The sequence below is a fragment of the Pseudomonas sp. NFX5 genome, assembly GCF_049132125.1.
In the GTDB taxonomy this organism is placed as follows: Bacteria; Pseudomonadota; Gammaproteobacteria; order Pseudomonadales; family Pseudomonadaceae; genus Aquipseudomonas; species Aquipseudomonas marginalis.
The window spans coordinates 1-57,421 of sequence record NZ_JAFMZG010000008.1 but is presented as its reverse complement, the minus strand read 5'-3'; the positions used below and the strand labels follow the sequence as shown (position 1 = coordinate 57,421).

Genomic DNA, 57,421 nt, shown 5'->3' with positions numbered 1-57,421 from the left:
CACCACCGTGTCCCATGTGGTGAACAAGACGCGCCCGGTGAGCGAGCCGGTACGGATCAAGGTTGAAGCGGCGATCAAGCAACTCGACTACGTGCCCAGTGCCGTCGCGCGTTCGCTCAAGGCCAAGACCACGGCCACCATCGGATTGCTGGTGCCCAACAGCCTCAACCCGTATTTTGCCGAGCTGGCCCGGGGCATCGAGGATTATTGTGAGCGTAACGGCTACTGCGTGATTCTCTGCAACTCCGACGACAACGCGGAAAAACAACGCAGCTATTTGCGGGTGTTGCTGGAGAAGCGCGTTGATGGCTTGATCGTGACTTCGGTAGGCGGTGATGACAGCGGCCTCGCCGCAGGCTTGAGCGCCGTGCGCACGCCCATGGTGATTGTCGACCGGGCGCTGGATGGCATCGATGTCGACCTGGTACGCATCGACCACGAGGAAGGCGCCTACCTGGCGACCCGGCACTTGCTTGAGCTGGGGCATCGGGACATCGCCTGCATCGGCGGCCCGGCCCACACCCGCGTCGCGCAAATGCGCCTGGCGGGTTACCAGCGTGCGCTCCATGAGGCCGGTGTGGCGGTGGTGGCCAATCGCATCCAGGAAAGCGACTTCACCAGCACCGGCGGTTATGCTGCTGCCGTGCAATTGCTGGCGCAGAACCCGCCCAGCGCGATTTTTGCCAGCAACGACATGATCGGCTTCGGCGTGTTGCGCGCGGCGGCGGAGCGCAATATCCGCGTGCCCGGTGAACTGTCGGTGATCGGTTTCGATGACATTCAAATGGGCCGCTACGTGTACCCGGCGCTGACCACGGTCGGGCAGTCGATCCTGCAACTGGGCGAGACCGCGGCCGAGCTTTTACTGCGACGAATTGCAACCCCCCAACTGCCGATCGATCAACGCATCGTGACGCCGAGCATCGTGTTGCGTGAATCGACGGCGCCCGTCGCCGGTGTGTTCGCCCAATACCGCTGAACCGAATTGATGAGTACTGATGTATGCCAGCAAAAGTAGTGGTAATAGGCAGCTTGAACATGGACCTGGTCACCCGCGCGAATCGGCTGCCCCGTGCCGGTGAGACCCTGGTCGGCCAGACGTTTTCCACGGTGCCTGGCGGCAAGGGCGCCAACCAGGCCGTGGCCTCGGCGCGACTGGGGGCCGATGTGGCAATGATCGGCTGTGTCGGTAGTGATGCCTATGGCACTGAACTGCGTGGCGCCTTGCTGGTGGAAGGTATCGATTGCCAGGCGGTGAGCACCGTGGACGGTTCCAGTGGCGTGGCCTTGATTGTGGTGGACGACAGCAGCCAGAACGCGATCGTGATCGTTGCCGGCAGCAACGGCGAGCTGACCCCCGCCTCACTGCAGGCGTCCGATGCGGTGCTGCAGGCCGCCGATGTGATTATCTGCCAGCTGGAAGTGCCGATGGATACCGTGGGCTATACCCTCAAGCGCGGTCGTGAACTGGGCAAGACCGTGATCCTCAACCCGGCGCCGGCCAGCGGCCCGTTGCCTGCCGACTGGTACGCCTCGGTCGACTACCTGATTCCCAACGAAAGCGAAGCCAGCGCACTGAGCGGCGTGACAGTCGACTCCCTCGACAGTGCCAAGGTCGCGGCGACCCACCTGATCAAGGCGGGGGCGGGCAAAGTCATCATCACCCTGGGCGCCCAGGGGGCGTTGTTTGCCGATGGCCAGGGCTTTGAGCACCTGGTGGCGCCCAAGGTCAAGGCGGTGGATACCACCGCTGCCGGCGATACCTTTGTCGGTGGTTTTGCCGCAGCACTGGCCAGTGGCAAAAGCGAAGCCGAGGCCATCCGTTTCGGCCAGGTCGCGGCAGCCTTGTCAGTCACCCGTGCCGGTGCGCAACCCTCCATTCCTACGCTGCATGACGTTCAAGGTTTTGTGCTTTTATGAAAAAGACCCCTCTGCTCAATATCGCCTTGTCGCGTTTGATCGCATCCCTGGGCCATGGTGACATCCTGGTGATCGGCGACGCCGGCCTGCCAGTGCCGCCCGGGGTCGAGTTGATCGACCTGGCGCTGACCCAGGGCATTCCCGACTTCATCAGCACCTTGCGTATCGTGCTCAGTGAAATGCAGGTGGAAAGCCACGTGCTGGCGGAAGAAATCCTGCTCAAGCAGCCACCCGCGCTGACGGAGCTGGATGCTTTGGCTGAACAGGCCGCCCTCGGCGAGCGACGTCTGCTCAGCCATGAACAATTCAAGCAACTGAGCCGTAGCGCGCGCGCTGTCGTGCGTACCGGCGAGTGCCAGCCTTACTGCAATATCGCGCTGGTCTCCGGCGTAACCTTCTAGAGTTTCCCAACGACAAGGAGTGTTTTATGCAACGTGGTCTGCCAACCCTGAAAAATCTGTTTCGGAGTGTCCTGCTTTTGTCCGCACTCACTGCTGCCAGCGCCCAAGCGGCGGAAAAAATCGACTTGATCATCGACACCGACCCAGGTGCCGACGATGTGGTGGCCTTGCTCTTCGCCATGGCTTCCCCGGACGAATTGAGCATTCGTGCGCTGACCACCGTCGCCGGCAACGTACGCCTGGACAAGACCTCGCGTAACGCGCGCCTGGCCCGCGAGTGGGCCGGGCGTGAAGAAATCCCGGTGTACGCCGGAGCACCCAAGCCGCTGTTGCGCACACCGATCTATGCCGAGAACATCCATGGCAAAGAAGGTATTTCCGGCGTCACCGTCCATGAGCCTAAAAAGGGCCTGGCTGAAGGCAACGCCGTTGATTACCTGATCAAGACCCTGCGTGCGGCCAAGCCTCACAGCATCACCATTGCCATGCTCGGTCCGCAGACCAACCTGGCGTTGGCCTTGACCCAGGACCCGGAAATCACCCAAGGCATCAAGGAAGTGGTGGTGATGGGTGGCGCGCACTTCAACGGCGGCAATATCACCCCGGTTGCCGAGTTCAACCTGTTCGCCGATCCGATTGCAGCCGAGATTGTGCTCAAGAGTGGCGTCAAGCTGACCTACCTGCCGCTGGATGTGACCCACAAGGTGCTGACCAGCGAGGCGCGCCTGAAGAAGATCGCCGACATCAATAACAACGCGAGCAAGGTCGTCGGCGATATTCTCAATGAATACGTCAAGGGCGATATGGAACACTACGGCATCCCGGGCGGCCCGGTACATGACGCCACTGTCATCGCCTACCTGCTCAAGCCGTCCTTGTTCACAGGGCGTCAGGCCAATATGGTGGTGGACAGCCGCGAAGGCCCGACCTTCGGCCAGACCATCGTTGATTGGTACGACGGCCTGAAGCAGACAAAAAATGTGTTCTGGGTTGAGAACGGCGACGCCCAGGGCTTCTTCGATCTGCTCACCGAGCGCCTGGCACGCCTGAAGTAACCCGGTCGACGTTCGCCAACCGGTTCTTATTCACGCTCGGGGTCTGGTGCCCCCATGTGATCGGCCGGGTATTTTTCGAATACCTGGCCGATGAATGCCTGTGCCGCCTGGGTGCCGAGTTCCTTGACCAGCAGGTCGATACCGATGATTGCCAGTTCTTCCGGGCTTCCTGGGCTGTAGGAGCTTTGTCCTTGGGGCCATTTGGCTTTGATGTCGGCTTGGAGCGTTACGGTGGTCATGGAAGTCTCACGGGTTGAAATGCTGGGCAATGCGCTGGAACGCGGCTCTAACCGGCGCAGTTAATCATTTTGCGCGGCGCTTGGCACTGCTACTTAGGCATGAAGCAGGTGCTGTGCGACACTGTCTCCCTGTTTAATTGCCGGGGGACCCCGCGTGCAGATCGATTTGAATAACCCCGAGAACCTGACACTGGCCGCCGTGCGTCAACTGATCGCCAGTGCCAGTGATGACGAGCATACCCAGTTGCGTGTGACCAGGGCCGGAATTGCCTACATATCTTCCGGGGTGGTGGGAGGCACTGACATCGATGGCCTGCTGTTCCGCCTGGAGACCTGGGCCAAGGGTTCCGGTTACGTCGGCAACGTCGCGGCCAGCGACGAGGTCTGGGTTACACAGATTTTCAATGCGCTGAAGCAGAACTGGCCGAAGCCGCCGTTCGATTACATCGACATCTACTGATTACGCTCATATTTGGTCACGATTGATCGGGCGAATGCCTGCTGATAGTCGGGCAGACTTACCTATCGGCGGTTTACGTTTTGAAACCTATCAGCCAGACCGCTGTCGCACGATCTCTGTTCATTTTTCAATAGGAGGCTTCATGCCTTGGAAGCTCGCATCATTAGGTACTTTGTTGGCAGCACTCGCGTTGGCGGGTTGCAGCACCCCGGGTGCCTCTGAGCCAGCCAAAGACGCCGCCGTGACCGATGCCGGTCATAGCCGCTGTGAGTCGAAGGCCGCCGAATTCAGCATTGGCCAGAAAGCCTCGCCGCAGTTGCTGGAGCAGGCCCGTACCCGTGCTGGCGCACAGAACGCGCGGATCCTCAAGCCCAACGATATGATCACGCTGGAATACCGCTCCGACCGCCTGAACCTGAACACCGATGACAACCTGGTGATCACGCGCGTTAATTGCGGCTGATCGTTTCCAGGCTTTTGCAACGCCCATAAAAAACCCCGTCACATGGACGGGGTTTTTTTAGCTCAGCGGAGAATTACTCGCCGCGAACCTGTGCAGCTTGCATACCCTTTTGGCCTTTCTCAGCCACGAAGGAAACGGTTTGGCCTTCTTTCAGGCTTTTGAAACCGTCGCTTTCGATAGCTTTGAAGTGTACGAACAGGTCGTCACCGCCACCTTGAGGAGTGATGAAGCCGAAGCCTTTTTCATCGTTGAACCATTTAACGGTGCCGGTTTGGCGATTAGACATGGTGTATCTCCAAGAAACATATATTTTCAGTAGTGCTGTGCTGCTCAGGCCAACTGGGCACACCGGGCTATCATAGTCGAAATGTTCGGCTTGGGAGCCCCCCCAAGGCATTGTTTGCTAATCAATAGCGTTGCGTTTGCTACTTGTGTCGGCTGAAAGCCCCGATCTACGGGGCTTCGGCGTGAAATATCAGCTGGTAAAAAAAGCCGTAAAAGCTGCGTAATTTGTGCGAAATGGCAGTTTTCGGGCTGTTTTCCTGGCAAAACGGTCGTCTGATCCCAGGCCGGTCTTACTTTTTCTTCACGACTTTGCAGGACGAAATAGCCGCGACTGCTTTGTTTTTAAGCTCCGGGCTGGCGTTCTGGTTAGTCATGAGCTCCTTGATTTCCGCAGTGCTCAATTCGGCGTTGATCTTGTCGGCGCCACATTCGCAGTGGGCCTTGGCAGTCTTGACGTCTACGTTCTGGCTGGCGGCCGCGCTGCAGTCGCTGACGAAACTGTCACGGGCACCGGCTGGCCAATTGGATGGAGCGGCAGCCTGCGCGCCGAGGGAAAGGAGGCTCAGGGTAGCGGCGAAAGCGAGGGTCGAGGTAAAACGCATCATGGGATGCTCCTTTGATTCGAGGACGAACGGCGATTCTCAGTGGGTTTGAGGTGTGGCGTACAGCTCAAGTTCACTTTTGCAGGTATAAAGGGTGGAATTTGTCTTTGCAGCGGATACTGCCGGCGCGGTGACCGTTCATCTGTGCTAGCATCCTTGGCTTGGCTAATTCCGGGTGCGCCATTTGCCGCCTTGCCATGTTTCTTTTCTGCTCACTCCAGTCACTGTGGTTCGATTATCGGTTGGCCGAAAGGCTCCTGCCGCTGTAAGGCAGGCGTTCATCATTGAACGGCCTGGTGTTGGATCTTGTACTGGCTCATCCCAACCCACGTGACCTTTGGTAGGGGTCACCACTAGGAGAGGAGGCGCCATGCCAACTATTACTCTTCCCGACGGCAGTCAACGTTCATTCGATCATTCGGTTTCCGTAGCCGAGGTCGCCGCATCCATTGGTGCTGGCCTGGCCAAGGCCACCGTGGCCGGCAAGGTCGATGGCAAGCTGGTTGACGCCAGCGACCTGATCACCTCCGATGCCAGCCTGCAAATCATCACGCCCAAGGATCAAGAGGGGTTGGAGATCATTCGCCACTCCTGCGCGCACTTGATTGGCCATGCGGTCAAGCAGCTGTATCCGACTGCGAAGATGGTGATCGGCCCGGTCATCGACGAAGGCTTTTATTACGACATCGCCTACGAGCGTCCTTTCACCCCGGACGATCTGGCCGCTATCGAACAGCGCATGCACGCCCTGATCGAAAAAGATTACGACGTCATCAAGAAAGTCACCCCGCGCGCCGAAGTGATCGACGTGTTCACTGCGCGTGGCGAAGACTACAAGCTGCGCCTGGTGGAAGACATGCCGGGCGAGCAGGCCATGGGCCTGTACTACCACGAAGAATACGTCGACATGTGCCGTGGTCCCCACGTGCCGAACACGCGCTTCCTCAAGTCGTTCAAGCTGACCAAGCTGTCCGGTGCCTACTGGCGCGGCGACGCGAAGAACGAGCAACTGCAACGCATCTACGGCACTGCCTGGGCTGACAAGAAGCAGCTGGCCGCTTATATCCAGCGCATTGAGGAGGCCGAAAAACGCGACCACCGCAAGATCGGCAAGCGCTTGAACCTGTTCCACCTCCAGGAAGAAGCGCCGGGCATGGTGTTCTGGCACCCGAACGGCTGGACCCTGTACCAGGTGCTTGAGCAGTACATGCGCAAGGTTCAGCGCGACAACGGTTACCTGGAGATCAAGACCCCGCAGGTCGTTGATCGCAGCCTGTGGGAGAAATCCGGGCACTGGGCCAACTACGCCGACAATATGTTCACCACCCAGTCGGAAAACCGCGACTACGCCATCAAGCCGATGAACTGCCCATGCCACGTGCAGGTGTTCAATCAAGGCCTGAAGAGCTATCGCGAGTTGCCGATGCGCCTGGCCGAGTTCGGTGCCTGCCACCGTAACGAGCCATCGGGTGCGCTGCACGGCATCATGCGTGTGCGCGGCTTCACCCAGGACGACGCCCACATCTTCTGTACAGAAGAGCAGATGCAGGCCGAATCCGCCGCGTTCATCAAGCTGACCATGGACGTTTATCGTGATTTCGGCTTTACCGAAGTCGAGATGAAGCTGTCCACTCGTCCGGAAAAGCGCGTCGGTTCCGACGAGCTGTGGGATCGCGCCGAAGCGGCCCTGGCCGCAGCGCTAGACAGTGCGGGCCTTGCGTACGATCTGCAGCCGGGTGAGGGGGCCTTCTACGGGCCGAAGATCGAGTTCTCGTTGAAAGATTGCCTTGGCCGTGTCTGGCAATGTGGTACCTTGCAGCTCGATTTTAACCTGCCGATCCGTTTGGGAGCCGAATACGTCTCCGAAGATAACAGTCGTAAACACCCGGTTATGCTGCACCGGGCGATCCTCGGCTCGTTCGAACGGTTCGTCGGTATCCTGATCGAGCACTACGAGGGTGCGTTCCCTGCGTGGCTGGCTCCGACTCAGGCAGTGATCATGAATATCACTGATAAACAGGCGGATTTTGCTGCTGAAGTTGAAAAAACTCTCAACGAAAGCGGATTTCGTGCCAAGTCCGACTTGAGAAATGAAAAGATCGGCTTTAAAATCCGCGAGCATACTTTGCTCAAGGTTCCCTATCTTTTGGTTATCGGAGATCGGGAAGTCGAGATGCAGACTGTCGCTGTGCGTACTCGTGAAGGTGCTGACCTGGGCTCGATGCCCGTCGCCCAGTTCGCTGAGTTCCTCGCGCAAGCGGTTTCCCGGCGTGGTCGCCCAGATTCGGAGTAATTATTATTAAGCGTGAAATGAGACAAGATAAACGAGCTGCACCGAAAGCCCCGATCAACGAGAATATCTCGGCACGCGAGGTTCGGTTAATTGGCGCTGACGGCGAGCAGATTGGCATCGTCTCGATTGATGAAGCGCTTCGTATTGCAGAAGAGTCCAAGTTGGACCTGGTGGAAATCTCCGCCGATGCAATCCCACCCGTTTGCCGGGTGATGGACTACGGCAAGTCGATCTTCGAAAAGAAGAAGCAGGTTGCCGCGGCGAAGAAGAACCAGAAGCAGATTCAAGTAAAAGAAATCAAGTTTCGTCCAGGGACGGAGGAAGGGGATTACCAGGTAAAACTGCGCAACCTGGTACGTTTCCTGAGTGATGGGGACAGGGCCAAGGTATCCTTGCGATTCCGCGGCCGTGAGATGGCCCACCAGGAGCTGGGGATGGAACTCCTCAAGCGGGTTGAAGCTGACCTGCTCGAGTACGGTTCGGTCGAACAGCATCCTAAGATGGAAGGACGCCAGCTGATCATGGTCATCGCCCCGAAAAAGAAGAAGTAATCAACAGGGCACGGCAGGCCTTCTGATTATGTTTATCAACTGAATGCGGAGTATCCGAACATGCCAAAGATGAAGACTAAAAGTGGTGCTGCTAAGCGGTTTCTGAAAACTGCTAACGGTATCAAGCACAAGCACGCTTTCAAGAGCCACATCCTGACCAAAATGTCGACCAAGCGTAAGCGTCAACTGCGCGGTAGCAGCTTGCTGCATCCGTCTGACGTGGCAAAAGTCGAGCGCATGCTGCGCCTTCGTTAATTTTTGGATCAAGAATAGAGGAAGTAACTCATGGCTCGTGTAAAGCGTGGCGTCATTGCCCGTAAACGTCACAAAAAAATTCTGAAACTCGCTAAAGGCTACTACGGCGCACGCTCACGCGTATTCCGTGTTGCCAAGCAAGCGGTAATCAAGGCAGGCCAATACGCCTACCGCGACCGTCGTCAGAAAAAACGTCAGTTCCGCGCTCTGTGGATCGCTCGTATCAATGCTGGTGCACGTGTTAACGGTCTGTCCTACAGCCGTTTCATCGCTGGCCTGAAAAAAGCGTCCATCGAAATCGACCGTAAGGTTCTGGCTGAACTGGCCGTGAACGAAAAAGCGGTGTTTGCTGCGATTGTCGAGAAAGCTAAAGCCACCTTGGCTTAAGTACCCCCGACAGTCACCCTGGGCTGCGCCTGTAGCCCAAGGTGGTAAACGTCATAAATAGGGGAAGAGCCTTCAAGCTCTTCCCCTATTTTGTATCTGGAGTCTGTACATGGAAAACCTGGACGCGCTCGTCGCTCAAGCTCTTGAGGCTGTGCAAAGCGCTGAAGATATCAATGCCCTGGAGCAAATCCGGGTTCACTACCTTGGCAAAAAGGGTGAATTGACTCAGGTGATGAAGACCCTGGGAAATTTGCCGGCTGAAGAGCGCCCGCAAGTCGGCGCGCTGATCAACGTTGCCAAGGAGCGTGTCACAGAGGTGCTCAATGCGCGCAAGGCGACCATGGAGGAGGCCGATCTCGCGGCCAAACTCGCCGCCGAGTCCATTGATGTAACCCTGCCTGGTCGCGGCCAGGCCTCGGGCGGTCTGCATCCGATCACCCGGACTCTGGAACGCATCGAGCAGTTCTTCACCCACATCGGCTACGGCATTGCCGAAGGCCCTGAGGTCGAAGACGACTATCACAACTTCGAGGCGCTCAACATCCCAGGCCATCACCCGGCCCGGTCGATGCACGACACCTTCTATTTCAATGCAAACATGCTGTTGCGCACCCATACCTCGCCGGTACAGGTCCGCACCATGGAAGCGAACAAGCCGCCGATCCGCATTGTCTGCCCAGGCCGTGTGTACCGTAGCGACTCAGATATCACCCACTCGCCGATGTTCCACCAGGTCGAAGGCCTGCTGGTTGATCGCGACATCAACTTCGCCGACCTCAAGGGCACCATCGAAGAGTTCCTGCGAGTGTTCTTCGAGAAAGAGCTGGCGGTGCGTTTCCGTCCATCATTCTTCCCGTTCACCGAGCCATCCGCAGAAGTCGACATGGAATGCGTGATGTGCAGTGGTAAAGGCTGCCGCGTCTGCAAGCAGACTGGCTGGCTGGAAGTGATGGGCTGCGGCATGGTTCACCCCAACGTGCTGCGCATGTCCGGGATCGATCCGGAAGAGTTCTCGGGCTTTGCCTTCGGCATGGGCGTTGAGCGTCTGGCCATGCTGCGTTACGGCGTGAACGACTTGCGTCTGTTCTTCGACAACGACTTGCGGTTCCTCGCGCAATTTCGCTAGTCGTAACGAATCTTTAGGAGAGCAGGATGAAATTCAGTGAACAATGGCTGCGCGGCTGGGTAAGCCCGCAGGTAGATCGCGATGCGCTGGTTGCGCGTCTGTCGATGGCCGGTCTTGAGGTCGATAGCGTTACGCCGGCCGCCGGTGTTTTCAGTGGTGTGGTGGTGGGCGAGGTGCTGAGCACCGAGCAACACCCCGATGCTGACAAATTGCGTGTGTGCCAGGTCAGCAATGGCGCACAAACGTTCCAGGTCGTGTGCGGAGCGCCTAACGTGCGCCCGGGCCTGAAGATCCCGTTCGCCATGATCGGTGCCGAACTGCCGGGCGACTTCAAGATCAAGAAAGCCAAGCTGCGTGGCGTCGAGTCCAACGGCATGCTGTGCTCCCAGGCGGAGCTGCAAGTAGGCGAGGGCAACGACGGCCTGATGGAACTGCCGGGCGATGCGCCAGTGGGCCAGGACATTCGCGTCTACCTGGAGCTGGAAGACGCCAGCATCGAGGTCGACCTGACTCCGAACCGTGGCGACTGCCTGTCCCTGGCTGGCCTGGCACGTGAAGTGGGCGCGCTGTACAACGCGCCAGTCACTCGTCCAGTGGTGGCCGCAGTGGCTGCGGTGCACGATGAAGTGCGACCGATCGAAGTACTGGCACCAAACGCCTGCCCGCGTTACCTGGGGCGTGTGATCCGCAACGTCGACCTGTCCAGGCCAACCCCGCTGTGGATGGTTGAGCGCCTGCGTCGCGCCGACGTGCGAAGCATCGACGCGGCCGTCGATATCACCAACTACGTGATGCTTGAACTGGGCCAGCCGCTGCACGCTTTCGATCTCGCTGAAATCAATGGCGGCATTCGCGTGCGCATGGCCGAAGAAGGCGAGAAGCTGGTTCTGCTCGACGGCCAGGAAGTCAGCCTGCGCGCCGACACCCTGGTGATCGCTGACCATTCCCGCGCCCTGGCGATTGCCGGTGTGATGGGGGGCGAGCACAGCGGTGTGTCCGCGACCACGCGCGACGTATTCCTTGAAAGTGCGTTCTTCGACCAGATTGCTATCGCTGGCAAGGCCCGCTCCTACGGCCTGCACACCGATGCGTCACATCGCTATGAGCGCGGTGTGGACTGGAAGCTAGCCCGTGAAGCCATGGAGCGCGCCACTGGCCTGCTGCTGGAAATCACCGGTGGCGAAGCCGGCCCGATCACTGAGATTGTCAGCGAACAGCATCTGCCGTCCGTTGCGCCGATCACCCTGCGCGCCAAAAGCGTTGAGCAAATGCTTGGCCTGGTCATCGCTCCGGCTGAAATCGAACAACTGCTGTCGGCCCTCGGGTTGAACATTTCTGCGGGTGGGGAAGGGCAGTGGCATGTTGAAGTGCCAAGCCATCGCTTCGATATCAGCCTGGAAGTCGATCTGATCGAAGAGTTGGCTCGCCTGTACGGTTACAACCGCCTGCCGGTTCGTTACCCGCAAGCGCGCCTGGCGCCGCAACCCAAGGCAGAAGCGCGTGCGCACCTGCCTGAGCTGCGTCGTCTGCTGGTCGCCCGTGGCTATCAGGAAGCGGTGACCTACAGCTTCATCGATCCGAAGCAGTTCGAACTGTTCAACCCGGGCGTCGAGCCGCTGCTGCTGGCCAACCCGATCTCCAACGACATGGCCGCCATGCGTTCATCCCTGTGGCCAGGCCTGGTGAAAGCCCTTTCCCATAACCTGAACCGTCAGCAAGACCGCGTGCGCATGTTTGAAAGCGGCCTGCGGTTTGTCGGTCAACTCGATGGCCTGAAGCAAGAGCCGATGCTGGCCGGTGTTGTTTGCGGCAGCCGCTTGCCGGAAGGCTGGGCGCAAGGCCGGGATGCCGTGGACTTCTTCGACGTTAAAGCTGACGTGGAAGCGGTACTGGGTTTTGCCGGTGCACTGGACGACTTCACATTTGTGCCAGGCAACCACCCGGCGCTGCACCCAGGTCAGACTGCGCGTATCGAGCGCGAGGGTCGTCTGGTGGGCTTCGTCGGCGCCATCCACCCGGAACTGTCGAAAACCCTTGGTCTCGACCGCCCGGTCTTCGTCTTCGAACTGGTCCTGGCCGAGGTGGCCTCGGGCAAGATGCCTAAATTCAGCGAGTTGTCGCGCTTCCCTGAAGTGCGTCGTGACCTGGCCCTGATCGCCGATCGTGAAGTCGCCGCTACTGCTGTTCTGGATGTAATCCGTGAAAATGCAGGGGAATGGCTGACAGACCTCAGGCTATTTGACGTCTATCAGGGTAAAGGCATTGATCCGCATAGAAAAAGCCTTGCAGTTGGCTTGACCTGGCAGCATCCATCGCGCACTCTTAATGACGATGAGGTGAATGCCACGACACAAAATATCCTCACCTCGCTCGAACAAAGGTTGAACGCCACGTTAAGGAAGTGACGTATGGGGGCTTTGACGAAAGCTGAGATGGCGGAACGTCTGTACGAAGAGTTGGGTCTGAACAAGCGCGAGGCCAAGGAATTGGTCGAGCTGTTTTTTGAAGAGATCAGACACGCTCTGGAAGACAACGAACAGGTCAAATTGTCCGGTTTCGGCAATTTTGATCTGCGGGACAAACGCCAGCGGCCTGGCCGCAATCCAAAAACGGGAGAAGAAATCCCGATCACGGCTCGCCGTGTGGTCACCTTTCGTCCAGGGCAGAAGTTGAAGGCCCGAGTTGAGGCTTATGCTGGAACCAAGTCATAACGACGAGCTACCCGTCATCCCAGGCAAACGCTACTTCACCATTGGTGAAGTCAGCGAGCTTTGTGCGGTAAAACCGCACGTGCTGCGCTATTGGGAGCAGGAGTTTCCTCAACTCAACCCCGTCAAACGCACCGGGAACCGTCGGTATTATCAGCGCCAGGATGTGCTGATGATCCGACAGATCCGTGCGTTGCTTTACGATCAGGGGTTCACCATCAGCGGCGCGCGCCAGCGTATGTCCGGTGATGAAGCCAAAGACGACACCACCCAGTACAAGCAACTGATCCGCCAGATGATCTCCGAACTGGAAGATGTGCTGGTGGTTTTGAAAAAATGATTCAGGCTTTTAAAATACTTCCACATTTCAAAAGCTTGCGGTATATTCCTGATCGCTTCGTTGCGAAGCGAACCCAGTAACACGCCTAGTCGGGGCGTAGCGCAGTCCGGTAGCGCACTAGCATGGGGTGCTAGGGGTCGAGTGTTCGAATCACTCCGTCCCGACCATATAATTCAAAGGGTTGCGAGATTTTATCTCGCGACCCTTTTTTGTTTTTGGTCGTTTTTACCCCTACAAAACCACCGGCTCTTGATGGACATTTCGATGTGATACCACTATCGGAGTTTGCCCACTGGACTTCGATCCTTTTTCGATATTGAGCTGTGTCGGTCGAGTATGTGACGTTCGATGATGGGCTGAGAAATCAGTGACGACCAAAGGCACATTACGGCTGTCGCTATAAGAGATATCATCCCGCCATCAGCTCAAGAGGGGCTCCCTGGCCGGTCAGTTTCGGCACTCCCTTGAGCATAACGACAAGGATTGTTGCGCATGGACGATATCGTTCAGCCCCTCACACCCCAAGAAGAAGCCCCGCCTAAGGAAGTAAAGGTCCTTGCCACCTTGGTAGCAAAGCTAAATCTTGCAGACTTCCAGAACGCTATCCCTGTGATTCGCGAGCTTCGTATCTCGAACGAAACGAGTAATCGTTTCGTCAATGCCACTCTTACGCTTAGGTCGGCCCCCGAGGTATTTAAGTCCAAGATCTGGCGGATCGACGAGATCGCTGCAGATAGCTTCAGGGTCATACCTGGGCTTGATCTTGTCTTGGACGGCCCGTTGTTGAGTCGCCTGACAGAGTCAGAAATGTCGACCTTTACGTTTGTTCTCGAAGCCGATGACAAGGAGGCGGAGAGCGGTCGCAAGGAAGTTGCTCGGCTTGAACAGGTCGTAGACCTTTTGCCCAGAAACCAGTGGGGCGGATTGCGGCATATACCAGATATGACTGCGGCTTTTGTTCAGCCGAATGATGCAGCGGTTGAGCGGTTGCTCAAACAGGCGGCCGAGTTGCTTCGTCTTAGCGATAAGCCGTCGGCACTTGATGGATATGAGGGTGGCCCCAAAAGAGCATGGCAGTTGGCGTCGGCAGTGTGGGGCTCGGTGGCGCGCATGAAGCTCGACTATGCGTTGCCGCCAGCTAGCTTTGAACAATCAGGACAGAAGATTCGTAGCCCCAGTCAGATTGCTGACTCCGGGTTGGCTACTTGTCTCGATCTGACTCTGCTTTTCTGCGCAGCATTGGAGCAGATCGGTCTTAACCCTGTGATCGTATTCACCCATGGTCATGCCTTTGCTGGTTTGTGGCTTAAGCCAGAAGAGTTTACGACTGCCGTGGTGGATGATGTCACTGCAGTACGTAAGCGGGTAAAGCTTCAGGAGCTCGTGCTGTTTGAGACCACTCTCATTACCCACGCCTCGATACCGCCATTCTCATATGCGGTAGAGATGGGCACGAAACAGGTAGCCGAAGACGCTGAAAGTGTTTTCGAGATGCTGCTAGATATCCGTCGTGCCCGTTTGCAGCGTATAAAACCGCTCGCCAGCTCAGAGGCTCAGATTACACGCGTCGCCGTTGCTGAGTCTGATGAAGCCCCATCGATTCTTGTGGAGGACGGGATCGGCATATCCGATGACAATATTAAGGCACAGGTTGAGGATCTGTCTAAGCTCGACCCAGCAGATCGCCTCGGCCGATGGCAGCGAAAGCTTCTGGATCTGTCGCTTCGAAATAACTTGCTCAATTTCAAAATGGGTAAGCGAGCGCTGAAGCTTGAATCCCCTGATCCTGGTGCTCTCGAGGACATTCTTGCAAGTGGACAGTCTCTAAAGCTGCTTACCAGGCCTGACCTAATGGATGGCGCAGATCCGCGTGAGCGCGCACTCTATGAGCAGCGTGAGCGAGAAGATGTTCGCCGCCGTCATGCTGAAGATGCTCTCAAACGTAGGGAAGTATTCGTTGCGCTGACGTCCGCCGAAATGGATGTCCGGTTAACCGAGTTATATCGAAGCGCTCGTACTGCTTTGCAGGAAGGTGGCTCCAACACGCTTTTCCTGGCCATCGGTTTTCTAAGCTGGACGCGTGAGGATAGGGCCGGGCAGAAGTACAAAGCGCCACTGGTCTTGGTTCCTGTCACTTTGGAGCGTAAGAGTGCGCGTTCTGGATTCACCATGGTGCTGCACGATGATGAGCCTCGTTTTAACCCGACTCTGATCGAGATGCTGCGTCAAGACTTTGAACTGGGCTTGGGTTCACTGGAGCAGGAGCTGCCTCGGGACGACTCCGGTCTGGATATCGCAGCCATTTGGAACAAAGTTGGTCATGCTATCAAGGATATCCCTGGCTGGGAGCTGAACGAGGACGTTGTGCTCTCGATGTTTTCGTTTGCCAAGTATCTTATGTGGAAGGATCTTGCCGAGAATGCAGAGCACCTTCGACAGAGCCCTGTAGTCCAGCACCTTCTGGATACTCCACGTGATTCGTTCATCTCCGATACCCCGTTTCCGGAGGCGGAGTCACTGGACCGTGATTACGGTCCGACTGATGTGTTCTGCCCATTGCCATCTGATTCATCTCAGCTTGCTGCTGTGATGGCAGCAGCGAAGGGAAAAAATTTCGTTCTCATAGGTCCACCGGGCACGGGTAAAAGCCAAACGATTTCCAACATGATCGCCCAGTCCATCGCTCAAGGGCGCCGGGTGCTGTTCGTATCTGAGAAAATTGCTGCCCTGGATGTCGTGTACCGGCGTTTGCGTGAAATCGGTCTGGGTGAGTTTTGCCTTGAACTTCACTCCAGTAAGGCTCGAAAAACGGATGTCCTTGCTCAGTTGCAGTCGGCTTGGGAAGCGAAAGGGGAGGTAGATGCTTCCGCTTGGGAGGTGGAAGCGCAGCGGCTGGCTTCCCTGCGTGACAGCCTTAATATTTATGTCGAGCGTCTGCATCGTCGGCATCGCAATGGCTATACGATCTACGATGCTATCGGGACAGTGACATCGGGTGTTGATGAGGCAGTAGCTGCGCTTTCTTGGCCATCCCCGGATACTCATGATCAGAAGGCCATGCTTGCGCTTCGAGAGCTGGGCGACCGCCTTGAAGTGAACGCGCAGGCTGTGGGTTACAGTCAGCTGGCAGGCAACGCTTTGTCCGGGGTAGGCCAAGCAGAGTGGTCGCCTCATTGGCAGCAACAATTCGTACAGGCGGCTCGTGACGTGCTTCCTGCTGTGCTTGAAGTCCAGCGAGCTGCCGATCGCTTCGTTGAGCTGTCAGGGCTTCCTGTTACGGAGTACACCCCAACAGCGCTTGAGGGGCTGTCGATTCTTTCTCGAGTACTTCCCGCTGCCGCTGGGCATGATTGGCGGTTCGCACTGCGCCCCGATGCTCGCTCGATTTCTAAACGCCTGAGTGACGGCTGTACTTGGGTCGACGAACACCGGAACATTAACTCCAGACTCTCATCCTTCTGGTCCTCTCGTATTACTGCTGAAGCTAAACAAGGCATTGATCTGCTGCAGCAACGCCGCGCTACATTCGTTGATCTAGGCCCGGCCTGGCCAGAAAATGTCACTGACGTTCTCGGGCAAGCTGTCACATTGCTGCGTCAGATAGACGACCTCAAGCACCAGCTGACGGCGTCCTACGGGGATGCGATTGAAGTACTTGATACCGAACTCCTACTGCGCGAATGGAAAGAAGCGGAGGAGTCTTTCTGGCCGAAGTCCTGGTTCGGAAAACGCCGCATCGCTGGGCTATTGGCGCCGACGCAGACATCAACAGGTGAAATCGACAATGGCAAGGATCTCGCTACTTGGGTAGAGATTCGGTCGGTGCGTCGAGCAATCGATGAGCTGGAGCCAGGTCATGAGTGTGTTGCTGTTTGGCAAGGTGCCAAATCCGAAGCAACGCATCTCGCGACAGCGATCAAGCTGCAAGAGGCTATGCGGCTTCAGAAAAGTAATTCTGCTTGGATCGATGACGGCTTGCAGTTGGTTGAGCAGGGCCAGCTAGGTGATGAGCTGAAGGAGGAGCTCCGCCGGCTACGTGCGCTGACTCGTCTCGATGCTGGTTTAGATGAGCTGGTTGATCTCAGTTTAGCAACTAGCTCTCTCTGGAGCGGTTTGACCACTGATATTGACGTGCTGACTGCAGCGCTACGTTTCCAGGCTGAACGACGTGACATTGAAGAGCGTGGTCGGCTTGTCGACGATCATCCTCATGTAGAGGAAGGGCGTTGTGGCTCGTCGTTCAAAGCTGATTTTGAGCTGCTCAAGAAAAGAGCAGCAGTTGAACAAGAGTTGGTGGAGCTGGCTGATCTGCGAGAAGTCGTTCCTGTCTGGAGTGACTTAAAAACGAAGGTTGAGGTCGCACTTGCGGCGGTAGCCTTCCAAGGGGAGATGGCTACCGCGTTAGCGAAGCTAGCACTCAATCCTGAGCAGGTCGCGGCCTACAAAGCACCGCTTCAAACTTTGCTGGGTGATGGTAACGCATTGCTTGAGCCGGAGGCTGCTATAGCCATTGCCGGCGCTACCCTTCGTGAAAAGCTCGAGCTGCTCCAGGAGCGAGCAACGCACCTGACTGCCGTCGGTCATTTCACCGAAATGGGCGTCATCGAAACTGCTCACCTGGCGCTAAGTGATATCAAGACAAACTGCGAAACTGTCGTCTCGTCTGAATCGCGCCTTAAGGCATGGTGCGCTTGGCGGAAGGTTCGCGATGAAGCCTACGCTGTCGGCCTGGCGCCGATTGTTCAAGCGATGGAAGCAGGAGCTATCAACTCTGGAAAAGTCCGGCGTGTATTGGAAGTAAATTATGCCCGCTGGTGGCTGAATACGACGGTCGACAACGAAGAGGTGATCCGGACGTTCGTCAGCGTGGAGCATGAGCAACGCATTCGCGATTTCCGCGCTTTGGACGACAAGTTCACCGAGTTGACCAAAGACTGGCTCCGAGCTCGGCTGTGTTCCGACCTACCAAGCCAAGACAGTGTAAGTCGCTCTTCAGAGTGGGGAGTCCTGCGACATGAGATGGGCAAGAAGACCAAGCACATTCCATTGCGGGAGCTGATGAGTCGTGCGCCAGAAGCGCTAACCAAGCTGACTCCATGCTTGCTCATGAGTCCTCTATCCATTGCTCAGTATCTGCCTCCTGCCTCAACGCCATTCGATCTCGTTATCTTCGATGAGGCATCTCAAATACCTGTCTGGGATGCCATCGGCGCCATGGCCCGAGGGAAGCAAGTGGTGATGGTGGGCGACCCCAAACAGCTCCCTCCAACTTCGTTCTTTAACCGCGCTGAGTCGACCGCTGAAGATGAGGATGTAGAGGCTGATCTCGAGAGTATTCTGGACGAGTGCATCAGTGCCAATCTGCCAATGCGTAATCTTAACTGGCACTACCGTAGCCGCCACGAAAGTCTGATCGCTTTCTCGAATCAGCGATACTACCAGTCGAAGCTGGTGACCTTCCCATCACCGTTTACGGCCGACAAAGCAGTACGGTTATGCCCAGTCCCGGGTGTATATGACAAGGGCGGGTCGCGAACAAACTTAATTGAAGCAAGATATTTAGTTGCTGATTTGGTTGCTCGCCTACAGTCTCCGGCCTTCCGCGAAAGCGGGCGGACCGTGGGGGTCGTAACCTTTAACGGCGAGCAACAGAAGCTCATCATGGACATGCTGGATGAGGCTTGCCGGAAAGACCCATCACTCGATTCGTATTTCGCTGAGTCCGATCTGGAGCCTGTGTTCGTCAAGAACCTTGAGAGCGTTCAAGGCGATGAGCGAGACATCATCTATTTCTCGACCACCTACGGAAAAGACGCTGCCGGTGTGCTGTCCATGAACTTCGGTCCGATGAACCGCCCTGGTGGTGAGCGTCGACTGAACGTGGCAATAACCCGTGCTCGCCAGGAGCTAGTGGTGTTTTCGACCTTGCGCCCAGAGCATATTGATCTAGCTCGTACGCAAGCGATCGGGGTTCGAGATCTTAAGCACTTCTTGGAGTTTGCAGAGCGTGGCCCACGGGCTCTCGCAGAGGCTGACTTTGGTAGCGTGGGTAGTTTCGACAGCCTATTCGAAGAGGCGGTTGCAGCGGCCTTGGCTAAAAAGGGATGGCAGATATTTACCCAGATTGGCGTTTCCTCCTTTCGAATAGACCTTGGGGTTGTTCACCCTGATGCACCTGGACGGTACCTTGCCGGGATTGAATGCGACGGTGCTACCTATCACCGCAGTGCGACCGCTCGTGATCGTGACAAGCTCCGTGAATTTGTACTGCGTGGACTTGGCTGGGAGATCGTTAGGATATGGTCGACGGACTGGTGGGTTGATGCAATTGGAACTGCCGAAAAGGTACATCAACGGCTGAACGAGATTCTAGCGGATTCCCGAGCCAGGCAGGCTGTCATCGATGCAACTCAAGAGGCAGAGCGACTGAAAATCGACGCAGCTATGGCTGAGGTCGTTGAGGTAGCAAGTCAGGTTACTGTGGTCGCCACAGTGGATAGTGTGGCCGAATCCAATGACCCCTCAGGCGCGTTGCCTGATTTGAAGTACGCCAAGGCTGCATCTATCACACCAGATGAGGATGTCCTGGCTTTTGCTCGTCCCCTTGAATATTTGATTTATAAAGAAGCCGACCCTCGTCAGGCGGTAGGGTTGGTCGATCCAGATCAGTTCTTTGAGGCGAGTTACACGGAAACGTTGGAGCAGATGATTGCTCATGTCGTAGCGGAAGAGGGACCGGTTCTGGACACGGCGCTCGCAAGGCGCATTGCCCGTGCTCATGGCTGGGTACGAACCGGCTCACGGATACGTGATCGCGTTGACCAAATTGCCCGGGCACGATTCCGTTCACATGAAGAGGAGCAGACAGGAGTCTTCTTCTGGCCTACTCATATCGAGTCGGATACCAGTGTCGTCTTCCGTAAGCCCGGCGACGAAGATTCCACGAGAGGGCTATCTGAAATCTGCCTGCCAGAACTGCGTGCTTTGGTTGATGAGATGGTGCAACGGGGGCACGAAGGGGAGTCCTTGATATACGCGGTCGCGAAGGAAGCTGGTGTAAGCAAGCTTGCTCATGCAGGACGTCAGCGAATTGAGAAGGCCATACGTCAAACGGCGGAGTAGTGAGAAGAAAGGGGGGCCGTGAAGGTACCCCTTATTTGTGAATAAATGGCCCAGCCCTCGCTCTGTGATGCGTGGAGTACATATGCCCTCCTTCTGGGTTCCTGGTATTTTCAGTTTCCAGGTGTTCAGGTGATTCAGGCAGAACCAGGAGCTATGTTAATGTGCCATCACATTAACGGTATGGAGAGTCGTGATGGGTTGGAAAGGGACTGTACGTTCGCTGCAAGCGTCTGCGCGGCGATCAGAGCGCAACGCTCATCGCCGGCAGCGTGAACTTGAAAAACGACAGAAAGAGTACGCAAAGATGGAAGCGCTGGAACAAGCAGCGTATGAAGTTGAGGTGTACGAAAATCACATAGATATCCTCCTTTCGATGCACAAGGAGTGTGCAGAGCCTGTGAAATGGAAGCGGCTTCTCTCCAATCCTGAACCTAGACAGCCACTCAAGAGCAATACTCTTGAGCAAGAAGCTAAGCATGCTGCCGCTACATATCACCCCAATTTCTGGGCTCGGCTCTTCAAGCTAGAGGCTCGTCAACGCGCAGTCCTGCTCGGCAAGATTGGCACCGCACAGGCGGAAGATGAAAGGCAGTATCAGGCTCAGCTTGATGAATGGAAGACTGCCAATACCGAGTGGGCAGAGGAGCGGGACATTGCGATCCGTATCCTTGATGGTGACCGTCAAGCCAAGCTCGATGCCATCGAAGCTTTTGAGTCGTTTGCAGAAATCTCGCACCTCGGCTCAGCCATTCAGATGATTGTTCATGAAGGTGGTGTCCTAGAAGCCAGACTCGCTATCCATGGCTCCGACGTGATTCCGACTGAAATCAAATCTCTACTCAAAAGCGGCAAGCTGTCGACTAAAGCTATGCCTGCTGGGCGGTTCAACGAGCTTCACCAGGACTACGTGTGCAGCTGCGCTCTGCGAGTAGGTCGAGAGTTGTTGGCAATCCTGCCGGATGACCTAGTCATCGTCACCGCTCTGGACAATGTGCTCAACAGCTCGACAGGTCATATGGAGGAGCAGCCAATTCTGAGTGCTGCGTTCTCTAGGCCAACTGTTGACGGACTTAACCTCGAAACCATCGACCCGTCTGATGCGATGAAGAATTTCGTCCATAACATGAGCTTCAAGAAGGGGGCTGGATTCTCGGCCGTTGCTGCTCTTGATGCTCAGCGTTTCGCCCTAACCGTATAACTGAATCATCTGAGAATCCAGAGAATGAAATGGCAAACATGAAACAAATTGGCTTGTACACAGGCATATCGGGAGCCTTGGCATCAGTGGCTGCGCTCGTCCTGCCGGCCCAGGCGGTTTCGCACAGCTCCAGCGGTAACAACAGTCCGGTCATTTCTGGCAACGGCAACAACGTCAGCTATCAATCCGGTTTTCCCGATCTTGAAACGATAAGAGCCCAGCGTCCCAACATCAGTGACCAACAATACGCTGCAATTAAGCCCGGCATGACATATGAACAGGTGCTGGATATCGTCAAGATTCCTGGTAAGGAGGCCGCCAGTGGCGGCAACGTGCAGATCTATACGTGGGGGACGGAGGTGTACGTATATATGGCGGTGACCTTGGTAAACGGCAAGGTTGAATCCAAGTCACATTGACACGGTTCCATGGTATTGCATCGCCAGGTAACGTCATGGATACCAGGCGACGCAGTTCAGCATTGATCTATTTGCTCCGAGGCTTACCCGCGTCACTCCGCTTGTCTCGAATTTGACCATCTTGATTTCGCGAGCGAGGCTGTTGGCCACCGCCGGGCTTCGGAACGGTCACATCTTTGTTGATAGGGCGTCGATCTGTCATCGTAAATCTCCTACGAGTGTGGGGTTTTTACACCTAATCTCCTAAGCCGACTTACACTAAAATACATCATGTTGTGGTTTGTGCTTGTCGTAAGCACAATATAGCGCGTTTCTTCACGTTGGCAATGACTGGTGTATGTTTGTGTTCTCGCGGGGGGATTTTGTCTACTTGCGCATGAAATGTCATGAGCCTGTTAAATGAGCGCTTGGACTTGGTTGCGTGCCTTGCGGATGTCCGTCAGGGATTTGCGCGGCCAAGACCCGCAGGAGTACTCTTTGTTCTGCTCGCCCCACCGATAGCGATAGAAAAAGCTGACCGACACACCGTCCTTACGGACTGAGATTCGACCGGCCAGATTGCCATCCTCCCGGAGGATTCGGCCGGCATCGTTGGCGGTCAGCGACTCGAGTTCTTTGATGGTGATTTTGGCCATGAAATGGACTACCCTTACTTTTCCCCCCACAAAAACGTCAGCTCTTGATGGACGTTACTGGACTCTCGTAGAGCAGAACATCGCTGGAGCTCAAGTAAATACTAGCTTAGAAAAATCCAGAGTAAAATTTTGGAAGCTTTCGAGAAGTATGAAAAAGGAGATGGGGTGCTAGGGGTCGAGTGTTCGAATCACTCCGTCCCGACCATATTTTTCAGTGACTTAGCCGAACTCCAGCCAGTTCGGCTTTTTTACGCATAGGGACTTTTGCGGGGGATCATCCCAACTTCCTCCTCAAGATCGTCACCGCCCCACGCTTGGATCCAGCCAATGCACTGAAAGCTTCCGGCCATCAAGGTCCTGGATGAGTTACGTCTGCTGATTCTGAAAATTCTTTTTAAACCCACACAGGTTCATTGAGCATAGGCAGATCTGAAGTACGATCAGCGCATACGCTTCAGCGTAAGCCCCAAATGGCCCAGGGCATAGTGCTCACTATGCAACAGAAGGCCCCCGCCATTCTTCTCGCTGGCCGTGGAACCCAATCCAGATAACTCCTTCAATCTCCTGCTAAAAAAGACTGAAGTATCCGGGCTGATATTCGGATTTTTTGAGAAGGGCCCTCAGCTGCCGACACCCAATGTGTGTAGTGCAGGGAGTTGGCGAAGGCCTCCAGGCCGACTGTGTGTCTACTGGTGGAGCATCGCTTCCACTTGAGCGACGCTGATACGCGGAATCACACTCGCCGGAATCTTCGAAATATCGGATAAGTTGTAAACCATGAAGTCATCCCCGATGACTTTCTTGGACATCAACTCGAACGACGGCAGTATGCGGGTGTAATAGTGCTGGTCGAGCCCGCAGGGGGAGTTTATGGAGTCCTTCGTTTCGTAAAACCTCCCCGACTTTTCGTCCAGGTCGACGCCCACCAGGAAAACCTTGGAGAACCCGACGTGGAATGCCAGCTGGATGGCCAGGTAGGCCACGGTTCGGGCATCAAAAAAGCCCTGGCTCATGTCCTTGCTGAACCCGATGGACCGTTTCCGAAAGGCGATCAAAGGGTGATCAGTAACCAGCTCTTTTGATCTTCCGAGCGCCACATCGATCCACGACGGTTTTGGCGCCTTGGACAGCGGGTAGAGCTGCCCGGTTGGACGAGCATGGGAGGATTGCGCATGGTCTTCCCACAGCGCGACCCTTTGGCTGACAGCCATGGCGTAGTTGAATAAATCCGGCTGCTGTTTGGAAAAGCTTCTGTCCGTGCAGGCGTAAAAACTCGGCTTGATGTCGGTGTTCATAAACATCGAAATGGCGCCATTCATGGTGATCATGGGCACGTGCGCGAACTTTTCGAGGGGGAATGATTTGGCTGACAGGCCGGAAGCGATAATAAAAACCGCGCCTGATTCGACATTCCGACAGGCAGCAAAATCGTGCAGGTGCAGCGGGCGTGCGCTTGAACGCCATGGCGCTGGCACGGGTGCAAACAAAGCCAGCTTTTTGTCGGCAACAGGCTTGGCCTCGACGAAGGGCATCTGTTTCATCCGATCTATCCGCGTAGTGAAAGGAAAATCCACACATCAGCCGACCAAGGCTCGATAGCGGAGTTCCTTTATAAAAAACAATACATAAACGCGGCTTCGCCAGACGTCCGGTATTTGTGTAGGGCCTTTCCGAGAGGGGGGGAACGCATCAACACGCCGCAACCTTTAAAACGTCTGCCCCATGGAGAACTGAAACACCTGCTTGTCCGCGTTCTCCGGCGTGCGAATCGGGTAGGCCAAGTTCACACTCAGCGGCCCCAGCGGGCTGTACCATGTCACCCCAACTCCCACCGAACTGGCCATCTGGCTTAGGTCCACGCTGCCGCAGCCCTGGGTCGTGCTGAGGTAGCACTTGTCCGAATACACCGTCCCTACGTCCCAGAACAACGAGGTTCGCACGGATTTGTTGTCTTTGATGAACGGCACCGGGAACAGGTACTCCGCGCCGCCGGTTATCAGGATATTGCCGCCCAGCGACTCGGTGTCCCGGTCCGAGTAGTACGCCTGCCCGGCACTGGCGTAGGCACCGGTTGCCGGGGTGTTGCGCGGGCCGAGGGTGCCGCTTTCAAAGCCGCGCACCGTGCCTTCGCCGCCGGCGGTGTAGGTTTCATAGAAGGGCAGCCCGTCCGTGGAGCCGTAGCCGCTGCCGTAGCCGAGCTTGGTGTGAAAGCGCAGTGATGTGGTGTTGCTGACAGGCAGGAACGTCTGCCCCGTGTAGTCGATTTTGTAGAAACTCAGGTCGCTGCCGGGCACCGTCACCATCAGGTTGAGGTTTTGCGAATGCCCGCGAGTCGCCAGCACGCCTTTGTTCAAGGTCGACTCCGACCAGCCAAGGTTGGCCTTGAAGTTGGTGAATTCCTTGCCTTCGCGCTCGATAAAGTCGTAGATCTCGTCGGCGCTGTAGGTGCCCGGTTCGATGCTGTCGTGTTGTACGGTCAGGCCAAAGTTCAAGCGCGAGGTTTCATTGATCGGGTAACCGAGGGTGGTGCCCAGGCCAAAACTATTGATGGCGTAATAGGAAACCCCGTCATCGTAGTACTTGTTGTAGTCGGTCTTGCTGTAGAACGCGTTGTAACCCAGGCTCACCCCGTCGGTGGTGAAGTAGGGATCGGTGAAACCGATGTTGTACTTGCTCTGGTAGGACGAGCGGGTCAGCCCCAGGCTGGCGTAGTTGCCGGTGCCGAGGAAATTGTTCTGGGTGATCGAGCCGCCGAGGATCAGCCCCGAACTCTGGGCAAAGCCGACACTGGCGGTAATCGAACCGGACGCCTGTTCTTCCACGGCGTAGTTCACATCCAACTGGTCATCGAGGCCGGCCACCGCAGGCGTCTCGACGTTCACCTCCTTGAAGAACCCCAGACGCTCCAGGCGCACCTTGGACTGATCGATCAGGTAGGTTGACGCCCAGCCACCTTCCATCTGGCGCATTTCCCGCCGCAGCACCTTGTCGTCGGTCTTGGTATTGCCACGGAAGTTGATACGGTTGACGTAGGCCCGCTTACCGGGGTCGACGGAGAACGTGACGTCAACCGTGTGGTCTTCATCGTGGGCCTGCGGCACGCCGTTGACGTTGGCGAACGTGTAGCCTTCGTTGCCCAGGCGACGGGTAATCAGCTCCGAGGTGGTGGTCATCAGTTTGCGTGAGAACACCTGGCCCTTCTGCACCAGCAGCAAGGACTGGACCTGGTCCTGCGGGACTTTCAGCTCACCACTGAGCTTCACCTCGCGCACCGTGTATTTCTGGCCTTCCTGGATGTTCACGGTGATGTAGACGTGCTTTTTGTCCGGGGTCATCGAGACCTGGGTCGAGGTGATATCCATGTTGATATAGCCACGGTCCAGGTAATAGGAGCGCAAGCGTTCAAGGTCGCCCGACAGCTTCTCCCGTGCGTATTTGTCGTCGTTCTTGAAAAACGACAGCCAGTTGCTGGTCTTGAGGGTGAACTGGTCGATCAGGGCATCGTCGGGGAACACCGTGTTGCCTACCACGTTGATGTGCTGGATCGACGCCACTTCACCTTCGTCGATCTTGATTTTCAAGCCTACGCGGTTACGCGGCTGAGCCACCACCTGCGCGTCCACCGACGCCGAGTAACGGCCCTGGGCAACGTACTGGCGCTGCAACTCGTTGCGTATCCCTTCCAGGGTGGCGCGTTGGAAAATCTCGCCCTCGGCAAGGCCCGATTGCTTCATGCCTTTCATCAGGTCATCGGTGGCAATCGCCTTGTTGCCCTCGAACTCGATACTGGCAACCGAAGGACGCTCGACTACATTGATGATCAACACATCGCCTTCGCGGCTCAGTTGGATGTCCTGGAAGTAACCGGTCTTGAACAGCGCGCGGGTCGAGTCCACCAGGCGCCGGTCATCCGCTTCGTCGCCGACGTTCAGGGGTAATGCCCCGAACACGCTGCCTGCAGAGACCCGTTGCAGGCCGTTGATTCGAATATCCGAGATTTTGAAGCCTTGGGCGAGTGCCAGTGAGGCATTGAGCAGCAGCGCAACCGAGCAGAGCAGGCGCGAAAAATTCATCAAGATCTTTTCCAGAACACATCGACAAGCAGCGCCGGCACGCATGGACAACTCGCCGCGCGGCCGGACTGGTGAACATCCAGCATACGAGCGAGGGGCGTTTGGTGCGGTTAACCGAATGTCAAGTTAGGTAAAGTTTGGCCTGGGATGCCGATGCCGGGCCGATAATGCGCAACCCCCCACCGACGAGCCCGAGATGATCCGCGTATTGTTGGTCGACGACGACCAGGAACTGACTGACATGCTGAGCCAATACCTCGCGCGCGAAGGCTTTGAGACCACGGCCGTGCACACGGGGGAGGAGGGCGAGGTGGAGGCGCTGTCGGGGCGCTACAGCATTGTGGTGCTGGACGTGATGCTGCCCCAGCGCTCGGGCATCGAAGTGCTCCGGCGCATCCGCGTCGTCAGCCAGGTACCCGTAGTGCTGCTCACCGCCCGTGGTGACAACATCGACCGCATCACCGGCCTGGAACTCGGCGCCGATGATTACGTGCCCAAGCCCAGCTCCCCCGGCGAACTGGTCGCGCGCCTGCGCGCCATCATGCGCAGGGTGCAGCCGGTGGGCCAGCCGACCACCGAAGTGATCAAGACCGGCGCGCTGGTGTTGTGGCCCGGCAGGCGCCAGGCCCTGTGGAACGGCCTCGAGCTGGGTTTGACCAGCACCGAGTTCAGCCTGCTGGAAGAGCTGGCCCGCAGTGCCGGCCAGGTAGTGAGTAAAAAGGATCTGTCACTCAATGCCCTCGGTTGCCCGCTGACCCGCTACGACCGGCGCATCGACGTGCATATCAGCAGCATCCGGCAAAAACTCGGGCCGCGCCCGGACGCCAAGGCCTGGATCCAGAGCGTACGTGGCCTCGGCTATTTGTTGATTGCCGAATGACCAGGCCCAGCCTGCTGTTCTGGAAACTGTTCCTGGCCTTCTGGCTGGCGACCACCTTGACCTTCCTGGTGGGCGTCGGCGTGCTTGAACTGGGCCGTTTCCAGCCGAATGACCCGCATGTGGAAGCCATGCTGGCGGCCGAAGACAAGCTGCTGCAAACGTTCGGTGTCGAGGCGGGCGGCCAGCTCCTGGCGGTGTGGGAGCGCCCGGCGGATGAGGCCATCGGTGTCTACAACAGTGCCGGGCAATTGCTGATAGGTGGGCCGGTGACGCAGCCGGCCTATGAGCGAGCGGTCGTCAGCAAGGAAGGCCTGGCGCTGTCGATCAGGTCGACCCACGCGCCCGGTAACCCGCCCGGCCGGCCCTGGCACCAGATTCCGTTGATCATCGGCACATTGATGAGTGCGCTGTTCAGCGGCTACATGGCCTATTACCTGGCCTGGCCCCTGGCTTACCTGAAGCGCGCCATGAGCGACGCGGCCCACGGACGCTTCGAAACCCGGGTCAAGCCGGCCATGGGCAAGCGTCGCGACGAGATCGTCGACCTGGCGGAAGACTGCGACCGCATGGCCAACCAGTTGAAGGGGCTGGTGGAGGCCCAGCAGCAACTGCTGCACGACATCTCCCATGAACTGCGCTCCCCGCTGACGCGCATGCAGGCGGCCATCGGCCTGTTGCGCCAGGACGCCGCCCGCCTGGAAATGCTCGAACGCATCGAGCGCGAATCCGAGCGCATGGACACCCTGATCGAGGCGTTGCTGACCCTGGCGCGCCTGCAAGGCCGCCCGGAAAGTATCGAGCGCGAGCCCGTGGATATCGTCGAATTGCTGGCGATGATCGTTGAAGATGCGCAGTTCGAAGCCGGCATCAAAGGCTGTCGCGTGCACCTGCAGGCGTGCCCGCCGTTTATCGCCTGCGTCAGCGGTGAGTTGTTGTATCGCTGCTTCGAGAACGTGATCCGCAATGCCGTGCGCTACACCCGGCCGGACACCACCGTGTGCGTGTCGGCGCAGGTCAACCACGATGCGAACCGCCTCACGGTACAGATCACCGACCAAGGGCCGGGCGTCGACAATGACCGGCTGCACAGCATTTTCCAGCCGTTCGAACGTGGTGTGGGCGATGCCAGCGTGGGGTTTGGCCTGGGGCTGGCCATTGCTGCGAGGGCCGTCCAGATGCACGGCGGCCACATCCTCGCGCGCAATGAGCCGGGCGGCGGGCTGACAGTGGAGATCACCCTGCACAGCGCGCGATCTTTACACGACATTACACTGGCTTGACCGCCCTGTACGTCGCGCCTCATTAGACTTGTCACCCTTGATTGAGTGGAGGTGGCGATGTTTCAGGTGCATAAAAAGGGCTTTGTGCCCGGCAGGAAAATGGTCGACGGCCTGGTCCCTTACGACTTCTTTTGCGAAGACAGCCCGGCGATCAATCTGTTTGTGTTTACCGGCGCCGCTACGCCGGGCGCCACCGTCGAAGAACAGACCCTGTGGGGCTTCACTCGGTTGGAACGTTTTGAGGCGATGAGCCACGCGTTGGTGAGCAACCAGCGGCACGCCGGCTGGTTTCAAAGCGTCAATGTGCTCACCGGGCCCAGCCACAACGGCACGCTAAGCGTGAAATTCCAGCGCGTGCTGAAAATCATCAAGCACGCCAGCCCGGCCCGTAAGGCCGACTACGAGATCCTCACCGACGAAGGCGACACCTATTTCACCCGCCAGGCGGTCGGCGAAAACAGCGCGCAAACCGTCATCTATTCGGCCGAGCCATAACGCCAACGGTGGGCTGGATTCGCCTCAAGCAAAAGCATCTCACCCACGTCCTGCTTGTTACTTCCGCCCACCAATGGGGCATCTTCTGCGCCATTGGGTAGCAAATTCCCACGCCACTTTTCAACGCCAGCGCCAGCTTTTTCCCTTCTATCCGATCTGAATCAATCACTTGGCTCCTGTCCCAAGCCGTTGGCACGCATCCTGCTTTTTTGTATTCGTGGATAATTGGATACAAAAATTCAAAAGGTGCTGCCGATGCAATTCGCTCCCGCTTACGTTGACCGCCAGCCCCTCACCGCCGAGGAGGAGGCCTACAACTTTCTGCTCGATGCCATTTGCGGCGGCCGCTACCGCAAGGGCGACCGGCTGATCGCCGAAGACATCGCCAGCGAGATCGGCATGAGCCGCATGCCGGTGCGCGAAGCCTTTCGCCGCCTTGATGCCCAGGGCCTGGTGACCCTGCGGCCCAACCGTGGCGCGATCGTCAGCGGTCTGGATATCGATGAGCTGCACGAAGTGTTCGAGATGCGCAGCGCCCTCGAAGGCCTGGCGGTGCGCGTGGCCGTCGGCCGTATCGGTGAGCGTCAACTGGCGGCCCTGGAGCGCATGCTCGATGAGATGGACGACTACCGTGACGAAGGCGCCGCGTGGGTCAGTCGGCACCGCGCGTTCCATGAATACCTGTGCAGCCTCAGCGGCCGCCCACGCTTGATGAAGCAGATTTCGGCGCTGTACTCGCTGGTCGAGGCGCCCATGCGCTTGTGGTTGCAGCACGGCGAAAAACCCCTCAGCGCCCGCCAGGAACACGCGGTGATCCTCGATGCGATCCGCGCCGGCGACGCCGCCCGCGCCGAAGCCGTGGTGCGCGAACACATCGAAGGCACCGTGCCGGCGCTGATCCAGTTCCTGCAAACCGAACAATAAGAAACACCCGCTGTGTTTTGACTTTAGTCCTGCCCCGTTATTCAACGAACTGGAGTGTCTGGTCATGCATAAATGCCGCGCCTTGCTGGTGGCTGTCTCCTTCGGTCTCTGCGCACAAGGGGCCTTTGCTGCGCCTCAAGTGCCGGATCGTCTGCAAAAAGTCGACAAACTTGTCTATTGCTCGGGGATGGATTCCCCGCCCCTGGTGTCCTTCGACGAAGCCCAGAAACCCCGCGGGCTCACCGTCGACCTGGGCCTGGAAATCGCCAGGCGCCTGGGCGACAAGCAAGTGCAATGGCGGGTGATTCCGTTCTCTGGCCTGGTGCCGGCGCTGCTCGCCCAGCAGTGCGACATGATCGTCGACCAGCTGTTCGACAAACCCGAGCGGCGCCAGGTGATCGACATCGTCAACTACATGTATTCCAGCCAGTCGGTGGTGGTGCCCAAGGGCAACCCCAAGGGCATCAAGGCGCTGGATGACCTGTCCGCGCACAAGGTCGCGGTGCTCAACGGCTCCACCATCAAGACCCTGCTCGATGCCCACAATGAAAGCCTGGCCAAGGCCGGCAAGCCCCCGATGAAACTGGTGGTCTACAACACCGACACCGATGCCTTCCAGGCCCTGCGCATCAGCCAGGTCGACGCCTACGGCACCACCGTGGAAACCGCCGGTTACTACGCAGCAATGGCCCCGGACCTGTTCCAGGAAGGCGTGCCGGCGTTCAGCCGCATCCTCACCGGCCTGGGCATACGCAAGGACGACCCGCAACTGACCGCCGCCGTGCAGCAGGTGATCAGCGATATGCGCAGCGATGGCAGCTATGTGCAGTTGCTGGACAAATGGCATGTCAGCAGCGACACACTCGACTGAGGCGTACCTGCGATGAATTTCAATTGGGATGTGTTCTGGCAGTACCTGCTGCAGCCCAGCGGGGTTTACCTCACGGGGCTGTGGCTGACCTGCCTGATCAGCGTACTGGCGATGCTGCTGGGCTGCGCGCTGGGGCTGGCGGCGGCGTTGTTGCGCTTGTCGAAGAACCCGCTGTTGCATCTGCCGGTGCGTTTTTACGTGTGGCTGATGCGCGGCACGCCGCTGCTGGTGCAGATCGTGTTTCTGTACACGGCACTGGCGGCGGGCGGGATTTTCCGCTTTGAGGATATCGAGCTGTTCGGCTTGATCGTCCCCGGCAATATCCAGGCGGCGATCATTGCCCTGGGGCTCAACGAAGGCGCGTACATGGCCGAGATCATCCGTGCCGGCATCGGCGCGGTGGACAAGGGCCAATATGAAGCCGGGCGCTCCCTGGGCATGGGCTTCGCCAAGCTGATGCGGCGCATCGTGCTGCCCCAGGCGTTCCGGGTGATCGTGCCGCCGCTGGGCAATGAGTTCAACGTGATGCTCAAGAACACCACCCTGGTCAGCGTGATCGGTGTGCAGGAACTGCTGCTCAGCACCCAGATGATCACCTCGGCCACCTTCCGGGTGTTCGAGCTGTACCTGGTGGTTGCCTTGTACTTCCTGACGCTGACCACCCTCTGGGGCTTTTTCCAGCGCTGGCTCGAAGCCCGTTTCAGCCAGTCCGACCGGCCTTCCGCGCCACCACCGGCAGCCAGCCGCATGTTCGGGCGCAGCACCCTGAAACTGCTGAGGGGACGATAACCATGGCGCACCAAAGTGAAGAGCTGATCATTGAGGCACTGGATATTCAGAAGTCGTTCGGCGCGTTGCAGATCCTCAAGGGTATCTCGCTGCAAGTACGGCGCGGCGAAGTGGTGGTGCTGATCGGCGCCTCGGGCTCGGGCAAGACCACCTTTATCCGCTGCATCAACCTGCTGGAAGACATCCAGGGCGGGCGCATCCGCGTCAACGGCCGCGCCATGGGCTATCGCGAGCGCAGCGACGGCAGCCTGGTGCGTGATTCGGAGCGCAACATCGCCCGCCAGCGCCGCGACATTGGCATGGTGTTCCAGCGCTTCAACCTGTTCCCCCATATGACGGCGCTGGAAAACATCATTGAAGCGCCGATCCAGGTCCTCGGCACGCCACGTGCCGAAGCACTGGAACAGGCCCGTGGCCTGTTGGCGCGGGTCGGCCTGGCGGACAAGGCCAGCCATTACCCGTCGATGCTCTCCGGCGGCCAGCAGCAACGGGTCGCCATCGCCCGCGCCCTGGCGATGAAACCCCAGGCCATGCTGTTCGACGAACCCACCAGCGCCCTCGACCCGGAAACCGTCGGCGAAGTGCTGCAGGTGATGAAAGAGCTGGCCGAGGAGGGCATGACCATGGTGGTGGTCACCCATGAAATGGGCTTTGCCCGGGAAGTGGCAGACCGCGTGGTGGTTCTCGACCAGGGCGAACTCATCGAACAAGGGCCGCCGGAACAGATCTTCAGCCACCCCAGTCATCCCCGGACCCGGGCGTTTCTCAGCCGTGTGTTATGACTTTTTTTGAAGAGCCTTTGCCATGTTGAAATTTTCTGCTCACGAGTATCCCTATCCATCGCAGCGCCAGAGCGTATTTGCCCGCCGTGGCATGGTCGCCGCGTCCCAGCCCCTGGCTGCCCAGGCCGGTATCGAAATCATGCAAAAGGGCGGTAACGCCATCGACGCGGCCATCGCCACGGCGGCCGCGCTCACGGTGGTGGAGCCCACCGGCTGCGGCCTGGGCGGCGATGCGTTTGCCCTGGTGTGGTGCAAGGGCCAGTTGCATGGCCTGAACGGCAATGGCCATGCGCCGGGCGCCTTGAGTGTCGAGGCGGTCAAGGCTGCCGGGCACGATCGGATGCCGCTGTACGGCTGGACCCCGGTGACCGTGCCCGGCTGCCCATCGGCCTGGGCGGAGCTGTCGCAACGCTTCGGCAAGCTGGCGTTTGCCGAGTTGCTGCAACCGGCCATCCGCCTGGCCCGCGAGGGTTTCCCGCTGTCACCGGTGGTTGCCCACCAATGGCAGATCTCCTTGAACGAATTCAGCCCGCACCGCGATGAAGTGCTGCAAGCCTGGTTCGACACGTTCCTCATCGATGGGCGCGCACCCCAAGCGGGCGAGATTTTCCGCAACCCGGCCCAGGCGCGCACCCTGGAAGAACTCGCCGCCAGCCGTTGCGAAAGCCTGTATCGCGGTGCCCTGGCCGCACGCCTGGACGCCCACTCACGGGCCACCGGGGGTTACCTGCGCGCCAGTGATCTCAAGGACTACCGCGCACAGTGGGTGGACCCGATCCACATCAATTATCGCGGTGTCGACGTCTGGGAAATCCCGCCGAGCGGCCAGGGCCTGGTGGCGCTGATGGCGCTGAACATCCTCGAAGGCTTCACCTTCGATCACCGCGACAGCCAACAGACCTGGCACCGCCAGCTCGAGGCCATGAAGCTCGCCTACAGCGACGGCCTGCATTACATCACCGACCCGCTGCACATGCGCGTGGCAGTGGCCGACCTGCTCAGCGACGACTACAGCGCGCGCCGTCGCAGCCAGATCGGCGAACAGGCCCAGGCGCCCAAGCCCGGTGACCCGCACGCCAGCGGCACGGTGTACCTGGCCACGGCGGACGCCGAAGGCAATATGGTCTCGTTCATCCAGAGCAACTACCACGGCTTCGGCTCCGGCGTGGTACTGCCCGACAGCGGCATTGCGTTGCAGAACCGTGGGCAGGAATTCAGCCTCGACCCGAGCCACGCCAACTGCCTGGCAGCAGGCAAGAAAACCTTCCACACCATCATCCCCGGTTTCCTCACCAAGGACGGCCAGGCCCTGGGCCCGTTCGGCGTGATGGGCGGCTACATGCAGCCCCAGGGTCACGTACAGATGGTGATGAACCTGGTGGACTTCGGCCTCAACCCCCAGGCCGCACTGGATGCGCCGCGCTGGCAATGGCTGGGCGACATGAAGGTCGGCATCGAGCAGGGTGCCTCCCGCGACCTGGCCAATGCCCTGGCCCGGCGTGGTCACCAGGTGCAGATCGCCAGCGACCTCACCGACTACGGCCGTGGGCAGATCATCCTGCGCGACCCGGTCAGCGGCGTGCTGTGCGGCGGCACCGAACCGCGTGCGGATTCCCATATCGCGGTATGGTAACCAGGGCAGGGCATGGCGCCGCCATTGCCCTGCCATTTTGAAAAAAGTTGGTCGAAGCCTGTCCCCTTTTTTCACCTCGCCTGTCATTCCAGGCAAGTGAACAAAATCGAGAGCTTCTTCCAATGCCCGCAGTCCACCCCTTGCGCTTGCGCCCGTTGCTCAAACTGAGCCTGATGCTGAGCCTCAGCGCCAGCCCCTTGTTCGTCCCCGTCAGCTATGCCGAAGACAGCGCCGCGCGCCGCAGCTACCAGGTGCCGGCCGGCAGCCTGAGTGCGGCGTTGACCCGTTTTGCCGGGCTGTCGGGGGTCAACCTGTCGGTGGACCCGGCGCTGGTCAGCGGGCGCAGCAGCAGCGGTTTATCCGGCGAATATGGCGTGGAAGAGGGCTTTGCCCGCTTGCTGCAAGGCTCCGGCCTGCAATTGCAGCCCATGGGGGAGCAGGCCTACATGCTGGTGCCGGTGCCGGAGGGCGGCAGCCTGGAGCTGGCGCCCACGTCGATTCTCGGTACCACCGGCCTGTACGACGGCGACACCTACGCCGGTGGCCAGGTGGCGCGGCGTGGCTCGCAAGGCCTGCTGGGCACCCGGGACTTCATGGAAACCCCGTTCAGCATGACCACCTACACCCAGGACGCGGTGAAAAACCAGCAGGCGCGCACCCTTGGCGACCTGATCGCCAGCGACCCGTCGGTACGCGCCACCAACCCGGCCGGCGGGCGGTATGAGCAGTTCACCATTCGCGGCTTCAGCCTGTTCAACAGTGATGTGTCGTACAACGGCCTGTACGGCGTGCTGCCGACCTACACCATCGACATGGAGATGGCCGACCGCGTCGACATCTTCAAAGGCCCCACCCAGTTGATCAACGGCATCTCGCCGCGCGGCAGCGTGGGCGGCGGGATCAACGTGGTGCCCAAGCGCGCCACCGACAAGGACATCACCTCGTTCACCGGCACCTGGGCCTCCGACAGCCAGGCCGGTGGCGCCGTGGATGTGGGCCGGCGCTTTGGCGAGGACAACAAGTTCGGCCTGCGCTTCAACGGCGTGAAGCAGTCCGGCGATACCGAATGGGACCACCAGAGCGTCGACCGTGAGATGGCCGTGCTGGGCCTGGATTTTCGTGGCGAGCGCCTGCGCCTTTCCACCGATATCGGCCGCACCGAGCGCGACACCGATGCGCCGCAGGAGCGTGTGCAAGTCGCGGCTGCCGCGCCGGTGCCCAGCGCCAACGATGTGCGCCGCAACTATGCGCAGTCCTGGAGCAAGGCCCGCACCAAGGACACCTTCGGTACGCTGAATGCCGAATATGACCTCAGCGATTCGGTGATGCTCTACGGCGGTGTCGGCGCGCGCAAAAGCAACCACGAGTTCCTGCGCCATGCTGTTTCGGTGACCAATGCGGCCGGTGATTTCACCGTGCAGCCCCGGGACTTCACCCGCGATGAAAACGTCCGTACCGCCACGGCCGGCGTGCGTAACTGGTTCCACACCGGGCCGGTGAGCCATGAGGTCAACCTGGCCGCCAGCTACTTCTATATGGACTTCACCAACGGCGGTGCGCGTTATGCCAACGCATCGAGCAATCTCTACAACCCCGTGCAAACCCCGACGCCGTCGGTGGCCACGCGCCAGGATGCGAAGGTCTATACCGAGAACAAGTTCAGTGGCGTGGCCTTGTCCGACACCCTGGGTTTCTTCGATGACCGCCTGTTGCTCACCCTCGGTGCGCGCTGGCAGCGCGTGATCGTGGATGACTGGAGCAACGGCATCAAAGGCAAGACCAACTACGACGAAGAAAAGATCTCGCCTTCGGGCGGCCTGCTGTTCAAAGCCACCGACAAGCTGTCGCTGTACGCCAACTACATGGAAGGGTTGAGCCAGGGCAAGATCGCACCGTCCACGTCGAGAAACGAAGACCAGATCTTCCCGCCGTTTATCAGCCGCCAGGTGGAAGTCGGCGCCAAGTACGACGCCGGCGCCTTCGCCGTCACCGCCGCGGTGTTCCGCATCAAGCAACCGGCCTACGAGACCAACGCCACGTCGCGGCTGTTCGGTCCCAATGGCAAGCGCCAGAACACCGGTGCGGAGCTGAGCGTGTTCGGCGAACCCCTCAAGGGCGTGCGCCTGCTCGGCGGCGTGATGTACATCGACAGCAAATTGAAGGACACCACCAATGGCGCCTGGGACGGCAACCGCGCGCCGGCCACGCCCAAGTACAACGTCAACCTCGGTGCCGAGTGGGATGTCCCGACCCTCGAAGGCCTGACCCTGACCAGCCGTGGCATCCACTCCAGTTCTCAATACCTGGACCAGTCCAACGTCAAGGAAATCGACGCCTGGAACCGCATCGACGTCGGCGCCCGCTATGCGTTCAAGGTCGATGAGAAGCACATCACCCTGCGGGCGAATGTGGAAAACGTCGCCGACAAGCGCTACTGGAGTTCGGCCGGCGCATCGGATGACAGCGAGCCGGGGCTGACCCTGTCGACCCCGCGCACCTATCTGCTGTCTGCCACCGTCGACTTTTAGACGCGGATTAAAAATGTGGGAGGGGGCTTGCCCCCGATTGCGGCGGTTCAGTTGGAGCATCCTTGACTGACACACCGCTATCGGGGGCAAGTCCCGTCCCATATTTGGATCTCAGTTGGCTTGGGAATTCCACATGGCCTTCTTCACCTCAATGGCCTTGGGCAACAACCGATTCTGGAAAAACAGATCCGCCGTCGCCTGCTGCGCCTCAATAATCTTGTCATCAATCGGCAAAATCGGCGAAGGCGGGCGGTTGTCCATGTAGCGCGCAACCACCTCGGCGGGCAGGCCCATGAAGTCGGTCAGTACGTTCAGGCTGTCTTCGCGCTGGCTGCGGGTAAGGGCTTCGGCGGCGGTGAGTTCGTCGAGCAGGTCATGGATAAAGGCACCGTTGTCCCGCGCATACGCGCGCCGGGCGGTGTACACCGGACCCGACAAACCCAAGCCTTCGCCATTGGCCAGCACATGGCTGGGGCTCTGGCTCAAGGCGAGTGACGAGTAGGGCTCCCAGATCGCCCAGGCATCGACGCTGCCTTGTTCGAACGCCGCTCGTGCATCGGCCGGCGGCAGGTACACCGGTTGGATGTCCTTGTAGCTCAGGCCGGCGTTGTTCAGCGCGCGCAGGATCAGGTTGTGAGAGCTGGAACCCTTCTGGAACGCCACTTTCTTGCCCTTGAGGTCCGCCACCGAATGCAGCGGGCTGTCATTGCGCACCAGGATCGTCTCGGCGCTCGGCTTGGGCGGTTCGGCGCCGATATAGACCAGGTCGGCCCCGGCGGCTTGGGCGTACAGCGGCGGGATGTCGCCGGTGGAACCCACATCCAGTGCCCCCACGTTCAGCGCTTCAAGCATCTGCGGGCCGGCGGGGAATTCGATCCACTTCACCTCCGTCTTCGGGAAACGCTTTTCCAGCAGGTCATGTTGCTTGGCGAGGACCAGGGCGATGGAGCCTTTTTGGTAGCCGATACGCAAGGTGGCGGGGTCGGCGGCCAGGGCGGTTTGCGTCACCGCCAGCAAGGCCAGGAGCAGTGCTGGAAACTTCATGCTTTACCCTCTGTAAAACGATGGGCCGGGCGCGCCAGTCCGAGGTTTTCGCGCAAGGTGGAACCGCTGTATTCAGTGCGAAACAGGCCGCGCCGCTGCAGCTCGGGCACCACCCATTGCGCGACGTCTTCCAACCCACCCGGCAAGTGCGGCACCAGGATATTGAAGCCATCGGCCGCGCCGTTTTCGAACCAGTTCTGCAGCTCGTCGGCAATCTGCGCAGGCGTGCCGATCAGGCTGTAATGTCCGCGGCCCCCGGCAATTCGCCGACCCAATTGCGCGAGGGTCAGTTGCTCACGATCGGCCAAGTCACTCAGCAGTTGCTGGCGACTGCGTTGCCCGCTGTCGGTCAACGGCAGCGCCGGCAACGGCCCGTCCAGCGGGTAGCCGGACAGGTCGAAATTGCCCAGCATGCGCCCCAGCAACGCGACGCCCACCTCAGGTTCGACCAGATCCTGGAACGCCTCGAATTTGGCCTGGGCCTCGGCCTCGGTCGCCCCGACCACCACCAACACGCCGGGCATGATTTTCAGCGAATCCGGCCCGCGCCCGTACTGGCTCAAGCGGCCCTTGAGGTCGGCATAAAACGCCTGGGCATTGGCCAGCGAGGTCTGTGCGGTAAACACCACCTCGGCGGTCTGCGCGGCCAGCTCACGGCCGGCTTCGGACGAGCCGGCCTGCACGATCACCGGTTGGCCCTGGGGCGAGCGCGCCACATTCAGCGGGCCCTTGACCCGGAAGTGTTCGCCCACGTGGTCCAGCACATGCAGTTTCGTCGGGTCGTAATAGTTGCCGCTGGCCTTGTCGCGCACAAACGCATCGTCTTCCCAGCTGTCCCACAGCCCGGTCACCACCTGGTGAAACTCCCTGGCGCGGCTATAGCGTTCGCCATGGCCGAGGTGTTCGTCGCGGCCAAAATTCTGCGCTTCGGCGGCGTTGTCCGAGGTCACCAGGTTCCAGCCCGCACGCCCGCCGGACAGGTGATCCAGCGAAGCGAACTTGCGCGCCACATGGTAGGGCTCGTTGTAGCTGGTGGTCGCCGTGGCGATCAGGCCGATGTTATCGGTCACCGCACTCAGTGCCGAGAGCAGGGTGAGCGGCTCGAAATGATCCGAGCGCGCCATATGGCTGGCGATCTCACCAGTGGCAGCGGCGATGCTGTCGGCCACGAACAGCGCATCGAACTTCGCCGCTTCGGCCACCCGTGCCAGGTGTTTGTATTGGGCGAAATCCAGCCCGGCATCCGCCGGCACGTCCGGGTGGCGCCAGGCGGCGACATGGTGCCCGGTGGCCATGAGAAAGGCGCCGAGTTTCAGTTGACGGCTCATGCTAGAAATCCTTGCGCAGTTGCACGCCGAAGTAACGCTCATCGTCACGGGGTACGGCGCGGTAGATGTAGTTGCCGCCACTGGCCAGCAGCGGTGAGTAGGACTTGTCGGCGAGGTTCTTGGCCAGCAACGCCACGCGCCAACCGTTGGTGTAGTCGGCCAGGGCCACGCTGGCGTTCCAGATGCCATAGGCGCCTTGCTTGGTGTCGACGTTCTGACTGATGTCGTACTGTACTTCGCTCTGCCAGCTGTAGTCGGTGCCCAGTTCGATGTCCAGGCCGTTATCCAGCGGGATCGTGTAGTCGGCGCGCACGTAGCTTTTCCAGTCCGGGCTGAAGGGCAGTGGCTTGCCATTCACGTTGCACGTCGCCGCTGCACCGGCCGGGCAGGCGAACTCATCAATGCGCGCACGGGTGTAGGCCAGGGCGCCGGAGAGCTTGAGTTGCTGGGTGGCCTGCAGGGCGTAATCCAGCTCGACGCCTTCGGTGCTGACGCTGCCGGCGTTGATCAGGCGGGTCACGACCTGGCCGGCGACGGTGTCGAAAAAGTTCGCCTGGTAGTTGTCGTAGTCGCTGTGGAATACCGCCAGGTTGGTGGTCAGGCGGTTGTTCCAGGCGGTGGCCTTGATCCCGGCTTCCCAGGTGTTGGAGGTTTCCGGCTTGAGCGCGTCGGTGTCGCGCGGCTGCATATTGAAGAACACGTTGTAGGCCGGGCCCTTGTAGCCGCGCGAGTAGGTGAGGTAGCTGGTGACACTGTCGCTGAGGTCGTACTGCACCCCGAGGCGGCCTGACCAGCCGTCTTCGTCCACCGAGCCGGAGCTGGAGGTGGCCGGTTGAATCCCGCTGACCGTGGTGGCCGAGGTGGAGACGCGGCGGTGATCGTATTTCAGCTCATCGTGGGTGTAGCGTAGGCCGGCGATGCCACGAAAGCGCGAGGTGAAGTTCAGCGTGGTCTCGCCGAACACCGCGTAGCTGTCGCTGGTGGTGCTGTAGTCGGCGATGCCACGGTCGGTGCGCGTGGTGGTCGTGAGCGTGCGCTGATAGGTTTCCTCGTCCTTGCCGTGCATGTAGAACAGGCCGCCGACGTATTCCAGGAACTCACCCTTGGGCGAGGCCAGGCGCAGTTCCTGGGAGTATTGGTCGAAAGCCAGCTCGCCCTTGTCGGCGGTGCCGGGGAAGGCGGCGGTCACTGTGCCGAGGCGGTCGCCGTCCTGGTACTGGGTGTTGTCCCAGCCGCGCCAGGCGGTGATCGAGGTCAGGGTGTAGTCGCCGAGGTTCCAGTCCAACTGAGCGGACAAGCCTTTGTTGGTGTCCTCGACATGGCTGCGCGTATCGGTGTTGATGTCGCGGTTGTCGCCGGAGGCGCGCACCGGGCTCAAGGCATTGCTGAAGGCCGGGCTCAGGGACTTGCTGACCACGCCATTCGGCGCATCGTCGTGGGACTGCATGTAGTCGGCGATCAGGGTCAGTTTCACGTCATCGTTGGGGGTGAATTCCAGCTTGCCGCGGATGCCCTTGTGGTTGTAGCCGTTGACCTCCTGGCCGTTGTGCTGGTTATCGACGTTACCGTCGTAGCTGCCGAACAGCGTGCTGATCGAGCCCTTGAGCACCTCCGGCACCAGGCTGCCGCCGATGCCGAAACGGGTGCGGCTTTCGTTGCCGCTGTAGTACGCCTGGTCGATATAGCCGTGGGTCTCGGCGGTGGGCGCCTTGCTGGTGATGTTGAGCACGCCGGCCGAGGCGTTCTTGCCGAACAAGGTGCCTTGCGGGCCGCGCAGCACTTCGATGCGTTCCAGGTCCAGCAGGTCGAGGGTGGCCTGGCCGGGGCGCGCATAGACCACGCCGTCGATCACCGTGGCCACCGTCGGCTCCACCCCAGGGGAGGTGGAAATGGTGCCCACGCCGCGCACGAACAGCGAGGTGTCCTTGTTCGAGGCGCCGGTGCGGAAGTTCAGCGACGGCACTTGCTGGGCGATGCTGGCCACGCCGTTGCGGTTGTCGCGCTCCAGTTGTTCGCCGTCCAGCACCGAGACCGCCACCGGGACTTTTTGCAGGGATTCTTCACGCCGGGTGGCGGTGACCGTCACCGCTTTGAGCGTGGGTTCCTGCTCGTCGGCGGCAAAGGCGCCGGGCACGGGGAGGGCGGTCAGACCGGCGAGAAGGAATAAGTGCGTGTGCCTGTGCATGGTGTGTTCGCTCGAAAAAATGCCCTGGACCGCTGCGGCTCTCACGACCGTCAGCGCCTGTAAGACTGTCGTGGGCATTCGCTTGAGCGAGTAGCAGACAGCGCGCTTTGTTAGCGCTAACATCGGTATTATTGGTAGCTCGGGTTTAGAGCGTCAAAGACTTAAAAATTATTCCTATATTCTTTTTTGTTGTTAGCAGGATGGTCCCGTGAGCGAAGACAAACCGCGTAAACGCCGTGGCGCCGGGCGCGTCACCTTGAACACCGTGGCCCGCCAGGCCGGGGTGTCGGCGATCACCGTGTCGCGCTATTTCAACCAGCCGGAGCAGGTCTCGCCCGAGCGTCGCGAGCGCATCGCCGAGGTGGTGGCCGAGCTGGGTTATGTGCCCAACCTGGTGGCCGGCGGGCTGGCGTCGGCGCGGGGGCGGATCGTGGCGATGGTGATCCCGAACATCTCGGGGCCGATCTTCGCCAACACGATCCAGGGCTTCAGCGACACCCTCAGTCGCCATGGGTATCAGCTGTTGCTGGCGTCCAGTTACTTCAGCGCCGAGCAGGAAGAAAGCGCGGTGCGCGCGTTCCTCGGCTGGTCGCCGGCGGCGCTGGTACTGACCAGCCGCTTCCACAGTGCAGGCACCGAAAAGATGATCGCCGACACCGAGATCCCGGTGGTGGAAACCTGGGACTACGTGCCCGAACGCGCGCCGGTGCAGATCGGTTTTTCCCACTACGACGTCGGCGTCACGGCCGCGCGCTACCTGCATGGCAAGGGCTATCGGCGCATGGCCTTCGTGCAGAACAGCGCCACGGGCGACTTCAGCGCGCTGGAGCGGGGCGATGGGTTTGCCGCGACCCTGATCGAACTGGGTGTACAGCCCCGGGTCTTCGTCCCGGACGCCGACAGCGCGCCTTTCGAGGCCGGCAAGCAGGCGATGCAAGCCCTGATGAACCACGCCACCCCGCCTGACGCGATCTTCTTCGCCAATGACAACCTCGCCGCCGGTGGTTTGCTGGCGGGGCAACGTTCCGGGTTAAAGTGCGCGGTGCTCGGGTTCGGTGACTACCCGTTTGCCGAAATGCTGTTGCCCAGCCTGAGTACGATCAAACCGCCGGCCCTGGAGATCGGCGTACTGGCGGCAACCCGCGTGCTGGAAAGCCTCGGCGTGTTGCCGCATGCCCTACAGCGTTTGAACCTGTTGGATTGCCGCTTGATCGAACGGGAAAGCGCCTGAGCTTTTTTATCGCCCACTAGGACCTGCCCATGACCGAACCCGTCCCCAAGACCCGCCGCGCCCCCAAAGGTGAAAAACGCCGCGAAGAGCTGCTGGACGCGGCCCTGCAGGTGTTTTCCCTGGAAGGCTACAGCGGCGCCTCGATGGCCCAGGTGGCGGCGATCGTGGGTATTTCGGTGGCCGGGCTGCTGCATCATTTTCCCAGCAAGATCTCGCTGTTGATGGGGGTGTTGCAGCGTCGCGATGAGGTCAATCAACGGATTGCCGATGAGGTACGTGCGGAGAAAACCCTCAATGGCCTGCTCGGCAGCCTGCGTGCGATCAATCGTTCGAATGCCACGGCACCGGGCGTGGTGCGCGCGTTTACCATCTTGAATGCCGAAAGCCTGCTGGACACCCAACCGGCCTGGGCCTGGTTCCAGGCGCGCTATGCGGCGATTCACCAGCGCATGCAGGGGCAGTTTGCCGACCTGGTCGCGGCGGGGGAGGTGCGCAGCGATGTGGACATCGCCGGGCTGGTGGAAGAAATCCTGGCCATGATGGATGGCCTGCAGATCCAGTGGCTGCGGTTTCCCGAGCAGGTGGACCTGGTGGCGCGGTTTGACAGCTACATCGCGCGGGTCGAGGCAGCCATCAGAACCTGAGTCGAACACAGTCAACATGTGGGAGGGGGCTTGCCCCCGATGGCGGCCTCTGGGCCGACCATGTGCTGGGGTTGGAATGAGTACATATCCGTTGCTGCGGTAACGGCTACTTAGGGTTCCGCTCTTACAGCGGGTCACTTTTGGAAGAGCGCCAAAAGTAACCAAAAACGCTTCGCCCCACCACTCGGCACCTCGCCTAGGCTCGGTGTGCCCGTAATCCGACAGTGATGTGGGGGGCCGCCGCCACGCGCCATCCATGGCGCGGGGCGGCTAAACCGGCATCCCTGCCGGTTTACCCCCCAAATCACTATCGAATTCCGGCCAGCGTGGTTAACGGGGCGCCTGAGATCAAGATCAAAAGCAAGATCAAGATCAAGATCAAGATCAAGATCAAGATCAAGGGCGGCTCGCTTCGCATCGTGGTTAGCGTTGGCTGCTACACAGTTGTGTAGATACCCATGCTCATCGGGGGCAAGCCCCCTTCCACAGGGATCAGTTGCCGGTGGCACTGCCCTGGCTGCTGTCATCGCTCATGTCATAGCCATCACCGTCGCTGGTGCCGCTGTCGCCTTCGTTTTGATGCAGCACACCGCCGGTCTTCACCGTCGATTCACGCAGCGTCGAGTTGAGCGCCGAGCGCGGCAGCGGGTTGCTGGTGGTGGTCGACAGTTCCTGGCGGAACGGGTTGACCAGCTTGGCGTTCAGGCGAATATCCTGGGACGACGCGCCCACCGACAGGTTGAAGCTGTCGGCATCCACCACCCATTGCTTGCTCGCTACGTCGTAGTAGGCCAGCGAGCGATCGTTGAGCTCGATGGTCACGCGCTTGCTCTCGCCCGGCTTGAGGAACACCTTCTTGTAGCCCTTGAGTTCCTTGATCGCGCGTTCGACTTTCGGGTTGTTCTGGCCCACGTACAACTCGGCCACTTCGGCACCCGCGACCTTGCCGGTGTTGGCCAGGTCGAACGACACCTTGATCGGCGCCCCGGCCACCGCCACCCCAGGGGTCACGCTGATGTTGCTGTAGCCGAAGGTGGTGTACGACAAGCCGTAGCCGAACGGGTAGAGCGGCTTGATGCCCTTTTTCTCGTAGCCGCGATAGCCCAGGAACAGGTCGTCCTTGTAGCTCATCTCGGCCAGGGTTTCCTGGTTGTCGAACTTGGGGAAGGTCGCGTAGATCGGGTTGTCTTCGATGTTGCGCTCGATGCTGATCGGCAGCTTGGCCGACGGGTTGACCTTGCCCAGCAGGATCTCCGCCAGGGCCTGGCCGCCGTTCTGCCCAGGGTAGAACGCATGCAGCGCGACCGGTACCTGATCGATCCAGTCGCTCATCTTCAGGCCGGTACCGCCGTGCAGGGTGACCACGGTATTCGGGTTGACCTTGGCGATGCTCTGGATCAGCAGGTTCTGGTATTCGGGCAGGTCGAAGCTGTGGTCGAAGCCTTCGCCTTCGTACTCATTGCTGTTACCGGCCGCGACCAGTACCGCGTCGTACTTGGCCAGGTCCTGCGGTGCCACCAGCGACGCCCAGCTCATCTGCACACCGACGAGGCCGCCCATGGTCGACAGGTAGCCGTTGCGGCGTGAATATTCCAGCTTGATGTCGACCGGTTTGCCGGCTTCCAGATTGACCTTGGCAAACACCGGGATGGTCGGCGGAATGCTGTTGTTCGGCAGCGGTTTGCCGTCGCCGTTGTCGAGGACTTTCTTGCCGTTGACGTAGAGGCGCACGGCGCCGTCGGCACGCACCTTGAACACCTGCTCGCCGCTGACCGTCGGGGTGATCTGGCCGCTGTAGCGAATCGAGGTGGCGGCGGTATCGCCGTTCACCGGCAGGCTGTCGGTGGACCAGTCCAGGTCGACATGGGGGTCGGTGCGGCTGGCGGCCGGGTCGCCGGACCAATTGGTGTTGCTGAAGAACTCGGTCTTCAGGCCTTTGACGCTGTTGCCATTGCCGTCGGCATGGGTCCAGGTCGAGGTGGCCGGGTCCAGGGACAGCCCGTCGATGAACTCGACCTTGGCGCCTGGCGCCAGTTGCTGCAAGCCGCTCAGCTCACTGATGTAGTTGGCGGCCATGACGTTGGCGCTGCCGAAACCGGTAGGCGGCGCGTACTTGGCCAGGGTGCCGACCACGGCGATGCGCTTGACCTTCCTGGCGTCCAGCGGCAGCAGGCTGTTCTGGTTTTTCAGCAGCACGATGCCTTCGCGGGCGGCGTTCAGGGCCACGCGGTTGCTGGTGGCGCTGTTCATGTTGTGGCTGGTCAGCGGCGCCTTGCTGTCGAACTTGTACAGGTAGATCTGCTTGAGGATGCGGCGCACCTTGTCATCGATGGTCGCGCTGCTCAGCTCGCCGCTGTCCAGGTACGGCTTGAGGATGGTGCTGTTCATCTGGTAGCCCATCATGTCCAGGTCGGTACCCGCCTGTGCCGCCGGCAAACCGTCGACCACCGCGTTGTAGTCGCTCTGCACGAAGCCCGGGTAGCCCCATTCGGTCTTGAGGATGTCACGCATCAGGTGCTTGTTCTGGCACGCGAACTCGCCGTTCACCTTCTGGAAGGCGCACATCATCATCGCGACTTTGCTGTTCTTCGAGGCGGACTCGAACGGCGGCAGGGTCATCTCGCGCAGCACGCGTTCGCTGATGATTTCATTGAGGTGGAAGCGGTTGCTTTCCTGGTCATTGGCGGCGAAATGCTTGGCGTTGGCCCACACGCCACGGGACTGAATGCCGTTGATCACGGCCGGCGCCAGGCTGGCGCCGAGGAACGGGTCTTCACCGGACAGGTACTCGAACGCCCGGCCGCTGTACGGCATGCGGTACAGGTTCACCCCAGGGCCGGTGACGAACTGATAGCCGCCGCTGGCGGTGTCATAGCCCAGGGCACGGCCCAGGTCGATGGCGCGCCGTGGGTTCCAGCTGGCGGCCAGGTTCGGCCCCGACGGGTAGACCACGCCCTGGGCGTTGCCTTCGCTGGTGTAGCGCACGCCCACACCGCCATCGGCGCCGTGGATCTGCGGGATACCGTACTGGGTCAGTGGCTTGACGTCCCAGCCACCGGTGCCGCCGATGTAGGCGAGTTTTTCTTCCAGGGTCATCTTCGCCAGGGTCTTGTCCGCGGCTTTTTCCGCGCGGCTGACCCGGCCTTCATCCAGGGCCGGGCTGGTGGCTGCATGCACCTGGGACACGGCCAATGCCAGCAGGGCGAAAGCCGACTGTGCACCGATCATTTTGCGTTTATTCATGGGTCTCTCCGACAACAGTTCAGTAAACAGGGCGCGCCGAGAAGTGCGTGTTGCACTGCACCTCGTCACTTTTTTTCGGGCAATAGTTGCCCGTGATCGCAATTTTTAACCGATGGCTAATTGCAACTATTTGGCGAATTTCGCAGTTTTATAAGTGTAATAATTGTATTAGTTATTGTTGTGGATAGTGTCTAGGCGATATCACGAGATGGCATTTTGAACCGCAAAAACCGCATAATTAAGGCAATTATTGCGGTTATAAGTCAAACGAAAGCTAATTTTTGCGTGAAATAAGAAATATTTTCTTACCTTTCGGAACTAAGGCTAAACCTACCAGTCGATTGGTTTAAGAAAATTTATCGAGTCGTGGCTAACTAGTGGCATTGCTCGGTAGTTCTAAAGTGCCATGTTTACACAAGCTGTCATACACAACGCTTTGGTGTAGGGTCTTGATCGAGTTCAAGGCGCCACTTGGGCTATCTGCTGTTTTTGATCTGGAGAAAGTTGATGAAGATTTCCCTGTTGGGTGCCGGTGTTGTATTGGGCGTTGCGCTAAGTGGCGCGGCGATGGCGGCGGAGTCTACGGACGCCGATGCGAAATCCGGCGCCGCCGATTCCACGGTGCTGACCCAGGCCCACGATGCCAAGGCCGTCAAAAAACAGAAGGCTGAAACCACCAAGGGTGGGCGGCCGCTGAGCCAATCTGCTACCTCTAAAACAGCGCCAACCAAGTAAGCCTGACGCCCTGTAGGAGCGAGCTTGCTCGCGAAAGTATTCCAAGCGCATCGCGGCGTCGGATGTACCTTTTTCGCGAGCAAGCTCGCTCCTACAGGGGGCTCATATAGCCCCTCAGATTTTTACCCATGCCCAGCTCCTCAACACCTCTCAATGCCTGCCAACTGCACATCCCGCACACCGAACAGGTCTGCGCGTGGCTGATGCAACATGCCGGCTTGAAAACCGTTGACCTGGAGCGCGCCCGACGCTTGTCCCAGGAGGGCGGTGACACCGAATTACTGGGCCTGCTCACGCGCCTGGGGCTGGTTTCCGAAGTGGAACTGGCCCGTGCCTGGGCCGACCTGCTCGGCGCACCGCTGCTGCTGGCCGATGCGGCGCCGCCGCTGCTGGACCCGCTACCGGTGTTGACCGAGCGTTTCATGCGCCACTACCAGGTGGTGCCCGTGGGCTGGAGCCAGGGCGGCCTGCGGGTGCTGGCGGCCAACCCGTCGCTGGTCTACCCGTTCCAGGCCATGGCCTATGCCTGTGGCGTGCCGGTGTGGCTGGCCGTGGGCCCGCGCAACGAAGTCGAAACCCTGATCGAGCGTTACTACGGCCAGGGCCGTTCGGCCATGGGCACCCTGATCGAAAACCTCGACGAGCAGGGCGGTGCCCTGGAAGACATCGAACACCTCAAGGACATGGCCTCCGAAGCGCCGGTGATTCGCCTGGTCAACCTGATCCTGCAGCGCGCGGTGGAACATCGCGCCTCGGACATTCATATCGAACCCTTCGAAAACCAGCTCAAGGTGCGCTACCGCATCGATGGCGTGCTGCATGAAGCCGAGGCGCCGCCGTCCAGCTCTTCGGCAGCGGTGATTTCGCGGGTGAAGATCATGGCGCGCCTGGACATCGCCGAGCGGCGCCTGCCCCAGGACGGGCGCATCATGCTGCGCATCCAGGGCAAGGAGCTGGACTTGCGGGTGTCCACGGTGCCCACCAGTTTTGGCGAATCGGTGGTCATGCGTTTGCTCGACCGCCAGACCGTGCAGTTCGATTTCCAGAGCCTGGGCTTCGATGGCCAGCGCCTGGAAGCCTTCCTCGAAGTGCTCGAACGGCCCCACGGTATCCTGCTCGTCACCGGGCCCACCGGCTCGGGCAAGACCACCACCCTGTACACCGCGCTGTCGCGGCTCAATACCGCCGAGCGCAAGATCATCACCGTGGAAGACCCGGTGGAATACCAGCTTGAGGGCATCAACCAGATCCAGGTGAAACCGGCCATCGGCCTCGACTTCGCCGGCGCGCTGCGCTCCATCGTGCGCCAGGACCCGGACGTGATCATGATCGGTGAAATCCGCGACCTGGAAACCTGCCGCATCGCCATCCAGTCGTCCCTCACCGGCCACCTGGTGCTCTCGACCCTGCACACCAACAGCGCGGCGGCGAGTATCACGCGCTTGCTGGACATGGGTGTCGAAAGCTACCTGATTGCCTCGACCGTCAACGGCATCCTCGCCCAGCGCCTGGTGCGGCGCCTGGACCCGGCCACCCGCGAAGCCTTCGAAGCACCGGCGGAGTTGATCGCCGAACACGGCCTCGACCGGTTTACCGAGCAGCGTCCGATCATGCTTTATCGCCCCCGCGCCGATGCGCCGGGCGGTGGCTACCACGGCCGCAGTGCGATCACTGAACTGCTGGTGATGAACGACGAACTGCGCAGCCTGTTGATGCGCCAGGCCGACGCCGCCACCCTCGAACAGGCCGCCCGCCGTGGCGGCCTGCGGACCTTGCATGAAGAAGGCCTGCGCCAGGCCGTGGCCGGTGTCACCTCACTTGAAGAAGTGCTGCGCGTCACCCGGGGAGAGGGCGCATGAGCCTGTTCAAATACCGCGCCCTCGACAGCCAGGGCCAGGCGCAAAACGGCACCCTCGAAGCCAAGGACCAGGACGCTGCAGTCGCCGCCCTGCACAAGCGCGGTTTGCTGCTGTTGCAGATCGAGGTGGCGGGCGCCCAGGGCCTGCGCAAGGCCTTTGGCCGGGGTCAGTTGAATGGCGCGGCCCTGGTCAGTTTCACTCAACAATTGGCCACGCTATTGGGCGCCGGCCAGCCGCTGGAACGCTCCCTGGGCATCCTGCTCAAGCAGCCCGGCCAGCCCCAGACCCGTGCGTTGATCGAGCGTATCCGCGAACAGGTCAAGGCCGGCCAGCCGTTATCCAAGGCGCTGGAGGCGGAGGGCGGCCAGTTCTCGCCGCTGTACTTGAGCATGGTCCGCGCCGGCGAGGCGGGCGGCGCCCTCGAAGACACCCTGCGCCAGCTCAGCGACTACCTGGAGCGCAGCCAGTTACTCCGGGGCGAAGTGATCAACGCGCTGATCTACCCGGCGTTTCTGGTGGTCGGCGTGCTCGGTTCGCTGGCGTTGCTGCTGGCCTATGTGGTGCCGCAGTTCGTGCCGATCTTCAAGGACCTGGGCGTGCCGATTCCACTGATTACCGAGGTGATCCTGGGCCTCGGCCAATTCCTCGGGGCCTACGGCCTGGCGGTGCTGGCCGGGTTGATTGTCGGCGCCTGGGCCCTGGCCGCACGCCTGCGCGATCCCCAGCGCCGCGAACGTTATGACCGCCGCGTGCTGGGCATCCGCATCATCGGCCCGTTGCTGCAACGGGTCGAAGCCGCCCGCCTGGCCCGCACCCTCGGCACCTTGCTGAGCAATGGTGTGGCGCTGCTGCAAGCGCTGGTGATTGCCCGCCAGGTCTGCACCAACCGCGCCCTGCAAGCCCAGGTCGCCCAGGCCGCCGAGTCGGTCAAGGGCGGCGGCACCCTGGCCAGCGCCTTCGGCAGCGAGCCGTTGCTGCCGGATCTGGCGTTGCAAATGATTGAAGTCGGCGAACAGGCCGGCGAACTCGACAGCATGCTGCTCAAGGTCGCCGAGGTGTTCGACGTCGAGGCCAAACGCGGCATCGACCGCCTGCTCGCCGCGCTGGTGCCGTCCCTGACCGTGGTCATGGCGGTGCTGGTGGCGGTGATCATGCTGGCGATCATGCTGCCGCTGATGAGCCTGACCAGCAATATATGAACCCTTAAGGAAACACGCTGATGCGCCATACCCGATTCAAGCCCGCCCGCCGCCAGGGCGGTTTTACCTTGCTGGAAATGCTCGCGGTGATCGTGCTGCTGGGCATTGTCGCGACCATCGTGGTACGCCAGGTCGGCGGCAACGTGGACAAGGGCAAGTACGGCGCGGGCAAGGCCCAGCTGGCCAGCCTGAGCATGAAGATCGAAAGCTACGGCCTGGACGTCGGCTCGCCGCCCAAGAGCCTGCAGCAACTGGTCGACAAGCCGGGCAACAGCGCCGGTTGGGCCGGGCCGTATGCCAAGCCGTCGGACCTCAAGGACCCGTTCGGCCATGCCTTCGGCTATCGCTTCCCCGGTGAGCACGGTGCGTTCGACCTGATTTTCTACGGTCAGGACGGCCAGCCCGGCGGCGAAGGCTACAGCGCCGACCTGGGCAACTGGGAATAACCCACGACCATGGCCAACGCCCAACGCGGCTTTACCTTGCTGGAAATGCTGGTGGTGATCGTCTTGATCAGCATCGCGGCCGGCTTGGTAGGGTTTGGCCTGCAACAAGGCCTGCGCGCGGCCAAAGAGCGCCAGGCCGTCGGGCAGGTGGTCGAGGCGTTGCGCAGCACGCGGGCGCGGGCGATTGTCAGTGGCACTACCGAAAGCACGGTGTTCGATTTGCGCAACCTCAGCGTGCAGGCGCCGGGCCGTCCGAAAAAGTATTGGCCGGCCGGGCTGCAAGTGACCCTGCACACCGCCGAGCAAGCCGGCGCGGCGGTGGATTTCTACCCCGATGGCAGCTCCACCGGCGGCCACGTGTTGCTGGCCAACGGCAGTCGGCGTTGGCGCATCGACATCGGCTGGCTGACCGGCAGCGTCGAATCCAAGGCCCTGCCATGAAGCGCCAGGCGGGTTTCACCCTGCTGGAAATGCTCGCCGCGCTGACGCTGATGGCGATCTGTAGCACGGTGCTGCTGGTTGCCTTCGGCCAGAGCGCGCGCTCGTTGTTGCAGGTGGCCCACAGCGACCGCTTGACCCATGCCGCCTTGAGTGTGATGGATCAGGAAGGCATGGGCCCTTTGGCCAGCGGTACACGGCAGGGCGAGTTGGACGGCATCGCCTGGCAACTGCGTATCGCCCAGCAGCCCAGCCGGTTCGGCCAGGCCCATCTGTTTCGCCTGGACCTCACCGTCAGCGAAGGCCCGCGCCAGGCCCGTTTCAGCACCTTGAAACTGCGCGCTGCCGGCGTCGGTGCCGGCTTGTGAAGGCGCGTCAGCAGGGCTTTACCTTGCTTGAGATCATGATCGTACTGAGCCTGCTCGGGGTGTTGCTGACCCTGGTCGGCGGTGCGTTGCTGGGCGCCAATCGCGCCGTGCTCAAGGCCCAGCGCTACACGGTCAGCCTGGATGAAATGCGTGCCGCGCAGCAGTTTTTGCGTACCGCCATCAGCGAGGCGTTGCCGCTGGACGTGACCGAGGACGACAGCCAGACCGATGGCTTTTTCGCCGGTGGGCCCCAGCGCATGCAGTTTGTCGCGACCTTGCCGGGTGTGCTCGGCGGCGGGATTCAGCGCTTCACCTTGCAGTTGGTGGGCCCTGAATCGCAGCGCGATTTGCAGGTGGCGTTCGCGCGGTTTGAGTCCCCCGCGCAAGTCAGCGTCCCGGCCTCGCGCAGTGAGCCGCAGGTGTTGTTGAAGGATCTCGAGGACCTGCAATTCAGCTATCGCGGGGTGTCGCCCAAGGGCCAGGCCACCGGCTGGATCAGTGAGTGGCCGTGGACCAAACGCCTGCCTTACGCAGTGCGGATTGACGCACGGGTGAACGGGCCGGTGCCGTGGGTGACCCAGGTGGTTGCCTTGCGCCTGAACCTGTCCGGCGGGGCACCCGAATGATCCGCCATCAACGCGGTGTAGCCCTGCTGCTGGTGCTGTGGGTGCTGGCCTTGCTCAGCCTGTTGCTCGGCGGTTTGGCCGGCTGGGTGCAACTGGAAACACGCCAGGCCGCCTGGCACCGCCAGCATACCCAGGCGGTGCTGGCGGCCGAGGCCGGGGTGGCGCTGGCGATGCAGGCCGTCGCCGACCCGTTGCAGCGCAAGCAGTGGATTGCCGACGGGCGTGAAATTCCGCTGGTGTTCGACGATGCGCAGCTGCGCGTCAGCCTGCACAGCGAGCGCGGCAAGTTGTATTTGAACAGCGCCGAAGTGGGTGATTTTGCCCGCCTGGCCCTGGCCTGCGGTGCGACCCAGGCCCAGGCCAACCACCTCGCCAGGGCCCTGGAGGTGCGGCGTAACCAGGGCCTGGCGCCGTTTCGGGTGGTGGAAGAGGTGCGCCAACTGCCGGGCATGACCCAGGCGTTGTACAGCGAACTGGTGCCCGAGATCAGCCTGTGGAGCGGCCTGGACCGGCCCGATCCGGCATTCGCCAGTGCCTTGATGCGCCGCGCACTGAACCTGCCGCACCAGAACGCGGTGGGGGCCGATCCCGGCGACGTGCTGGTGGTCAGTAGCCGCGCCCAACGTCCCGGCGGTTACCACGCCCAGGTGCAGGCCACCGTGTTATTGAGCCCCGCGCAAGGCAGCGCACAACCTTATCGAGTCTTACGTTGGCAAGAATGAACGAACAGTTAACCGCACGGCTTCAGGCGCTGGCGCAGCCCATCACCCAGCGCTGGCGCGGCAGCCTGCTGCAATTGGGCTGGCGCCTGTGGCTCAAGGAGCTGCGTGGCTGCCTGCCGGCATGGTTGTCGTTTGCCGAGATCCCCGAGCATGCCTACGCCTGGCCGCTGACCGCCGCGGTGGAAAAGCTGCCCGGCGAAGCGCGTCAGGTGCTGGTGCTGCCGCCTGAAACGGTGTTGGTGCAAACCCTGCAATTGCCCCCGGCGGCGGCGCGCAACCTGTCGACAGTGGTGGGCTATGAACTGGACCGCTTCACGCCGTTCGACGCCGCCCAGTTGTACTTTGTCGCGCGCCAGGAGCGCCGCACCCCCACGCACCTGCACGTCACGCTGGTAGCGATCCTGCGTGAGCGCCTCGATCAGATCCTCAATGACTGCGCGGTCCTCGGCTTGCAGCCCCATGCCGTGGATGTCGCCGAGAGCGCAGGCAAACCCATGGGCATCGACTTGCTGCCGGCGCCGTTGCGTCCCCGTCAGCGTCCCCAGGGCAAGGGCCTGCAACGCAGCCTGCCGTGGTTGTGCGGCGCGTTGCTGATCGCGGCGATGCTGCTGTGGCTCAACGACCGCCAGCGCGTGCTCGATGCCATGCAGCACAGCGTGCGCGAGCAGAAAGCCCAGGTCGCCGAGATCCAGGCCCTGCGCCAGCAATTGCTCAATACCCGTGGCGCCGCCCAGTACCTGATTCGCCGCAAGGCCGCCCAACCGCCGTTGGCGGCGCTGCTCAGCGAGCTGACCGCGTGCCTGCCCTCGGACACCTGGCTCGACCAGTTGGAAGTCAACGACGGCGCCGACGTGTCCTTCTCCGGGCAGAGCGCCAAGGCCAGTGCCTTGATCACTCGGATCAAGGGCTGCCGCAGCCTGGAAAACGCCCAGTTCGAAGGGGTGATCCAACCCGATGCGCAAACCGGCAAGGATCAATTTTCCTTGCGCGCCCACCTGCACCAGGAGGCCGCCGATGCGCCGACCACTGACACCCCGTGAGCGCCGTGGCGCGGCCCTGATCGCCCTGGCCCTGGTGCTCGGCGCCGGTTACTGGCTGTTGATCGACAGCTGGTTCGCCGGCCCCTTGCGCAGCATGGGCGAGCAGGCCGAGCAGCTGCGTGAACAGCAGCAACGCTACGCCGGTGTGTTGCGCCAGGGCGACAGCCTGCGCCAGCAGTTGGAACAGGCGCGGCAGGACCCGGCCAGCAGCACCAGCCTGTTGCCCGGCGACGACCCAAGCGCGGTGGCGGCGGACCTGATGCAGCGCATCGCCGACCTGATCAACAGCCGCGCCGGCCTCGGTGGCGGTTGCAGCCTGACCCAGCGCATGCCCATCACCCCGGAGCAGGACGACGCCGAGCCCTATCGTCAGGTCAAGGTCAGCCTGACCCTTAACTGCGCCATCGAGCCCTTGACTGCGATCCTGCATGAGTTGGAGTACCAGCGGCCGTTTCTGTTTGTCGATGAGATGAGCATTCGCCGCCCACCGAACGCACCGGCCAGTGGCGGCGCCGGGCAACTGGTGGTGCACCTGTTGGTGCGCGGTTACCTGCAACCGGCCGCCGCCCGGCAGGTGCAACGATGATCCATGCATTGCGTCCCCTGGAATGGCTGTTACTTGGCGTGGCCGGGCTGTTGGGCCTGCTGATGGTCGGCATCCTCAGCAGCATCGGCGATGCGCCGCAATGGTTGCCGGCGCCAGAGCCCGATGCGCGCGCCACTACCGCCGCCAAGGTACTTGTGGCGCCGAGCGCGACCCTCGAAAGCCTGGCCGGCACCTGGCAAGCGCCGCTGTTCAGCCCCGACCGCAGCCCCGATCGTGCCGTGGGCCAGGCCGGTGTTTCCAGCCTGTCGAGCCTGGTGCTGACCGGGATCGTTCTCGATGGCGACCTGCGCGTGGCGCTGCTCAAGCGTGGCGATGGCCCGCCGCTCAAAGTCCAGCAGGGCCAGACCCTGCCCAATGGCTGGCGCCTGGAACAGCTGACGCCCCGCGATGCCCGTTTTGTCCTCGACGGCCGTACGCAAACCCTGAGCCTGCGGGCCCTGCGCTTGCCGCCGCCGTCCACCACACCCCCGATTACCCTTCCTCACGAGTCCACCCCTTGATCGATACCTTCCCTGGCGCCTTGCGCACCACCGTGTTGTGCCTGGCCACCGCCGTTTCCCTCGGTGGCTGCGGCACCTTCCCCGAGCATCTCGACCCGGACGAGGCCCTGCTGCATGAGGCGATGCAGGGCACCGGTTCGCAACGCCCACCCGTGGACCCGGCCAGCGAACAGGCGCCGGTCGACAGCGGCCAACCCCAGGCGAAGACACCGCCCCAGCGCCAGTTGATACGCGGCAACCAGCAGTTCGTGCGCCAACCGGCAGCAGTCTCGGCCGCCAAGGAGGAGGGCAGCGGCGACATCGTGTTCAACTTCGCCGACCAGCCGATCGAAGCGGTGATCAACAGCGTGATGGGCGACCTGCTGCACGAGAACTACAGCATCGCCCAGGGCGTGAAGGGCAATGTCAGCTTTTCCACGTCCAAGCCGGTGAACAAGCAGCAGGCCTTGTCGATCCTGGAGACCCTGTTGTCGTGGACCGACAACGCCATGATCAAACAGGGCAACCGCTATGTGATCCTGCCGGCCAACCAGGCGGTGGCGGGCAAGCTGGTGCCGGAGATGCGCGTGTCGCAGCCCTCCAGCGGTTTGTCGGCACGCCTGTTTCCGTTGCGTTATATCTCGGCCACCGAGATGCAGAAACTGCTCAAGCCGTTCGCCCGCGAGAATGCGTTCCTGCTGGTGGACCCGGCGCGCAATGTGTTGAGCCTGGCCGGCACCCCCGAGGAACTGGCCAATTACCAGGACACCATCGACACCTTCGACGTGGACTGGCTCAAGGGCATGTCGGTGGGCGTGTTCGGCCTGCAACGGGCGTCGGTGGCCGAGCTGATGCCCGAGCTGCAAAAAATGTTCGGCCCCGACAGCGGCATGCCCCTGGCCGGCATGGTGCGCTTCTTGCCCATCGAGCGGACCAACTCGGTGGTGGCGATCTCGTCGCAGCCGCAGTACCTCAGTGAAGTCGGCGACTGGATCCACACCATCGACGAAGGCGGCGGCAACGAGCCGCAGATGTACGTCTACGACGTGCGCAACATGAAGGCCACCGACCTGGCCAAGTACCTGCGCCAGATCTACGGCACGGGCGCGATCAAGGACGATACCCCGGCCAAGGTCGCCCCCGGTTTGCGCACCGCGACCTTGTCCTCGCCGGGCACCAACAGCACCTCCGGCAGCACGCCCGGTGGCCTGAGCAACAACCTCAATGGCAACCCACCCGCCGCCGAGGATGAGGAGCAGGAGCCCGAGGCCGAGCAGGACACCGCCGAGCAGGGCGCGAGCGAAGACGCCCCGGCCAAAAGCCTCGACGCCGGCACCCGCATCACCGCGCAAAAAAGCAGTAACCAACTGCTGGTCCGCACCCGCCCGGTGCAGTGGAAAGAGATCGAATCGGCGATCAAACGCCTCGACAACCCACCGCTGCAAGTGCAGATCGAAACGCGCATCCTCGAGGTCAAGCTCACCGGCGAACTGGACCTGGGCGTGCAGTGGTACCTCGGCCGCCTGGCCGGTAATTCCACCAGCACCACCGTGGCCAACACCGCCGGCAGCCAGGGCGCGTTGGGCGGCGGCGGGGCAGGGTTGGGCGCGACGGATTCGTTGTTCTACTCCTTCGTCAGCTCCAACCTGCAAGTGGCCCTGCACGCCCTCGAAACCAACGGCCGCACCCAGGTGCTGTCGGCGCCGTCGCTGGTGGTGATGAACAACCAACCGGCGCAGATCCAGGTGGGCGACAACATCCCGATCAGCCAGACCACGGTCAACACCGGCACCTCCGACACCACCTTGAGCAGTGTTGAATACGTGCAGACCGGGGTGATCCTCGACGTCGTGCCGCGGATCAATCCGGGTGGACTGGTGTACATGGACATCCAGCAGCAGGTCAGCGATGCCCAGGACCAGCAGGCGTCCAGCAACGACACCCAGGCCAACCCGCGTATCTCCACGCGTTCGGTATCCACCCAGGTCGCGGTGCAGAGCGGGCAGACAGTGCTACTGGGCGGGTTGATCAAGCAGGACAACGCGGAGAGTGTCAGTGCGGTGCCTTACCTTGGGAAAATTCCGGGGTTGCGCTGGTTGTTTGGCAATACCAGCAAGTCCAAGGACCGCACGGAATTGATTGTGCTGATTACCCCGAGGGTGATTACCAGCAGCAGCCAGGCGCGGCAGGTGACGGATGACTATCGCCAGCAGATGCAGTTGTTGAAGCCGGCTAACTGAAATGTGGGAGGGGCGGTGCGACGATTCGACTTGCCCCCGATGGCGGCCTCTGGGCCGACCATTTTTTTGGATTGGACCGGGTACATATCCGTTGCTGCGGTAACGGCCGCTATGGGTTCCGCCCTTACGGCGGCTCACTTTTGAACAGCGCAAAAGTAAGCAAAACGCTTCGCCCCACCACTCGGCACCTCGCCTAGGCTCGGTGTGCCCGTAATCCGACAGTGATGTGGGGGGCCGCCGCCACGCGCCATCCATGGCGCGGGGCGGCTAAAC

General features: G+C 60.5%; 49 protein-coding genes, 1 tRNA gene and 1 pseudogene (1 of these 51 cut by a window edge). 41 read left to right on the top strand and 10 right to left on the bottom strand.

Annotated features, from left to right (window positions below; all coding sequences use genetic code 11):
• The 4 genes in view from J1N02_RS03530 to J1N02_RS03515 are tightly spaced (at most 26 nt apart) and all read left to right on the top strand, a layout consistent with a single transcriptional unit that may run on beyond the window.
• Positions 1-979, top strand: the 3' portion of a protein-coding gene (locus tag J1N02_RS03530) for a LacI family DNA-binding transcriptional regulator (RefSeq protein ID WP_027604102.1). Its footprint begins 44 nt before the window's first position; the window shows 979 of its 1,023 coding nt (coding positions 45-1,023); its start codon lies off the left edge, out of view; it ends in the stop codon at positions 977-979.
• Between the two features lie 23 nt (positions 980-1,002).
• Positions 1,003-1,920, top strand: a complete 918-nt coding sequence (gene rbsK / locus J1N02_RS03525) for a ribokinase (RefSeq protein WP_027604103.1) — start codon at positions 1,003-1,005, stop codon at positions 1,918-1,920.
• Positions 1,917-2,321, top strand: a complete 405-nt coding sequence (gene rbsD, locus J1N02_RS03520; RefSeq protein WP_027604104.1) for a D-ribose pyranase — start codon at positions 1,917-1,919, stop codon at positions 2,319-2,321. Before rbsK ends, rbsD begins: the two co-directional genes overlap by 4 nt.
• A 26-nt stretch (positions 2,322-2,347) precedes the next feature.
• On the top strand, positions 2,348-3,376 hold the full coding sequence (locus tag J1N02_RS03515) for a nucleoside hydrolase (protein WP_421147151.1): 1,029 nt from the start codon (positions 2,348-2,350) through the stop codon (positions 3,374-3,376).
• Positions 3,377-3,402: 26 nt separating this feature from the next.
• On the opposite strand, the gene J1N02_RS03510 is transcribed toward J1N02_RS03515, so the two are convergent.
• Complete coding sequence (locus J1N02_RS03510) at positions 3,403-3,615, bottom strand: hypothetical protein (protein ID WP_027604106.1); 213 nt, start codon at positions 3,613-3,615, stop codon at positions 3,403-3,405.
• Between the two features lie 154 nt (positions 3,616-3,769).
• On the opposite strand from J1N02_RS03510, the gene J1N02_RS03505 reads away from it, so the two are divergent.
• On the top strand, positions 3,770-4,075 hold the full coding sequence (locus J1N02_RS03505; RefSeq protein WP_027604107.1) for a hypothetical protein: 306 nt from the start codon (positions 3,770-3,772) through the stop codon (positions 4,073-4,075).
• A gap of 142 nt (positions 4,076-4,217) precedes the next feature.
• Positions 4,218-4,538 (top strand): I78 family peptidase inhibitor, encoded by a 321-nt coding sequence (locus J1N02_RS03500; RefSeq protein WP_108574065.1) that lies wholly within the window; start codon positions 4,218-4,220, stop codon positions 4,536-4,538.
• Positions 4,539-4,611: 73 nt separating this feature from the next.
• On the opposite strand, the gene J1N02_RS03495 is transcribed toward J1N02_RS03500, so the two are convergent.
• Together J1N02_RS03495 and J1N02_RS03490 are read right to left on the bottom strand one after the other, a co-directional pair.
• Positions 4,612-4,824 (bottom strand): cold-shock protein, encoded by a 213-nt coding sequence (locus J1N02_RS03495; RefSeq protein WP_003234260.1) that lies wholly within the window; start codon positions 4,822-4,824, stop codon positions 4,612-4,614.
• A 289-nt stretch (positions 4,825-5,113) separates the two neighbouring features.
• Complete coding sequence (locus J1N02_RS03490; RefSeq protein ID WP_027604109.1) at positions 5,114-5,428, bottom strand: hypothetical protein; 315 nt, start codon at positions 5,426-5,428, stop codon at positions 5,114-5,116.
• Between the two features lie 367 nt (positions 5,429-5,795).
• On the opposite strand from J1N02_RS03490, the gene thrS reads away from it, so the two are divergent.
• The 12 genes from thrS (at position 5,796) to J1N02_RS03430 (ending at position 21,824) form a co-directional block, all read left to right on the top strand.
• Complete coding sequence (gene thrS / locus J1N02_RS03485) at positions 5,796-7,718, top strand: threonine--tRNA ligase (protein WP_108574066.1); 1,923 nt, start codon at positions 5,796-5,798, stop codon at positions 7,716-7,718.
• Positions 7,718-8,269 (top strand): translation initiation factor IF-3, encoded by a 552-nt coding sequence (gene infC, locus J1N02_RS03480; protein ID WP_015884933.1) that lies wholly within the window; start codon positions 7,718-7,720, stop codon positions 8,267-8,269. The genes thrS and infC overlap by 1 nt, the downstream gene beginning before the upstream one ends.
• Positions 8,270-8,329: 60 nt before the next feature.
• Positions 8,330-8,524: a 50S ribosomal protein L35 gene (rpmI, locus tag J1N02_RS03475; protein WP_002553160.1), complete on the top strand. Its 195-nt coding sequence runs from the start codon at positions 8,330-8,332 to the stop codon at positions 8,522-8,524.
• A gap of 30 nt (positions 8,525-8,554) precedes the next feature.
• Positions 8,555-8,911 carry a 50S ribosomal protein L20 gene (rplT, locus tag J1N02_RS03470; protein WP_003174975.1) on the top strand — a complete coding sequence of 119 codons (357 nt, stop codon included), beginning with the start codon at positions 8,555-8,557 and terminating at the stop codon, positions 8,909-8,911.
• A gap of 109 nt (positions 8,912-9,020) precedes the next feature.
• Complete coding sequence (gene pheS, locus J1N02_RS03465; RefSeq protein WP_017737822.1) at positions 9,021-10,037, top strand: phenylalanine--tRNA ligase subunit alpha; 1,017 nt, start codon at positions 9,021-9,023, stop codon at positions 10,035-10,037.
• Between the two features lie 26 nt (positions 10,038-10,063).
• A complete protein-coding gene (gene pheT, locus J1N02_RS03460) occupies positions 10,064-12,442 on the top strand; it encodes a phenylalanine--tRNA ligase subunit beta (RefSeq protein WP_108574067.1) in 2,379 nt (792 codons plus the stop codon).
• Between the two features lie 3 nt (positions 12,443-12,445).
• Positions 12,446-12,748: an integration host factor subunit alpha gene (gene ihfA / locus J1N02_RS03455; protein ID WP_002553164.1), complete on the top strand. Its 303-nt coding sequence runs from the start codon at positions 12,446-12,448 to the stop codon at positions 12,746-12,748.
• Positions 12,729-13,085 carry a MerR family transcriptional regulator gene (locus J1N02_RS03450; RefSeq protein ID WP_003174972.1) on the top strand — a complete coding sequence of 119 codons (357 nt, stop codon included), beginning with the start codon at positions 12,729-12,731 and terminating at the stop codon, positions 13,083-13,085. Before ihfA ends, J1N02_RS03450 begins: the two co-directional genes overlap by 20 nt.
• Positions 13,086-13,175: 90 nt before the next feature.
• A tRNA-Pro gene (locus J1N02_RS03445) sits at positions 13,176-13,252 on the top strand.
• A gap of 325 nt (positions 13,253-13,577) precedes the next feature.
• Positions 13,578-20,207, top strand: coding sequence for a DUF3320 domain-containing protein (locus J1N02_RS03440; protein ID WP_421147150.1), 6,630 nt, complete (start codon positions 13,578-13,580; stop codon positions 20,205-20,207).
• Between the two features lie 304 nt (positions 20,208-20,511).
• A complete protein-coding gene (locus J1N02_RS03435) occupies positions 20,512-21,405 on the top strand; it encodes a hypothetical protein (protein ID WP_368961894.1) in 894 nt (297 codons plus the stop codon).
• Between the two features lie 29 nt (positions 21,406-21,434).
• Positions 21,435-21,824: a hypothetical protein gene (locus J1N02_RS03430; protein ID WP_368961896.1), complete on the top strand. Its 390-nt coding sequence runs from the start codon at positions 21,435-21,437 to the stop codon at positions 21,822-21,824.
• Positions 21,825-22,222: 398 nt separating this feature from the next.
• On the opposite strand, the pseudogene J1N02_RS03425 reads toward J1N02_RS03430, so the two are convergent.
• The 3 genes and pseudogenes from J1N02_RS03425 to bamA all read right to left on the bottom strand — a co-directional run.
• Positions 22,223-22,459 (bottom strand): annotated as a pseudogene (locus tag J1N02_RS03425) (Arm DNA-binding domain-containing protein); the annotation flags it as partial.
• Between the two features lie 686 nt (positions 22,460-23,145).
• Entirely contained in the window at positions 23,146-24,000 is an 855-nt protein-coding gene (locus J1N02_RS03420) for a lipopolysaccharide biosynthesis protein (protein ID WP_108574140.1), read from the bottom strand.
• Between the two features lie 165 nt (positions 24,001-24,165).
• On the bottom strand, positions 24,166-26,532 hold the full coding sequence (bamA, locus tag J1N02_RS03415) for an outer membrane protein assembly factor BamA (RefSeq protein ID WP_027607396.1): 2,367 nt from the start codon (positions 26,530-26,532) through the stop codon (positions 24,166-24,168).
• Positions 26,533-26,728: 196 nt separating this feature from the next.
• Between bamA and J1N02_RS03410 the strand changes: the two genes are divergently transcribed.
• From J1N02_RS03410 to J1N02_RS03370, 9 genes are all read left to right on the top strand, one after another.
• Positions 26,729-27,412, top strand: coding sequence for a response regulator (locus tag J1N02_RS03410; RefSeq protein WP_421147149.1), 684 nt, complete (start codon positions 26,729-26,731; stop codon positions 27,410-27,412).
• Positions 27,409-28,692 carry a HAMP domain-containing sensor histidine kinase gene (locus J1N02_RS03405; RefSeq protein WP_098479038.1) on the top strand — a complete coding sequence of 428 codons (1,284 nt, stop codon included), beginning with the start codon at positions 27,409-27,411 and terminating at the stop codon, positions 28,690-28,692. The genes J1N02_RS03410 and J1N02_RS03405 overlap by 4 nt, the downstream gene beginning before the upstream one ends.
• Positions 28,693-28,749: 57 nt before the next feature.
• Entirely contained in the window at positions 28,750-29,187 is a 438-nt protein-coding gene (locus J1N02_RS03400) for a hypothetical protein (protein WP_027607399.1), read from the top strand.
• A 255-nt stretch (positions 29,188-29,442) separates the two neighbouring features.
• Positions 29,443-30,111: a GntR family transcriptional regulator gene (locus J1N02_RS03395; RefSeq protein WP_098479039.1), complete on the top strand. Its 669-nt coding sequence runs from the start codon at positions 29,443-29,445 to the stop codon at positions 30,109-30,111.
• Positions 30,112-30,175: 64 nt separating this feature from the next.
• Entirely contained in the window at positions 30,176-30,982 is an 807-nt protein-coding gene (locus tag J1N02_RS03390; protein ID WP_027607401.1) for an ABC transporter substrate-binding protein, read from the top strand.
• Positions 30,983-30,994: 12 nt separating this feature from the next.
• A complete protein-coding gene (locus J1N02_RS03385) occupies positions 30,995-31,771 on the top strand; it encodes an amino acid ABC transporter permease (RefSeq protein WP_027607402.1) in 777 nt (258 codons plus the stop codon).
• A 2-nt stretch (positions 31,772-31,773) separates the two neighbouring features.
• Entirely contained in the window at positions 31,774-32,553 is a 780-nt protein-coding gene (locus J1N02_RS03380; protein ID WP_027607403.1) for an amino acid ABC transporter ATP-binding protein, read from the top strand.
• Positions 32,554-32,575: 22 nt separating this feature from the next.
• Positions 32,576-34,186 carry a gamma-glutamyltransferase family protein gene (locus J1N02_RS03375; protein WP_027607404.1) on the top strand — a complete coding sequence of 537 codons (1,611 nt, stop codon included), beginning with the start codon at positions 32,576-32,578 and terminating at the stop codon, positions 34,184-34,186.
• A gap of 122 nt (positions 34,187-34,308) precedes the next feature.
• Positions 34,309-36,714 (top strand): TonB-dependent receptor, encoded by a 2,406-nt coding sequence (locus J1N02_RS03370; RefSeq protein ID WP_098479042.1) that lies wholly within the window; start codon positions 34,309-34,311, stop codon positions 36,712-36,714.
• A 111-nt stretch (positions 36,715-36,825) separates the two neighbouring features.
• On the opposite strand, the gene J1N02_RS03365 is transcribed toward J1N02_RS03370, so the two are convergent.
• From J1N02_RS03365 to J1N02_RS03355, 3 genes are read right to left on the bottom strand one after another with little or no spacing between them, the layout of a single operon-like run.
• Positions 36,826-37,758, bottom strand: a complete 933-nt coding sequence (locus tag J1N02_RS03365) for a sulfonate ABC transporter substrate-binding protein (protein ID WP_421147148.1) — start codon at positions 37,756-37,758, stop codon at positions 36,826-36,828.
• A complete protein-coding gene (locus J1N02_RS03360; RefSeq protein ID WP_027607407.1) occupies positions 37,755-39,095 on the bottom strand; it encodes an LLM class flavin-dependent oxidoreductase in 1,341 nt (446 codons plus the stop codon). Before J1N02_RS03360 ends, J1N02_RS03365 begins: the two co-directional genes overlap by 4 nt.
• Complete coding sequence (locus J1N02_RS03355; RefSeq protein ID WP_169897824.1) at positions 39,088-41,271, bottom strand: TonB-dependent receptor; 2,184 nt, start codon at positions 41,269-41,271, stop codon at positions 39,088-39,090. The genes J1N02_RS03360 and J1N02_RS03355 overlap by 8 nt, the downstream gene beginning before the upstream one ends.
• Positions 41,272-41,479: 208 nt before the next feature.
• Here J1N02_RS03355 and J1N02_RS03350 point away from each other — a divergent pair, with 208 nt between their 5' ends.
• Together J1N02_RS03350 and J1N02_RS03345 are read left to right on the top strand one after the other, a co-directional pair.
• Positions 41,480-42,502, top strand: coding sequence for a LacI family DNA-binding transcriptional regulator (locus tag J1N02_RS03350; RefSeq protein WP_421147147.1), 1,023 nt, complete (start codon positions 41,480-41,482; stop codon positions 42,500-42,502).
• Between the two features lie 29 nt (positions 42,503-42,531).
• A complete protein-coding gene (locus J1N02_RS03345) occupies positions 42,532-43,146 on the top strand; it encodes a TetR/AcrR family transcriptional regulator (RefSeq protein ID WP_421147146.1) in 615 nt (204 codons plus the stop codon).
• Positions 43,147-43,638: 492 nt separating this feature from the next.
• Here J1N02_RS03345 and J1N02_RS03340 read toward each other — a convergent pair whose 3' ends face one another.
• On the bottom strand, positions 43,639-46,389 hold the full coding sequence (locus tag J1N02_RS03340; RefSeq protein WP_092354861.1) for a beta-glucosidase: 2,751 nt from the start codon (positions 46,387-46,389) through the stop codon (positions 43,639-43,641).
• 507 nt (positions 46,390-46,896) lie between these two features.
• Here J1N02_RS03340 and J1N02_RS03335 point away from each other — a divergent pair.
• The 12 genes from J1N02_RS03335 (at position 46,897) to gspD (ending at position 57,148) form a co-directional block, all read left to right on the top strand.
• Complete coding sequence (locus J1N02_RS03335) at positions 46,897-47,124, top strand: hypothetical protein (RefSeq protein WP_065927288.1); 228 nt, start codon at positions 46,897-46,899, stop codon at positions 47,122-47,124.
• A gap of 128 nt (positions 47,125-47,252) precedes the next feature.
• Positions 47,253-48,983 (top strand): type II secretion system ATPase GspE, encoded by a 1,731-nt coding sequence (gene gspE, locus J1N02_RS03330; protein WP_108574146.1) that lies wholly within the window; start codon positions 47,253-47,255, stop codon positions 48,981-48,983.
• Positions 48,980-50,182: a type II secretion system inner membrane protein GspF gene (gspF, locus tag J1N02_RS03325; RefSeq protein WP_259191851.1), complete on the top strand. Its 1,203-nt coding sequence runs from the start codon at positions 48,980-48,982 to the stop codon at positions 50,180-50,182. Before gspE ends, gspF begins: the two co-directional genes overlap by 4 nt.
• A 20-nt stretch (positions 50,183-50,202) precedes the next feature.
• The gene (gene gspG / locus J1N02_RS03320; RefSeq protein ID WP_027607415.1) at positions 50,203-50,628 is read left to right on the top strand and encodes a type II secretion system major pseudopilin GspG; all 426 of its coding nucleotides are present in this window, start codon (positions 50,203-50,205) and stop codon (positions 50,626-50,628) included.
• Positions 50,629-50,637: 9 nt separating this feature from the next.
• Positions 50,638-51,069, top strand: coding sequence for a type II secretion system protein (locus tag J1N02_RS03315; protein WP_027607416.1), 432 nt, complete (start codon positions 50,638-50,640; stop codon positions 51,067-51,069).
• Positions 51,066-51,434: a type II secretion system protein gene (locus J1N02_RS03310; protein ID WP_027607417.1), complete on the top strand. Its 369-nt coding sequence runs from the start codon at positions 51,066-51,068 to the stop codon at positions 51,432-51,434. The genes J1N02_RS03315 and J1N02_RS03310 overlap by 4 nt, the downstream gene beginning before the upstream one ends.
• On the top strand, positions 51,431-52,060 hold the full coding sequence (locus J1N02_RS03305; protein WP_027607418.1) for a prepilin-type N-terminal cleavage/methylation domain-containing protein: 630 nt from the start codon (positions 51,431-51,433) through the stop codon (positions 52,058-52,060). Before J1N02_RS03310 ends, J1N02_RS03305 begins: the two co-directional genes overlap by 4 nt.
• Complete coding sequence (locus tag J1N02_RS03300) at positions 52,057-52,782, top strand: hypothetical protein (RefSeq protein ID WP_043293746.1); 726 nt, start codon at positions 52,057-52,059, stop codon at positions 52,780-52,782. The genes J1N02_RS03305 and J1N02_RS03300 overlap by 4 nt, the downstream gene beginning before the upstream one ends.
• Positions 52,779-53,822 (top strand): type II secretion system protein GspL, encoded by a 1,044-nt coding sequence (locus J1N02_RS03295; protein ID WP_421147145.1) that lies wholly within the window; start codon positions 52,779-52,781, stop codon positions 53,820-53,822. Before J1N02_RS03300 ends, J1N02_RS03295 begins: the two co-directional genes overlap by 4 nt.
• On the top strand, positions 53,797-54,408 hold the full coding sequence (gene gspM, locus J1N02_RS03290; RefSeq protein ID WP_024076406.1) for a type II secretion system protein GspM: 612 nt from the start codon (positions 53,797-53,799) through the stop codon (positions 54,406-54,408). The genes J1N02_RS03295 and gspM overlap by 26 nt, the downstream gene beginning before the upstream one ends.
• Positions 54,405-54,929, top strand: a complete 525-nt coding sequence (locus J1N02_RS03285) for a hypothetical protein (protein ID WP_421147144.1) — start codon at positions 54,405-54,407, stop codon at positions 54,927-54,929. The genes gspM and J1N02_RS03285 overlap by 4 nt, the downstream gene beginning before the upstream one ends.
• The gene (gene gspD, locus J1N02_RS03280) at positions 54,926-57,148 is read left to right on the top strand and encodes a type II secretion system secretin GspD (protein WP_027607422.1); all 2,223 of its coding nucleotides are present in this window, start codon (positions 54,926-54,928) and stop codon (positions 57,146-57,148) included. Before J1N02_RS03285 ends, gspD begins: the two co-directional genes overlap by 4 nt.
• Positions 57,149-57,421: the final 273 nt, after the last annotated feature.

Excerpts from the sequence above, each read along its gene's own strand:
- rbsK (WP_027604103.1), top strand. The coding sequence starts at position 1,003 with ATGCCAGCAAAAGTAGTGGTAATAGGCAGCTTGAACATGGACCTGGTC.
- rbsD (WP_027604104.1), top strand. The coding sequence starts at position 1,917 with ATGAAAAAGACCCCTCTGCTCAATATCGCCTTGTCGCGTTTGATCGCA.
- J1N02_RS03515 (WP_421147151.1), top strand. The coding sequence starts at position 2,348 with ATGCAACGTGGTCTGCCAACCCTGAAAAATCTGTTTCGGAGTGTCCTG.
- J1N02_RS03510 (WP_027604106.1), bottom strand. The coding sequence starts at position 3,615 with ATGACCACCGTAACGCTCCAAGCCGACATCAAAGCCAAATGGCCCCAA.
- J1N02_RS03500 (WP_108574065.1), top strand. The coding sequence starts at position 4,218 with ATGCCTTGGAAGCTCGCATCATTAGGTACTTTGTTGGCAGCACTCGCG.
- J1N02_RS03495 (WP_003234260.1), bottom strand. The coding sequence starts at position 4,824 with ATGTCTAATCGCCAAACCGGCACCGTTAAATGGTTCAACGATGAAAAA.
- J1N02_RS03490 (WP_027604109.1), bottom strand. The coding sequence starts at position 5,428 with ATGATGCGTTTTACCTCGACCCTCGCTTTCGCCGCTACCCTGAGCCTC.
- thrS (WP_108574066.1), top strand. The coding sequence starts at position 5,796 with ATGCCAACTATTACTCTTCCCGACGGCAGTCAACGTTCATTCGATCAT.
- rpmI (WP_002553160.1), top strand. The coding sequence starts at position 8,330 with ATGCCAAAGATGAAGACTAAAAGTGGTGCTGCTAAGCGGTTTCTGAAA.
- rplT (WP_003174975.1), top strand. The coding sequence starts at position 8,555 with ATGGCTCGTGTAAAGCGTGGCGTCATTGCCCGTAAACGTCACAAAAAA.
- pheS (WP_017737822.1), top strand. The coding sequence starts at position 9,021 with ATGGAAAACCTGGACGCGCTCGTCGCTCAAGCTCTTGAGGCTGTGCAA.
- pheT (WP_108574067.1), top strand. The coding sequence starts at position 10,064 with ATGAAATTCAGTGAACAATGGCTGCGCGGCTGGGTAAGCCCGCAGGTA.
- ihfA (WP_002553164.1), top strand. The coding sequence starts at position 12,446 with ATGGGGGCTTTGACGAAAGCTGAGATGGCGGAACGTCTGTACGAAGAG.
- J1N02_RS03450 (WP_003174972.1), top strand. The coding sequence starts at position 12,729 with ATGCTGGAACCAAGTCATAACGACGAGCTACCCGTCATCCCAGGCAAA.
- J1N02_RS03440 (WP_421147150.1), top strand. The coding sequence starts at position 13,578 with ATGGACGATATCGTTCAGCCCCTCACACCCCAAGAAGAAGCCCCGCCT.
- J1N02_RS03435 (WP_368961894.1), top strand. The coding sequence starts at position 20,512 with ATGGAAGCGCTGGAACAAGCAGCGTATGAAGTTGAGGTGTACGAAAAT.
- J1N02_RS03430 (WP_368961896.1), top strand. The coding sequence starts at position 21,435 with ATGGCAAACATGAAACAAATTGGCTTGTACACAGGCATATCGGGAGCC.
- J1N02_RS03420 (WP_108574140.1), bottom strand. The coding sequence starts at position 24,000 with ATGAAACAGATGCCCTTCGTCGAGGCCAAGCCTGTTGCCGACAAAAAG.
- bamA (WP_027607396.1), bottom strand. The coding sequence starts at position 26,532 with ATGAATTTTTCGCGCCTGCTCTGCTCGGTTGCGCTGCTGCTCAATGCC.
- J1N02_RS03410 (WP_421147149.1), top strand. The coding sequence starts at position 26,729 with ATGATCCGCGTATTGTTGGTCGACGACGACCAGGAACTGACTGACATG.
- J1N02_RS03405 (WP_098479038.1), top strand. The coding sequence starts at position 27,409 with ATGACCAGGCCCAGCCTGCTGTTCTGGAAACTGTTCCTGGCCTTCTGG.
- J1N02_RS03400 (WP_027607399.1), top strand. The coding sequence starts at position 28,750 with ATGTTTCAGGTGCATAAAAAGGGCTTTGTGCCCGGCAGGAAAATGGTC.
- J1N02_RS03395 (WP_098479039.1), top strand. The coding sequence starts at position 29,443 with ATGCAATTCGCTCCCGCTTACGTTGACCGCCAGCCCCTCACCGCCGAG.
- J1N02_RS03390 (WP_027607401.1), top strand. The coding sequence starts at position 30,176 with ATGCATAAATGCCGCGCCTTGCTGGTGGCTGTCTCCTTCGGTCTCTGC.
- J1N02_RS03385 (WP_027607402.1), top strand. The coding sequence starts at position 30,995 with ATGAATTTCAATTGGGATGTGTTCTGGCAGTACCTGCTGCAGCCCAGC.
- J1N02_RS03380 (WP_027607403.1), top strand. The coding sequence starts at position 31,774 with ATGGCGCACCAAAGTGAAGAGCTGATCATTGAGGCACTGGATATTCAG.
- J1N02_RS03375 (WP_027607404.1), top strand. The coding sequence starts at position 32,576 with ATGTTGAAATTTTCTGCTCACGAGTATCCCTATCCATCGCAGCGCCAG.
- J1N02_RS03370 (WP_098479042.1), top strand. The coding sequence starts at position 34,309 with ATGCCCGCAGTCCACCCCTTGCGCTTGCGCCCGTTGCTCAAACTGAGC.
- J1N02_RS03365 (WP_421147148.1), bottom strand. The coding sequence starts at position 37,758 with ATGAAGTTTCCAGCACTGCTCCTGGCCTTGCTGGCGGTGACGCAAACC.
- J1N02_RS03355 (WP_169897824.1), bottom strand. The coding sequence starts at position 41,271 with ATGCACAGGCACACGCACTTATTCCTTCTCGCCGGTCTGACCGCCCTC.
- J1N02_RS03345 (WP_421147146.1), top strand. The coding sequence starts at position 42,532 with ATGACCGAACCCGTCCCCAAGACCCGCCGCGCCCCCAAAGGTGAAAAA.
- J1N02_RS03340 (WP_092354861.1), bottom strand. The coding sequence starts at position 46,389 with ATGAATAAACGCAAAATGATCGGTGCACAGTCGGCTTTCGCCCTGCTG.
- J1N02_RS03335 (WP_065927288.1), top strand. The coding sequence starts at position 46,897 with ATGAAGATTTCCCTGTTGGGTGCCGGTGTTGTATTGGGCGTTGCGCTA.
- gspE (WP_108574146.1), top strand. The coding sequence starts at position 47,253 with ATGCCCAGCTCCTCAACACCTCTCAATGCCTGCCAACTGCACATCCCG.
- gspF (WP_259191851.1), top strand. The coding sequence starts at position 48,980 with ATGAGCCTGTTCAAATACCGCGCCCTCGACAGCCAGGGCCAGGCGCAA.
- gspG (WP_027607415.1), top strand. The coding sequence starts at position 50,203 with ATGCGCCATACCCGATTCAAGCCCGCCCGCCGCCAGGGCGGTTTTACC.
- J1N02_RS03315 (WP_027607416.1), top strand. The coding sequence starts at position 50,638 with ATGGCCAACGCCCAACGCGGCTTTACCTTGCTGGAAATGCTGGTGGTG.
- J1N02_RS03310 (WP_027607417.1), top strand. The coding sequence starts at position 51,066 with ATGAAGCGCCAGGCGGGTTTCACCCTGCTGGAAATGCTCGCCGCGCTG.
- J1N02_RS03300 (WP_043293746.1), top strand. The coding sequence starts at position 52,057 with ATGATCCGCCATCAACGCGGTGTAGCCCTGCTGCTGGTGCTGTGGGTG.
- J1N02_RS03295 (WP_421147145.1), top strand. The coding sequence starts at position 52,779 with ATGAACGAACAGTTAACCGCACGGCTTCAGGCGCTGGCGCAGCCCATC.
- gspM (WP_024076406.1), top strand. The coding sequence starts at position 53,797 with ATGCGCCGACCACTGACACCCCGTGAGCGCCGTGGCGCGGCCCTGATC.
- J1N02_RS03285 (WP_421147144.1), top strand. The coding sequence starts at position 54,405 with ATGATCCATGCATTGCGTCCCCTGGAATGGCTGTTACTTGGCGTGGCC.